Below are 57671 nucleotides of genomic sequence, written 5' to 3'. Positions count from 1 at the left end.
CTGTTTCTGGTCGTCGAAACTCTGCTGTGCACCTGTTATTGCTGCACTCGATACCATATAGATGAAGCCGGAAGTGTGTTCGTCAATCAGGCGGATACGGTCTTCGGAAGTTTCAGGAGTGATAAGCATAATCATTTTCAGGTCGTAGCGGTCGGCTATCTCTTTGTAGTCGGACATGTAGTCGGCGAAAGGGAGGTCGGGGATAATCATGCCGTCGATACCTACTTCCACACATTTTTTACAGAAGTCTTCGAAGCCGAATTGCATAATCGGATTGAGGTAGCCCATCAGAACTAAAGGCATTTGTACCTCTTTCCGTATGTCTTTCAACTGTTCGAACAGGAGGTGGAGCGACATGCCGTTTCGCAATGCCTGTGTAGCGGCTTCCTGGATGACGGGACCGTCTGCCATCGGGTCGGAGAAAGGGATGCCTACTTCGACCATGTTGATACCTTTTGCTTCCAGTTCTTTCAGAATGGTTACCGTATCATTTAGCTGAGGATAACCTGCTGTAAAGTAAACGGACAGGATGCCGTTCTTTTTTGTTTCGAATAAGTTTGTAATACGATTCATATGTCAGTCTTTTTATTTTTAATCTTGTCAATAAATGTTTTCAGTTTCTCTACGTCTTTCATGCCCGGACTGGTTTCGAAACCACTATTGAGGTCGATACCGGCCAGTTTCGGGTGGTTGAAGTTCCGGAGGGCTTCTACGCTGTCGGGGTTGATACCGCCGCTGAGCAGGAAAGGCGTTTGCCCTTTGTAGGCGGAGAGTACCGACCAGTCGAACTGTTTGCCTGAACCGCCATAGCTACTGCATTTGGTGTCGAAAAGAAAATAGTCGGCACGGCCTTCGTAATCGGCGACCGGTTTTAAATCTTCTTCGGTGGCGATAGAGAATGCCTTGATGATTGCATATCCCCGTTTATGGAGGGTATAGCAGATGTCCGGCGATTCGTTTCCATGCAATTGCAGGTAATCGAGCCGGTAACGGGCGGCTGTATTCATCATTTCTTCCGGCGTGGCGTTGACGAAGACGCCGACCCTCTTCAATTGAAAATTGAAAATTGAGAATTGAAAATTATTAAGAGAGGAGCTCTTTCTTTCGTTGTCAATTTTCCATTTTCCATTGTCAATTGAGCGAGCGGAGCGAGCGTAAAAGATGAAACCCATCCAGTCGATTCCCGTCTCTGCTACCTGCCGGATATTTTCCGGTTCCCGCATGCCGCAAACCTTGATTAGCATGGCAAACCTCCTATGAAAGCGGACAAAGTATCGCCCGGTTCTTCTGTTTTCATAAATGTCTCACCAATCAGGAAACCGCGGAAGCCAGCCTCACGAAGGCGGCTTACTGTGGCTGTGTCTGATATTCCGCTTTCCGAAACCAGGAGGGGAGCGAGGTCCTTTTCTTTGCTGACTTCCTGCATGATTTCTGCCAGACGGAACGAATTTTCCACATCGGTATGGAATGTCCCGAGGTTGCGGTTGTTAACACCGAGCATGTCGATATGCGGGTTGAGATGCCCCAATTCCGATTCGCTGTGGATTTCCAGCAATGTTTCCAGTTGGAGGGTATGCGCCAGCTCTGCCAGTGACAAGCATTGGTCGGGGGTGAGGCAGGCGGCGATTAGCAGAATTGCGTCGGCTCCCATGACCCGGGCCTGGTACACCTGGTATTCGTCGATGATAAAATCTTTCCGCAACAGAGGAATCTCAGCCAGCTTGCGTGCCTGGCAGAGGTCACCCAACGAACCACCGAAAAACTGCGGGTCGGTCAGGACCGAGCAGGCGGAAGCTCCGGCTTGCTGATAGGCCGGGATGATGTTCGGGATGGCGGCATCCGGATGCAACCAGCCTTTCGAAGGGCTTTTGCGTTTAAACTCGGCGATGATACCCGAAGAAGATGCAGCCAGCGAGGCACGCATCGAATAGGTGGTACGTTCCAGCCGTTCACCACCCAATGCCAGTAGCGTACGGAGTTGTACGGCTTGTTTCTGCCGGTCTACTTCGATGCGTTTGTTGGCTATAATGTCTTGCAATATATCTTTCATAAATCAATTATTCAGTGAAATAAACTTCTTTAGCGTAGCCAGTGCACTGCCGCTTTCCAGCGATTCGCGGGCTTCGGCGATACAGGTTTCTATCTTCTTTTCCGGGCAGATGACCTGGATGGCAAAGGCAGAGTTGGCAATTACGCAGTTCTTTTGTGCCGGGGTTGCCGTATTGGTCATTACGTTATTGAAGATGCGGGCGGCATCTTCGACAGTCTGGCCGCCGTCGAGGTCATCCTCTGTGCAACGGGCAAAACCAAGCATTTCCGGGGTATATAGTTTCTCTTTCTCCGGCATTGCTACCTTAAAGTCGGAGGTCAGTGATATTTCATCGTACCCGTCCAGGCTGTGGACAACGGCAAAACGCGTCCCGCTTTCCTGGTATGTGTAACTGTATAACCGCAGCAAAGGTAAATTATATACACCCAATAACTGGTAAGCCGGCATAACGGGATTCACCAGCGGGCCGAGCATATTGAAGAAACTGCGTACTCCCAGGCTTTTACGTACCGGGGCTACCGCTTTTAAGGCCGGGTTGAATAAAGGGGCATGCAGGTATGCGATATGGCAGGTGTCCATGCTTTGGCGTAGTTTGTCGATATCATTGGTAAATTTGACACCGTGTTGTTCCATCACATTACTGGCGCCGCTGACGGAGGTTGCGCCGTAGTTACCATGTTTCACCACATTGTAACCGGCTCCGGCAACGACAAAACAGGAAGCAGTACTGATATTGAATGTGTTTTTGCCGTCGCCCCCTGTACCGACGATGTCGATTGGCTTGTAATCCGACAGGTCGACCGGTACGCGCATTTCGAGCAGGGCTTCGCGGAAACCGGATAGCTCTTCTACGGAAATGTTACGCATCAGATAGACGGTGATGAGGCTGGCTATCTGGGAATCATTGTATTGGCCGGCAGCCATATTCTGAAGTATCTGGCGGGCTTCATCCCGTCCGAGGTACTGGTGTTCGAATAATCTGTATAGTATATCTTTCATAACTCTTCTTTCTTATGTTTATTAGTCCTCGTTATCCTTTCAGCCAGTTTTCAATAATAATCTTGCCTTTCGGGGTCAGAACCGATTCCGGATGGAATTGGATACCCCGGACATCGTACGTGCGGTGACGCAATGCCATGATTTGTTTTTCTTCCATATCTTCGGCTGTTATTTCCAGGCAATCGGGGAAGTTTTCGCGGGAGACTGCCCAGGAGTGGTAACGTCCGGCACGGAATCCGGCTTCGAGTCCGGCAAATAACGGTTCTTTAGCTGTCACCCGGATATCGGAACAAACGCCGTGATGAACGTCTGTCAGGTTAATCAGGGTTGCTCCGAAGGCTTCTCCAATCGCTTGTTCTCCGAGGCATACTCCCAGAATACTTTTTGTCGGGGCATATTGGCGGATTAAAGGAAGCAGAATGCCCGCTTCTTCCGGAATGCCGGGACCCGGCGAAAGAAGGATTTTATTGAAGCGGTCTACTTCTTCCAAGGATATTTTGTCATTGCGGTAAACTTCCACCTCCGCACCCAGTTCCTTCAAAATATGTAATAAATTATAGGTGAAGGAATCATAATTGTCGAATAATAATATCTTGCTCATAATTTTCAATTCTCAATTTTCAATTTTCAATTCTTCAGCTTCTCTGCCAGGTCGATTGCCTTTTTCAAGGCTCCCAGCTTGTTGTTTACTTCCTGAAGTTCGCGTTCGTCGTTGCTTTTCGCTACGATACCGGCACCGGCCTGGTAATACAGTACGTTGCCACGGCTGACGAAGGTGCGGATAGTGATAGCCTGGTTCAGGTCGCCGTCCAGGCCGATGAATCCGATGCAGCCGCCATAGGCTCCGCGGTTATGTTTTTCGAGGTCGGTGATAAGCTGCATAGCACGTACTTTCGGGGCGCCGCTGAGGGTTCCTGCCGGGAAGGTGTCGATGTATGTTTTTATCGGGTTACTGTCGCTGTTCACTTCGCCGCTTACACGGGAAACCAGGTGGATGACGTGACTGTAATATTGTACCTCTTTGTAGAAATCGACCTGTACGTTGTGTGCGTTGCGGCTCAGGTCGTTGCGGGCAAGATCTACCAGCATGACATGTTCGGCATTCTCTTTCGGGTCGGCGAGTAGGGCTTCTGTACGCTGTTTGTCGAGAGCCACGTTGCCTGTGCGGAAAGCGGTTCCGGCAATCGGGTCGATGCTTGCATGGCCTTCCGTCACTTTGCAGTGCGTTTCGGGAGACGAACCGAAGATGCGGAAGCCGCCGAAGTCAAAATAGAAAAGGTAGGGGGAAGGATTGATACTTCTCAGGGCGCGGTAGACTTTAAAGTCGTCGCCTTTGAACGGTTGTTCGAAACGGCGGCTTAAAACGATTTGGAAAACATCACCGCGCAGGCAGTGTTTGATACCTTCGCGAACCATAGCCTTGTATTCTTCGCCGGTGATGGGAGAGGTCTCCGGTCCGGTAGTCTGGAAGTTATAGGAAGCATAGTTGCGGTTTTCAATCAGTGTTTCGATTTCCTGTAAGTTGCTCTTTTCACTGTCCTGCAATAATTCGACCAATGTCAGTTCATTTTTGAAATGGTTGAAGACGAGGATATACTTATATAATATGTATAGCATGTCGGGAGCATCGTTCTCTTCGTGATGGGCTTCCATGACGGGAATGTTTTCGAAATAACGGACAGCATCGAAGGCCGTGTATCCGAACAGGCCGCAGACTTTCTTGTCAGCCCCTTCGATGCTGTAACGGCCCAGAAACGCGTTCATGGCATCTGCTACGTTATAGCTTTCGCTGAGGGGAGTCACTTCGCGGTTGCCGTCGGGAAAGGTTGCCGTACATTCGCCGTTGTTGATGCCGATACTTGCCAGCGGGCAGAGGGCGATGAAGGAAAGGCTGTTTTCGTTTCCGTGGAAGTCCGAACTTTCCAGCAGGGCTGATTCCGGGTAGATATCCCGTACTTTCAGGTAGATGCTGACGGGAGTGTGAAGGTCGCCCAGGACCTGTTTGCTTATCGTTTTGAAATGATAGTTTTTCATCGGTTACTTTCTGTTTTTGTATTCAATATACGTATCCATATCTTTATCGCCACGACCGGAGACTGTTAACACGACTACGTCTTCCGGCTTGAAATTCACTTTGCTGAGTGCTCCTAGCGCATGGGCGCTTTCCAGTGCCGGGATGATTCCTTCCAGGCGGGTCAGTTCGAAAGCGGCTTCCAGTGCTTCGTCGTCATCGACAGCCAGGATAGAGGCGCGGTGGCTGACGGACAGATTGGCGTGAATCGGGCCGATTCCCGGATAGTCCAGTCCGGCAGAGATAGAGTAGGGCTCTTCGATTTGTCCGTCTTCGCTCTGCATGACCAGGGTACGGGCTCCGTGTATGATTCCTTTCTTTCCCAGCTGGATGGTAGCGGCGCTCATACCTGAACAGATTCCTTTTCCTCCGGCTTCTGCCAGTACGAGTTTCACCCGTTGGTCGTCGATAAAGTGATAGATTGTACCGGCTGCATTGCTTCCGCCTCCCACGCAGGCAATCAGGTAATCCGGATGATCGCGCCCTTCTTTTTCCTGTAACTGTTTCTTTATCTCTTCACTGATAACGGATTGCAGGCGTGCTACCATGTCGGGATAAGGGTGAGGGCCGACTGTGGAACCGATGATGTAATACGTATCGGAAGGGTGACAACACCAGTCACGGATTGCTTCGTTTGTCGCATCTTTCAGGGTCATGTTGCCGGAAGTAACAGGGACGACGGTTGCACCGAGCATCTCCATCTTCTGCACGTTGGCATGCTGGCGTTCCACGTCCGTCTTGCCCATGTAAACGATACATTCCATGTTCATCAAGGCGCAAACGGTAGCTGTGGCAACACCGTGCTGTCCGGCACCTGTTTCGGCGATGATGCGGGTTTTGCCCATGCGGCGTGCCAGCAGAATCTGTCCGATTGTGTTGTTGATTTTGTGGGCTCCCGTATGGTTGAGGTCTTCCCGTTTGAGATAAATCTTACAACCATACTTTTCGCTTAATCGTTTTGCCAGGTAAAGGGGAGAGGGGCGGCCTACATAGTCGCGCAGCAACTGGTTGAATTCCTGCTTGAAACTTTCACTTTCCAGTACTTCCAGATAGATGTTCTGTAGGTTTTCCACACACTGGTGAAGGATTTCGGGGATATAAGCGCCGCCGAACTCACCATAATAACCGTTTTTGTCAACTTGATACGTTTTCATCTTTTGCTATGTTGTTTTAATTGTATTCGTAAATGGATTAAAAAGAAAAAAGGCCCGTCGCAAGTGCGACAGGCCTTTCTATGATATCTTGACTAGTATATACACAGGACTGCGTTCCTTACGACCGTTGTAGGAGTAAAGAGCGCCACCACCAAAATGTATTTACTATAAATGTTCTCATGACTGTTTTTGTTATTACGGCAGCAAATATAGATATTCTCTGACAAACTGCAAATAATTTGCGGATTTTTTTTGAAAAATATTCGTTGTATCACTAATCATAAAAACCTTATCTTTGCCGCATGAAACAGACAGTTGAATTCCGGAGATTTGTAAAAGAACATGCAGGCGATGATTTGACTCGTCTTCTGCTGAGTGCATCCCGTTATCCTTCAATCGATGTTCCTTTTGCAGTAGACCAGATTGCATCCCGGCGGCAGATTAAGGAAAAGCTGCCTCTATGGTATGCAAACGACGATTTGTTATTTCCTTCAAAGATATCGGCAGAGCAATGTTCATCTGAACAGACGGCTTCCTACAAACAGCGTTTGGTGAAGGAAGATGAAACCCTGTGCGACCTGACCGGTGGTTTGGGAATTGACAGTTATTACTTCTCCCGGAAAGTCCGCCAAGTAACTTATATAGAACGTTTCCCTGCTTATTGCGAGGCTGCCCGTAATAATTTTTCAGCATTGGGTGTCGACAATATAACGGTTATGGAAGGGGATAGCACAATGTTAATACCCCAACTGCCCCGAACCGATGTTTTTTATATTGACCCGGCCCGTCGCGGCGAAGGGAATAAACGGGTTTTTGCTTTGCAGGATTGTGAACCCGACCTGCCGGCCTTGTTGCCGGAACTCTTCCGCCATGCGCCGAAAGTGATTGCAAAGTTATCTCCTATGGCCGATATACGGTTGACATTGGAGCTTTTACCCGGAACTGTGGAAGTCCATGTGTTGTCGGTAAAGAACGAATGTAAGGAACTGCTTTTTGTTGTGGAAAGAGATGCGTCCGTAACTTCTCCGGTTATTCATTGCATTAATTATACAGGCAATGGGGAGGAAGAATCTTTTATTTTTACTTTGCAGGATGAGAGTCGGGAAGAGTTACGTCTGTCCGGTCAGGTAAAAAACTATCTCTATGAACCCAATTCCTCGTTGCTGAAAGCCGGTGCCTTTAAAAGTACCGCTACCCGTTTCGGATTGGAAAAGTTGCATACGAGCAGCCATCTTTATACCTCAGATATAGGAGTAGCTGTTTTTCCGGGCAGGAGTTTTGTCGTAGAGGAGGTATTCCCTTTTACCGGGAAACTCTGCAAAGGAATATCCGGACAAATACCCCGTGCAAATATCACTGTCCGTAATTTCCCTCTATCCGTAGAAGAATTGCGTAAACGCACAAAGATCATGGATGGTGGAGATGTATATCTTTTTGCTACTACCCAGGCCGACAATAGTAAAATTTTGGTAAAATGTAGAAAGTTTTAGTATCATCAGTATTTCAAATCCTTTGTTCTCCGGATTTTATCCCTATATTTGCGGCGATAAATCAAATACATGAAATGATACAAAAAGATTCTTACACTTCTGCGCAGTTGACCGCGATGGTTGTACTGCGATTATTCATTGGCTGGCATTTTGCCTACGAAGGACTGGTGAAGATCCTGAATCCCAAATGGACATCGCTTCCTTACCTCCTCGATTCCAAAGGTTTTATGTCTGACTTTTTCGCCGGATTGGCTAGTGATCCGGCCATGATGAACATGGTTAATGCGCTGAACGAATGGGCGCTGTTGTTAATCGGTCTCGGACTGATTACCGGTGCTTTCAGCAAACTCTCTTCTATCGGGGCGATGATATTGCTTGCATTTTATTACCTTTCCCATCCTTCGTTTATCGGGGCACAATATATGATGCCGTTCGAAGGGTCTTATCTGTGGATAGACAAGAATCTGGTAGAGATGGCGGCGCTGGCTGTATTGCTGGTTTTTCCCACCTCTCATATTATCGGGCTGGACCGCTATCTGAAAAAAGCGATTCCCTTATTGTCTAAACTCAAATTAATGTAATATCATGGCAACAGAAAACAATAATAATACTCCGAAAGAAAATCAGGGGCCTCAGTCTGAAGGACGTCGTAATGCCCTGAAGGCGTTGGCTACCATTCCGGTATTGGGGGCACTGGGTTATGGTGTCTACAAGAAACAGACGTACGACAAAAAGTCGAAAAGTCTGGGTAGTGCCTTTAAGTTTGATAAAGAACATTATATGATTCCTGCCCAGCCGGACGGGAAAAAGATTCGTATCGGAATGATCGGTTTCGGTATCCGCGGCAAGCAGCTGATGCGTGCAGCCGGTTTTGCCGAACCTTCCTGGATCGACGGCCTGATTGAAGGGGCTAAGAACGATAGCAAGGACAAGCGTTACGAGCAGTTCCAGGAGCAGGATGATTTGAATATCGAAGTAACCGGCGTATGCGATATCTTCGATGTGTATGGTGAAGCGGCTGTTTTGGCGGCATCCAATATTCATCGCGAAGGTTCGAACGGAAAGTTCGGTAAACGCCCGAAACGTTACAGAACATATAAAGAATTGCTGGCGGCCGATGACATCGACGCAGTTATTATCGCTACTCCCGACCATTGGCACAGTACGATGGCGATGGAAGCAGCTAAAGCCGGAAAGCATGTCTATGTGGAAAAACCGTTGTCGTGGACAGTTCCTGAGACTTATCAGGTGCGCCAGGTGGTAAAAGAAACCGGCATCGTTTTCCAGCTGGGGCATCAGGGACGTCAGACCGACAGTTATATCCGTGCCAAGGAGATTATCGACAAAGGCCTGATCGGCAAAGTATCGCTGATCGAAGTATGTACCAACCGTAACGACCCGAACGGGGCGTGGGTATATCCGCTGATAGACGGCGCTTCTCCCGACACAATCGACTGGAAACAGTTCGAAGGACCGGAAGAACGCATCAAGGAATATACCGATTATATGACAGCGAACAACCTGCAACGGTATATCGGTCCTGATCCCCGTGATAAATTCAGCCTGGAACGTTTCTTCCGCTGGCGTTGCTGGTGGGATTACAGTACCGGTTTGAGCGGTGACTTGCTGACACACGAGTACGATGCGATCAATCAGATATTCGGAGTGGGTATTCCTCATTCGGCTACATCGTCGGGTGGTGTCTATTACTTCAAGGACGGACGTACGGTACCTGACGTCTTGCAGACTACTTTCGAGTTCCCCGACCGGGATATGACGATGTTGTACAGTGCGACATTAGCTAGCAATCGTCCGCGTGGAAAGGTCATTATGGGACATGATGCCCAGATGGAATTGTCCAATACGATTACGCTGAAGGCGGATCCGGCATCCGAAATTTACAAGGAGAAGATGGACAAGGGGATCATCAAACCGAACGAACCGTTCTACACCTATGTGCCGGGACAGAATTCGGTGGATGCTATTACGTCGCCAACTGAATTATATTTTGCCCAGCGCGGTTTGCTTTACACCTATGTAAGCGGTAAACGTTACGACACGACCCACCTGCATATTCGTGAATGGCTGGAATGTATCCGTCAGAATAAACAGCCGAGCTGTAATATTGATGCCGCATTCCAGGAAGCGATGACTGCCCATATGGGAACACATGCTTATCTGGAAGGACGTACGATGTACTGGGATAAAGAGAAAGAAGAAATTGTGAAAGGATAATCGATACGGATTATATTATGGGGAGGGGGAATGAAAGTTCCCCCTTTTTTATGTAAATAACATAATGATTAACTGTGCCGATATCACCCTGATAAACATGGATAAAGGATAGACCGTGGCATAGGCAACCGATGGTTCGTCGCCTTCGACCGTTGTATTGGCATAGGTCAGGGCCATAGGGTTTGCCATACTGCCGCAGAGCATCCCGACGTTGTGCGCATAGTCGAGTTTGAAGAACTGGGAAGCGATGAAACCGACAATCAGGACAGGGACAATCGTCAGCAGAAAACCTAGTCCGACCCATAAAGCCCCTTCCGCCCGGAATACGGTCTCGAAGAAATGGGCTCCTGAATCAATCCCAAGCCCGGCCAGATAGATGACGATACCTAATTGGCGTAGCATCAGGTTGGCACTCATGGTCGTATAAGTAGTCAGATGAAAACGCGGACCGAAAGCACCCATCAGGATACCGACAATAATGGGGCCGCCGGCAATACCCAATTTGATTGGTGTAGTCATCCCCGGCAACATGATCGGCAGGGACCCCAGCAGAACCCCCAGTGAGATACCGATAAATACCGCCAGCAGATTCGGGTTATCCAGGCGTTTGATCTCGTCGCCTAGTATTTTACCAACATTGTTGACTGCATTCTTTTCACCGACGATCGTCAGGCGGTCGCCAATCTGCAGATGGAGGGCCGAGTCGGCAACCAGGTCGATACCGGCACGGTTCACACGGGTGATATTGATGCCGTACAGGTTACGTAGTCGGAGCGAACCGAGCTTTACGCCGTTTACCCGGTTGCGGGTAACGACGATGCGGCGGGATATCAGTTGCGAGTCGATTGCATTCCAGTCGATATCTTCTTTGTTCCAGTCGACGTTTTCCTGTTCTCCGAAAAGCACTTTGATGGTTTCGACATCTGATTTATGGGAAATAATCAGCAGATGGTCGTCTTCATGCAGTACGGTGTCGGAGGTAGGGATACTTACTTTTCCGTTACGCCACACGCGGGAAATCACAAAATGTTTCTCCGTCAGCTTCATAATATCTTTGATGCTTTTATCGTAGATAGCTGGGTTGCTGATATGGAATTCGGTGATGTTGGGTTTGGTATTATGTTTTTCTTTATCGTCCGCCAGGTTCTTGTCTCCGAACACTTTTTTCAGTAGGATAATAGCCAGGATAACCCCTACGACTCCCAAAGGATAGGCAACGGCACAAGCCAGTGCCATATCGGTCACTTCCTTGTAATCGGCCGGTTCTACCTGTAATAAAGCCTGTTGCGCAGCACCCAGAGCCGGTGTGTTGGTAACGGCTCCGCAAAGCAGGCCGACCATATTCGGCAACGAAACACCGGTTGTCCAATGGAAAACAAGGGTCATGAGCAATCCCAGCAGGATGACGCCCAATCCCATCATGTTCATGGCTACTCCGCCTTTCTTTAAAGAGGAGAAGAAACCCGGACCGACCTGTAACCCTAAAGAGTAGACAAACAGAATCAAACCGAAGCTCTGTGCGAAGTTCAGCATGTCTTTATTGACAACAATCCCGAAATGTCCGGCCAGAATTCCGGCAAAGAATACGAAGGTGATCCCCAGCGATATACCGAATATCTTCTGTCTTCCCAAGAATAATCCCACGGCCGAAACCAGCGAGATAACTATAACAGCCTGCAACATCGTCGGCTCTAAAAAAGCTTCCTGCAACCAATTCATACGAGAGTTTTTTGTTGAGACTGCAAAGATAGGGGTTTAATTTTGATAATATCATAAGAAATAAAGGGCAATTGGAAAATTGAACAGTAAGGGCGGTTCGCTAACCGCCCTTACCAACGACGCTACGTTCATTCAAATCTGATAATTATTGAAATATTTAAAACAGATAATTTGAGGTAACACCTTAGAACAGCCGGACCTCTAATCTCTTTTCCGGACTGATAATCATATTCTCGACCAGGTAAGACACCGATTGGTTGCTGTTTGCTTTAGGTTGTATGACAAGTATCGTTTCTCCGGCGGGTATCTTGATTGTTTCCGGATAACCGTTTGCATTCTTATCTGTTTTCCGGAGGAGGAAGGGGACATCTGTATGGTTCACGATACTCCGGTATGAACGTTCGGGGGTGGAGTGGTGGACCGGTTTCATTTCGACGGAAGCCTCGAAGAACTTTTGCAGTAAATCTTCTTTTCCCATCAGAGTGTCATAGAACCATATCAGGGTACGGCGGTCGAAAAGAGCTTCGCGGATTCCTTCTTCCGTGCGGTCTTTCGACAGGACAAGCGTCATCGGACGGTGGCTGGTGGTGCGGAAATCATATAAGCGTTCGATTACGTCGTGTACATCGGTGTTGCAAAGTAAGGTCAGGTTCTTTTCGTTTACCCAGTTCAGGGCGACCGGATACCATTCAAATTCGTTGAATACTTCGATGCCGTTCAGCCAGCCTTTCTGGTAGAGCGTTTCGTGTACGTCGTGCCATAGGATAGAGTCGACACCCCATCCCGGATGATTCCATTGGATGAAGGCACCCTGGTTGTGGGCTTCTTCGATTGCTTTCATGTAATCTTTCTGGTCGAGCGCATTTACATCTTTGACAAACAGGGCGTTCAGATGTCCGGGAGGCATCGAGCGAGTGATTTCGCCCCCTTTTATCAGGATGATTTCCCGGCGGTCCGCTTCCTCTTTTGCCAGGTCGAAGGAATAATTATGATTCCCTTTTTCTACGCCGGGACGCGCCGGCTGCCCTTCGATATGGTCGGTGATGGCGATGGCGTCGAGGCCTTCTTCCCAGGCTTCCTGTATCCGCAATGTCGGCCATACGATGCCGTCGGAGAAGATTGTATGGATATGGAAATCACATTTCAACAGGTTATATCCGTCTATTTCGGGTAACCGGATTTCCTTGCGTGCCTTCACTCGTTCTTTTCCTACTTTTATTTGTTTGGGTAGCGCATCCTGTGCATGGCTACATACGCTTACCGCCATGAATGATAAGGCGATTAATACATTTGTCGTTTTCATATATTCTTGTTTTTAGTATTATTATCTTATGTCTATGTATCACTTGTTTTATTCCCACCCGAACAACTGCGGAGCCAATGCCGGATTCAGGTCGACCTCGTGTTTCGGGACGGGGCGGTAATAGAATTTGGGTTCCTGGAAGGTGCCCATGTCTTTAATCGTCAGGATATTTCCTTTTGTCCCTTCGGCCAGGTAAACAGTCGCATTCGTGTCATCGATTGTGCCGGTTTTGTAATATACCAGCTTTTTACCCAGCGAATTGGTTTCCTTATCCGCTTCGGCGGGGATATCCTGTGAGGAAGGAATCAGGTAAATATCTTCTACTCCGTCGCCTGTCAGGTCGAATTTGCCTAAGGAAGGGAAGTAGAGGCCTTCAGGTTCTTTTTCCAGTAATTTGCCGGATTTCCAGCGCATCAGGTCATCGTAGCGGAAACCTTCGAGGGCCAGTTCGACACGGCGTTCGCGGCGTATTTCCTGTAAGGTGGAGGAGATGCTTGGGAAGGCTTTCTGCATGACCGGGTCGGCTGCCGGATTTAGTTTCAGGGGAGGGATGCCGGCACGCGAACGGAGGCGGTTGATTGTTTTATCCAAATCGTCTTGGGTTAACTCACCCAGTTCGGCACGGGCTTCGGCATAGGTCAGCAGTACTTCGGCGTAACGCAGTACAGGGTAGTCGATTCCCAGGTAATAATCCTCATCCTTATTATTGATGAAACCTTTGATTTGATGGTAGCCGGAGAAGTTCTTGTTCAGATTCTGCACATAGATGCCGGCTCCCGGGGCATAGGTCATCGTGTTGATCAGCTCCCATCCCGGCCAGGCGAGTGTCTGCCACATACGCGGGTCGCGGTTCTGAAATTCTTCCACGAACTGCTTGGTTTCATAACCCGGCTGGGCGGAATAGTAGGAACCGTCTTTCATCAGGTAAGATTGTACCAGGTCTTTGGTCGGGCAAGGGATATAATTACCGAACATGAAAGCCCAGAAGCCATTCCCTTTTATCTTTCTGTCGAAATAAGTGGCCAGAATAATTTCCGGATTGCTGCTTAGGTCGGGGCTTTCAAACAAAGTGTGGTAATCGTTATCCGTATCGCCGGTCGTATAGATACTGAAGCCTCCTTCGTTCATGATTTGGAGAGCGGCATCAGCGGCTATTTTCAGATAGGTGTTGGCTGAACCCTGCAAATTCAGTTCGTCGTGATATTTGCGGTAGGTACCTTCGTACAGCGCATGGCGTGCCATATAGGTGAGGACCACCCATTTATCCACGGCGCCTGTCTCCTGGCCGGTCTTCACGTGCTCGGCGGCAAACCGGTAGTCTTCAAATATCTTCTGGATGACAACGTCGCGGGAGTCACGCGGTTTGTACAGGTCTTCGTCTGAGGTAGTCAGCGTTTTGTCGTACCAGGGCACGTCGGAGAAACGTTTTACCTTGTCCATATAGAAACGGGCCCGGAAGAAGCGGGCTACTCCCTGGTAATGGGCTAGCACGTCTTCGGCTACGGCAGCCTTTTCACAGTTATCGAGGAAAAGATTGATTGTGCGTAATTTCTCCCAGTCCCATCCGGAACTCACCGTTGTCGAATTGGCATTGGTCGAAATCATGATGTTCTTTACTTCCACGACGTCTGTCGTTGCCTGGTTGTCGGTTCCGGCATCGGCTGTGTAATTGTTGAAGTTGGGGAAGTCGTACAGGTTGTAACAATACATTTTCAAGTCCTGCTCCGTATTGAAGTAACTGTCTACGCCAATCTCCGTCTGCGGATGGCGTTCCATAAAATTGTCGTTGCAGGAGGCAGATGCGAGGCACGTAAGAAGCGTTGCCAGGTAATATAACTCTTTTTTCATTGTTGCTTTTTTTGATGATTAGAATGTGACATTGACACCGAATGAGTATTGGCGGTTGAACGGATAGACATAACCGTAGTTGGATTCGTCGGTAACGGCTTCGGGGTCGAAATATTTTTTCAGGGCACTCCATTCGAAGATGTTATCGCCGCTGACGAATACGCGTACCCGGCTCAGATGCGCCTTCCGGGTCCATTCGGACGGCAGGGTATATCCCAGCGTGATATTCTTGATACGCAGGTAAGCGCCGTTCAGCAGATAGTTGGTCTGCGGGATAGCCAGTCCCATCGACTGGTCGATATCGGTGCCCAGGTTCTTGTCGGCGAGCCATGACTGGAGCACCGGATAACGGGCATTCAGATTCTGGTTTGCCAGCCCGGCATTGATATAGGACTGTGAATGTTTGGCCATATCCACATCGCTGTCGGTTGTCGGGCGGTAGAAGTCGAACAGGTGTTCGGGACCGCCGGCATACGGCTGCTGGTAGAATCCCCAATAGAGGTAACTCATCGGATAATAATCGCGTTTGGCAATTCCCTGGAAGAAGGCCGACAGGTCGAATCCGTTCCATTCGGCATTCAGGTTGAATCCGAAGCGGAAGCGGGGAGAAGAGTTTCCGATGACGCTCAGGTCGCCCGGGTCGCCTACGGTGACGCTTCCCTTGGTGATTTTCTTGTCACCGTTCAGGTCCTTATATTTCGGCCATCCGTTGACGATTTCCAGAGCACCCCAGGGGATGATGGACGACTGGTCGAGGTTCTTGATTTCATCTTCACTCTGGAAGAAACCGTCGCTTTGCAATCCCCATATTTCGCCTAGTTCCTGTCCCTTGTAATATTGGGTAAGGCTCCCGTTCGGGTTGTCGAACCGGGTAATCCACGAACGGTTATCCGAGAGCATGAATTTGACACCCCAGTTGAACGGTTTGCCGTCCAGCTGGAACTGGTCGCGGTAGCCGACTGTCAGCTCCCAACCGGTTGTTTTCATGTCGGCGGCATTCTCTTTCGGTTCGCTGGCGCCAAGTACGCCCGGAAGTTCTTTACCCAGCGTAAGCATTCCTTTGGTGTTGCGGCGGTACACATCGACAGAGGCTGTCAGTTTATTATCCAGGAAAGCCAGGTCGAGACCTCCGTTCAGGGTACGCACTTCTTCCCAGGTGTAATCCGGAGAGACCAGCGAAGGAGGGGTTACCACCTGCTGTAATTTGCCATTGATGATGTAATTACCCAGTTGTGAACTCATGGCCGGGATATAACCGTATTCCCCGACAAGCTGGTTACCCAGCGAACCGTATGAAGCGCGCACCTTCAACTGGCTGACGGTCGAAAGGAAAGATTCGAAGAACGGTTCGGCATCCACGCGCCAGGCAGCGGAAGCAGAAGGAAAGAACCCGAAACGTTTTTCCTTTGGGAAACGGGATGTTCCGTCGTAACGCCCGTTCACTTCGAAGATATAACGGTTGTCATACGTATAGTTGGCACGGAAGAAAAGCCCGCGGATGGCCCAGTCGGCATATTGCTCGCTGACGAATTGGTCGCCCGACGACAGTCCGATGGACGGGAGTGAGGTCGAGATGATTCCTTCGCGTTCGGCTTTGTACCAGTTCCAGCGGTTGTATTCCTGGTTGAAACCGAGGATACCGGTCACATAATGTTTGTCGAAAGCCTTGTTGAAGGTCGCAAACAGTTCCAGTACGCTGTAATAATCGTTGGTCGTGCTTTTGTAGGCTTTGCTGTCTCCCAGCTCGCGGATATCGTTCGGCCCGTATCCGATTACATATTTGTTTTTGAACCAGTCGTAATCTTCGTTTCCTTTCATGAAAGTGAAGTTGGCGTTTACCGTCAGCATCTTTTCCCAGAAAGACATCTCGGCGGAGAACGTACTTTGCAGGCGGTTGTATTGGGTCGTTTCTTCGCCGCCGTCTACCAGCTGGGCCATGGCGATACCGGCGGCATTGTTTGCCCAGGTTCCGTCCGGGTTCTTGTCCCAGTCGGTGGGAGCCAGGTCGTAGAAGATGCTCATGTTCGAGTCGCCGTTCCCTTTCTGGCGGATGCCGTTGCTGTCGATATACGGTTCGTCGCGGCTGGAAAGATAACTCGGTTTGATGCGGTTGGTGGCGACAAACGAAGTGTTGTTCGAGAGCGTCAGCCAGTCCCATATTTTATAACTGACCTTGGCCCGCATACTGTAGCGGCGGTAGTTGTCATTCTTTACGATACCGGCCAGGATACCGTTCTCATCGTCCACACCGCCGGAAAGGTAGAACTTTGTTTTCTCGGTGGCGCCGGAGACCGATAGCTGGTGTGTATTGCTGAATGTATTCTTATCCAGGAAATAACGTGTCCAGTCGCGGTTTCCCATATATTCCCACTGCGTTTCGTCGAGCGGGTTGAGGCGTACCGGGTCGGTCCCGTCAGGATTGTCGGAGCGCTGGCGTGCCCATTCCAGGCGTTCGTCGCTGGCGACGTGACCGGAACTCCAGGGAGTGTTGAGTACGGCGATGTTTTTCAGTTTCAGGTAGATATAAGGGTCGGAAGTTTTGTTAGGGAGGATAGAGGGGCGTTTCCAGGCAAAGTTGTTATTGTAGCTTACCTGGATGCGGTCGCTGCTACCCTGTTTCGTGGTTATCAGGATGACACCGAAGGCGGCACGCGCCCCGTAGATGGCTGCGGAGGAGGCATCTTTCAGCACCGAAAGGGTTTCGATGTCTTCCGGGAGCAACCGGTTCAGTTCTTCGGCATCCGAGGCGACGCCGTCGATCAGGATCAGCGGGCTGCCACCGTTGATGGAGGCTTCTCCACGGATATTGATTTTAGCGGCCTGTCCCGGTTCGCCGCTGGTGAAGTCGATGTTCAGGTTGGGGACCATTCCCTGCAAACCTTTTGAAATGTTCGTGATTGGGCGGGCTTCCAGTTGCTTGGCATTAATCTGGTCTACGGAACCGGAGAGGTTCACCTTGCGTTGCACGCCGTAGCCGACAACGACCACTTCTTCCAGTTTCTCGGAGTCGTCTTCCAGCACGACATTGAAAGTCGTTTTGCCGTTGACTACGATGTCCTGTGGTTTGTAACCGATGTAACTAACCGATAATACGGCATCGGAGGGGACTGCCAGGCTGAAATTTCCGTCGACGTCGGTAATCGTTCCGTTACCGCTGGCTTTTTCGAGAACGGTCGCTCCGATCAGTGGTTCGCCGGTCGCATCGGTAACGGTACCGTTCACCTGTATCTTCGTTCGAACCTGCTGGGAGATTGTTACCGGAATGTCATTCTTTGCAGTTACGGTAAAAGGGGTAAATAAGCTGCAAGCCAATAATCCGGCCGGGAGTAGGAGCACACGTCCTACACGCGAGTCAGAAGTAAAATTTGTCATAAATTTGTTCCTTTTTGTTGCTGCAAAAGTAGGGAGCCCGGATTACGAACCGGTTACTGCTGTTTTTCATTACCAAGACAATTCCATAACTTCTCGGTTACAGGATTAAGTGCCTGGGAAATAGCTGAATCTGTCTGCCGGAATGCAACCGTTTACCCGGCAGACAGAACGGATTACCTCCCGAGCCACTGGCGTTTTCATCCGATCTTCTTTGTGTTTCACAGCTGTGATACAAAAGAAATCCATCTGTGAAACAAACGGAATCCAACTGTGATATGAAAGGAATCCAGTTGTGATATGCAATACCGGCAGTTATTTTTGTGTTTATATAAAGTCACCGCCAGGCTGTATATGTCTGAATTATCCTTTATCTTTGAATCTTCATTTTAACGGAAACAAGATATACAAACTATGTCTTTAAAGATTATACATACTGCCGACTGGCATCTCGGCCAGACTTTCTTCGGTTACGACCGGGAGGAAGAACACGATGCCTTTCTGAACTGGCTGGTGGATACCCTGGCGGAACAGCAGACGGATGTCCTGTTGATTGCCGGTGATGTGTTCGATGTAGCCAACCCGTCCGCCTCGGCGCAACGCCGTTTCTTTCATTTCCTGAAAGAGGCGAACCGGTGCAATCCGCATTTGCAGGTTATTGTCGTTGCCGGTAATCATGATTCGGCTGCGCGGCTGGAATCTCCGATTCCTTTGCTGGAAGAGTTGAATACCTCCATTGTCGGGATTATCCGGCGGACGGAAAGTGGAGAGATTGATTTCGATTCCCTGGTGATACCTTTATATAATAAGGAGAAAAAGCGGGAAGGCTGGTGTCTCGCCGTTCCTTATCTGCGTCAGGGAGATTATCCGGCTCCGGAGGAGGGGCATGATACATATATAGCCGGTATAAACCGCATGTACCGCCAGCTCTACGATTTCGCCGATGCCCGGCGGCAGCCCGGTGAGGCATTGGTCGCCATGGGGCATCTGCACGCTACCGGGGCCGAACTGTCGGACGACGACCGTAGCGAGCGCATCATTATGGGCGGTCTGGAATCCGTCTCTTCGGATACATTCGATGAAGGGCTGGCTTATACGGCGCTCGGGCATATCCATAAAGCGCAGCGGATAGGAGGCAGGGAGAACCTGCGCTATTCCGGCAGTCCGTTGCCGATGTCTTTTTCGGAAACGAACTACCGCCACCAGGTCGTTGCCGTTACGGTGGAAAACGGATGCCTGTCGGATGTCGAACCGCTGTCTGTCCCTTTGTTTGCCGCCTTGCATCGGATTCCGGAGCAGCCAGCATCGCCGGAGGAGGTGGTTGAACAGCTTGCCGGACTGCCTGTGGCTAATCAGGAGGAGGGCGACGAACCGGCTCGTTGGCCGTATGTGGAGGTGCGTGTGTTGCTGACGGAGCCCGACCCGGGATTCCGCCACCGCGTAGAAGAGGCGCTGGCTGATAAAGCGGTCCGCCTGACTTCTATTGTCCCCTCTTATCCGAAACGGGAGGAGGCGGATACGGTCCGTCCGTTGTCTTACAACGACCTGCAACGTATCGCCCCGCTGGATATGCTGAAACATGCCTTTACCAGTAAGTATGGCGGCGAGTTGCCGGAAGATATCGAATCATTGTTCAACGATGTAATGCGGGAGGTTTCTTTATGAAGATATTAGCGATACGGGGCCGTAACCTGGCCTCGTTGGAAGGAGATTTTGATGTTGATTTTACGACCGAACCCTTGTTGTCTGCCGGAATCTTTGCCATTTCGGGACCGACGGGAGCCGGGAAGTCTACGATATTGGATGCTATGTGCCTGGCTTTGTTTGCCCGTACGCCGCGTACGGACCAGGCAAAAGAGAATAATGTGAGACTGCGGGATGTGAATGAGGAGGTGCTTCCCCAGAGCGATCCCCGTTTCCTGTTACGAAGAGGGACGGCTTCGGGATATGCGGAAGTCGACTTTCTGGCGTTGAACGGTCACCGCTATCGTTCGCGCTGGTCGGTAGGACGTGCCCGCGACAAGGAGAACGGACGTTTGCAGAGTCCCCGCGTTACCTTATATAATATAGATAAGGAAGAAGAAGAGCAGGGGACCCGCTCGGAATTGCAGGCGCGTACGGTAGAACTGATTGGTCTGACCTTCGAACAGTTTACCCGTTCCGTCCTGCTGGCGCAAAACGATTTCTCCACTTTCCTGAAAGCGGAGCAGGGAGAAAAAGCGTCGCTGCTTGAAAAGCTGACAGGCACGGAACTTTATTCTTCGATCTCCCGCCTGATTTTTGAAAAGAATGCCGTTGCCAAAGAGGCTTATGATAAGGTACAGGCCCGTATCCAGGGAATCGAATTATTGACGGAAGAAGCGGAACAGGAACTGCAAACCCGGCTGAAAGAGTCGGAAGCCGCTTTGTCCGCCCTGGAAAAGGCGAAAGCAGAACAACAGGCTTTGCAGGAGGCCGTTAAATCTACCGGACAGCAGATAGAATCCCGGCGGGTTCAGCAGAAAGAGGCTGTCGCCAAACTGCTCCGGGCTACGGAACTATTGAATACCGCCCGTAAAGAGTATGAACAGGGTATTCAGGATGAACAACGCTCCGAAGCAGACTTCAAAGCCTTGCAGCAGGAGTTGCAGCAAGCCCGCAAACTGGATGTGCGCCTCGATGAGGTAACCCGTTCGGTGAAAGAAACGGAAACCCGCCTGCGGGATGTGCTCCGGCGGCAGAAGGAGGGAGAGGATAAGCTGAAAGCCGCCCGGACCCGACAACAACAAAGCCTGGCCGAGATTACGCGGTTAAGCGACTGGCGCGAACGGTATCGTAGCAAGGAGAGTATAGCTGAACAGTTGGCTGCTTTGCTGTTGCATCTTGATGCAGCTTCCGCAAGTCGCCACACAATGGAAAAGGCCGTGAAAACAATCACTTCCGTTAAACGGGAGGCGGAACGTCAGACTGCACAACTTGTCACTGTTCAGCGCACAATAGAAAGCAAACAACTGGCTTTGCGAAAGACAGAAGATGCTAAAGTTAAATTGGAACAAACCCAAAAAGAAACCGATATAACTGAACTAGATAAACAGATGGATGCTGTTCGTGTGGAACGTGAGAATCTGTTGGTGGAACAGGCCCGGCAGGCTGTTAGCGGGGATGTTTTGGAGTTGCGGGAGAAATTGCAGGAAGGGAAACCTTGTCCGGTTTGCGGGAGTACGCATCATCCGGTAATGGAGGGTAACACACCCCCTGCCCCCTCTCAAGAGGGGAGCCGGATACCCCTTGTTGCAACTGATGGTAACCTTTCCCCTCTTGAGAGGGGGCAGGGGGTGTGTGAAAATCCCATCACACAGGCCATCGCTGCAATGACTTTACAAATCCAGCAATTGAATGCCCGTAAAGCAGCCTATACCGCCAATGAAAAGCAACTAAGCCTGCTTCAACAGCAACTCCTGCAATTGCATAAGGAGCTTACCGAGGCCGACCATATCCGTACAGATTTGCAGGGACGTCAGAAACTGGCTGAGACGCAGATAACCCGTGAAGAAGCGATTCGTGTGGAAAGCCGGGAGACGCTGGAGAAGTCACTCTCCGCTGCCAACCGCCTTTTCGGGAATGACGAATGGCAAAAAGCCTGGCAACAGGACCCGGACTCTTTCCGGGATACCTTAACCACTTTTGCCCGTCAGTGGCATGAAAATACGGAAAAGCTGCAACAACTGCAACGGGAGCAGAGTGCCCAAAAAGCCGAATGCGAATCGTACGCCTCTTTCCTCCCTTCGCTGACTAAAGAAGTAGAAGAGGCTACCCTGCGTCACGACAAGAACCGTTCTGAACTTACCGCGCTCCGGGCCGAACGTTCTAAACTGCTTTCCGGTAAGCCGGCCGACCAGGTTGAACAGGATTACAACCGTTGTAAAGAGGAACTGAAAGAGCGCCTGAAACGCCTGCAAGCCGTTCAGACGGAGCAGTCGGGTGTTGCCGATCAGTTGCGGGGTATCTCCGACCAGATTGCCCGCGACCTGGAAAAAGCGTCGGAAGATTTATTGGTCCGCCAAAAGGCTTTGTCCGACTGGTCAGAATCCTGGAATCGGACTCACGAAGGGGAGGTGCTGGAACTTCTTCTTCCCCGTATCACCCAGGAAAAGAATGAATATGCTTTCCGGCTCCGTACCCAATCTGAAAACAAACGGAAGATAGCCAGTCAGCAGGAAGAACTTGAAGCCTGCCGTAAGCAGAGTGAACGTTGGGCGAAACTGAATGACCTGGCAGGTTCGGCCGATGGTGCCAAGTTCCGTCGTATCGCCCAGGGATATACATTGGATGTATTGCTAAGTTATGCAAATGTGCAGTTGCGTGACCTGAGCCGCCGTTACCGGTTGGAACGGGTGCCTGAAACGCTGGCTTTACAGGTTATCGACCGTGATATGTGCGATGAGGTCCGTACGGTGCACAGTTTGTCGGGAGGCGAATCTTTCCTGGTTTCGCTGGCATTGGCGCTCGGATTGTCTTCCTTGTCTTCCAACCGGATGAAGGTAGAAAGCCTTTTCATCGACGAAGGGTTCGGTTCATTGGATGCCGATACCCTCCGGATTGCCATGGATGCTCTGGAAAGCCTCCGTACACAAGGCCGCAAGATCGGAGTAATCTCACATGTACAGGAGATGACGGAACGTATCCCGGTACAGATTCGTGTGAACCGTGCCGGGAATGGAAGAAGCTATTTGGAGGTAATATGATTGACTCTACTCTTCAACAATAACCCTGAACCCTACATTGAACGGGCGTTGCCACGGATAATAAGCCTTGCGGATGGCCGAGGTTGAGTATTTCGGGCGTTCACGCCAGGAGCCTCCGCGTACAATCTTCTGTTCCGGTTTGACCTTTTCCGTTTTCTCTTTGAGAGGATAGGGGAGGTAATCGGAACGGGTCCATTCCGCTACGTTTCCGTTCATGTCGTATAGTCCCCAGGGATTCGGTTTCATGGAAGCGACATCGGCCGATATCAGATGGTGGTCGTTGACTCCCAACTCTTTCGGCAGGAAGTCCCAGAACTGGCGCATCGGATCGTTGGAACGCATCGGTTTGGGATTTACACCGGTGACGGCCAGGTCGACAGTCGTACTGTCTGCCAGGTTTTCGTAGATGCCGAAGTCTGCTTTACGGTCACCGAACCAGAAGTCACCGGCCGATCCTGCACGGGCGGCCCATTCCCATTGTGTCTCTGTCGGAAGGGCGATACGGCATTGATTTTTCTCTCCCAGCTTTTTACAGAAGTCGTTCGCTTCCTCCCAACTTACACGGATTACCGGCTGTTTCGGTAAATTGGCGGCATAACCGGGAGTCGTATGATCTTTCCAGGTCTGACCGATATACCGGCTGTCATGTTCGGGGAACAGGGCACCGAATTGTTCGTTCGTGATTTCGGTGGTACTCATCCAGAAACCTTCCTTAACCTGTGTTTTGAAGGCAGGTGAGGCAGACGGATCGTTATTGTCACCCATCGCAAATGTACCGGCGGGAATCCAGACCATATCCAGTGTGATACCCGGAGCAACAGTCAGCTGACGTGGGGACTTGGAGGTTTCGGCCTGTTTCTTTACGGCCTCTTCCTGGCTGAACGGGAAACCTTTGACTTTAATTGTTTTCGTTTTCTTTTTGTCCTTGGTTGTACCTGCGTTGGCTTCGGTTGACGAAGTCGCTCCGGTAGTACCGTCTGTTTCGTTGTTTTCCTTATTTTTCAGCCATGCTGCATAATCCTTAATCTCCTGTTGCCAGTCGACACGTACGCCACTGTACTTCTCTGACAGTTCCATGCGGCGTTCTACCTGGTTCTGGGGAGCTTCCTTTTTCAGGTCCAGTTGGGTGAATGCTCCGAAATAGGGGGCATTCAGGTCGATCCAGGTGTATAAGGTCTGCATGTCTTTTGCCGGTATTTTTACTCCGTGGTGACCTGCTTGCAGGATACGGATCAGTTCGCTGTTGTTCGCATAATATTCGTAAGGGCGAAGCACATAGATATCCGATTCCGGTCCCTGGCGGTATACGTAGGGGTGGAGGTTCAGATAACTCTGGTCGTAATGGCGTTCCAGCTTTGTCAGGATGCCACGTTTATAGGTGACCATCTGGTCTTTCCGGAAATCCGGCTGGGCGACAGTACCGTTGTGGCAGGATACGCAGTTGCGGTCCAATACCGGTTGCACTTCCAGGCGGAAGGTGAACGGGCGGACGCCTCCTTCGGGCATTTCCAGTTTATGCGGGAGGATAGTGGAGGCGATTGTGCGTTTAGGCATGGCGATCGTGTTCTGATCTTCATGGCAACCCGTGCAGGAGACAATCTCGCCGGGCATACCGGTCAGCCAGCTTCGCATCCATTGGATAGCGGCCCCGTTTTTATCCAGTGGCTGGATAGAGACAGGCGTGTTGGCCGGTATCTTGAACATGACGGAACCGTCTTCTTCAACAGGGACGGTACCGAGAATACGTTTAATATCCCATCCGCTCTGAATACCCTGTGCATCATGGTCGGAAGGAGCGAGGATATAGGCATATTCGTAGGCGAAGATGCGGAGCGATTTGATTGTTCCCCGCGGGACGCCTTGTGTGCCTTCACCTTCATAGATGTCCTGTATAAATACGGTAGCCTCTTTCTCTCCCGGTTTGATTTTCGACGGGATGATAGGAGGTGTTTCCGTTTTTTTCAATGGGATGGGGGCGGTGAGGCCTTCGCCTTCCTGCTCGGTGATCAGGGTAAGGTTGTCGAATATATCCACCAGATAGATTCCCCAAAGTGCGTCGGGACCGGGTTTGCAGGCCACCAGGAAATATTTTTCATTCAAAGGATAAGGCTTCATGAATTGCGGCCATACACCTTCCACCAGTTCGTCTTTGATGATCGGGACGATCGGGCGTTTGCTGAAAGGTAATTCCTGGACCATTCCTTTTTCCTCTTTACGGCTTTTGGCCGGATCGAAGATAATCAGCCGGCCGGAACGAGCTGTTCCGTGATGGCCGGAGATGATACCGACAAAACGGCTGTTGTATTTGGAGAGCGGTTTCATGTCGAATGTACTGTTCGGGAAATAGGAACCGCTTCCGTAGAGTGCTTTGTTTTCTGTCCCGTCCGGATTCATGTGCATAACAATGCGGGAGAAATAATGTGTCAGGTCAGTATATTCCCAGCGGGTGTACATCAGGCGGCCGTTCGGAATGACGATCGGCGCCCAGTTCCCGTCCTGGTCGAATGTCAGGCGATGGATATTTTTTGTTTCCGGATCGTAGGAAACGAGATTGGCAACGACATCGTCTCCATGTACGCAAGGGACACCGTTATAACCAATATTACAGGTGGCCACCACTTTGCCGTCCGGCAGATAGTTGGCGTCGCAAAATTCGAGGTCCGGTTCATCGACAACTACTTTTTGATGCAGGCCCGTTCCGTCTGTGTTTATTTCATAGATTTGCCACTGGCGGTTCTCATTAAGAGAGGAGAACAACAGCCGGTCTGCATCCCAGTGCAGTTGTATATCTGAGATGGGTACATCCGCTTCCGGCTTATAGATCGTTTTACTTTGAATGTCTCCGCGAAGATTTGAAAGCTGGCTGATTTCTGCATCATATCCTTTCCGGCGGCTGGAGAATAGAGAATTATAGTTGGCAACGGAGGTCCCGAGCGACGGTCCCATCGCTTTGCGTGCCTTATTTCCCAGTCGATAACGGGCTATCAGGATTTTGTCTACGTCGAGTAGCGGATTAGCCAGAATGATTTCCCGTTTGAGGGCGAGCAGTTTTTCTGCTTCGGCAATCGTCTGCCGGGTGGTGTCTTCAGATAAATGCCGGTTTACCTGGGGAAGTAATGTTTCCAGTTCTTCCAGCTTTTGATAGAGCACCGGAGCTTTATCTCCCAAGGATGATTTTGTATCGTCCAGATAAGCGCGTATAGCTTCCGGGTTTACCCAGTTGACTTGCTCTTGCAGCCGGCTTATTTGTACCTGACGCAACGAATCAGCTTCGGCTGAAGCCTTACCCAGAATTGGGAAGGTTAACAGGAAAGAGCATAAATATGCTTTATATTTCATGTTCATGATATGTTAAAGTTATTCTATTTCAATTGTACAAAACAAATGTATGCCTAAATTGTGTACGGGAACATATAAAATTGTATCAAATGCGATCACTATTATCTCGGAAGGAGGAAATGAGGGTGGAAAAGGCATATGTTTTTTCAGAAGAGAAAAAAGGCCATCCGAATTATCGGATAGCCTCTTTACAATATTAAGTAGGTATCAAAATTATTTGTCTTCCCAACCTTTGTTTTGAACTAAATTCGGATTCATAATTAACTCTTCTTTCGGAATAGGCCAGTAGTAGCGATAGTCATCCCAAGGAAGTGTACCGTTGATTGTGTTTTTATACGGACTTTTTGGATAGCAGATGATAAATCCGTCTTTGTCTGCAAATACAGTTTTACCTAATTCTACTTTTACTGCTATTTCGGGTTTGTCTGTGTGACTTCCATCATACAAATCTTTTACAGCGTTGAAGTTCATGCCACGCAAAGGAACTGTCAATAATTTACCGGCTTTCCAACGCATTAAGTCTTCGTAACGGTGATTTTCAATAGCCAACTCTATACGACGTTCACGACGAATTTCACGTAGTAAAGGGCTAACCGTATAATCAAGCTTTTCTGCATATATCTTATCCAGACGAGGGTCGGCAGGCTCTTTACCAACAGTTAATTTAGCTGTGGGATATTTTGAAAAATCAAAGCCTGCACGTTCACGTAAAGCATTAATTGTCAAATCTATATCAGACTGTGAAAGGGTTCCGTTCAGTTCGTATTTAGCTTCCGCATAATTTAAAAGCAATTCTGCATAGCGAAATTCGATGGCAGCCTGAATACCATTATATAAACGGTCTTCTTCAACGATATCTCCCATCCAATGTTTGATAACACGGTAACCTGTCACGGTAGAACTACTTTGCGAATAACTAAGTCCCGGGTATGTGATGCCGTTTAGTTCTTTATCAACAATACCGGCTTTATATATTGTAACGTGTTCACCCGGACGGCATACTGTTTGCGTTAAACGGGGATCACGGTTTTCCAACTCAGTCCATTTTCCGTAACCAAGGAAGTTCGGATTTTTTTCATAATTACCTTCATTTCCTCCTGTATAGATAGGGCGACCGTCAATACAGAGATACTCATCAATCAGACCTCGTGTTACTCCCATAGATTCACGGTTGGCGTTATTTTGATTGAAATAACGTTGAGCAGCATGTCCGACTTTATTTTCAAGGTAGGTACGAGCTAAAATAACTTCCGGATTATCTGATAAGTCGATTGCAGCAAACATTTTCCAGTAAGTATCTTCTCCGATATTGTAAAGAGAATATTTACCAAGTAATGTTTCGCAAGCTTTTACTGCTTCTTCCAACCATTTGTTGGCAGAATCTTGTAATCCCAATTCTGTATGATATTTGCGGAATGTACCTTCAAACAAACAAATACGTGCTTTCAAGAAATTAGCCTGATCTTTATTTAAACGGTCCACTTCCTGATCTGCTTTTGTCGGCAACCATTCTATCGCTCTATTAATACACATCAAAACAGAGTCCATCACTTCTGCACGGGGTGTACGTGGTGCATATAATTCTTCCGAATCCACATTTAAGTCACGTGTCAACCAAGGTACATCGCCGAAATAGAGTACTTTTTTATAATATTCCCATGCTTTGAAGAAATAGGCTTCACCAGCGTAAGCGTTTTTCTTTTTCTGGCTTAACTCAGCTTTGTCGTAATGTGTAAGGAAAAAGTTTACCTTACGTAGATTCCACCAATACCATCCCGTGCTTTCACCTGCACCTGTCGGAACAACTAATTCGCCAGCTAAGCTACTAAATTCAGATCCTGTTCTTACGCAATTATCAGAGTATACATCTGCATACATAAGTGGACTACCAGTAACACCGAATGGATAGGTATCAGAATCTGCCCAACCGCTTTTATGTCCGATGATATAAAGCGGGTATAAACTATTCAGCATCATCTTTAAGTCTGTTTCCGATTTCCAGAAACTTTCATCGGTAATTTCATCTAACGGATAACGTTCCATGAAATCATCATTACAACCTGGCAGCAACGTGACGGCTATGCCGAGTGCCAGCATATATTTCTTAATATTTAATTTCATAATTTATAATATCGTGTTTAGAATTGTGTTATTTAGAAACCTACTTGCAGACCGAATGCAACAGAACGCATCATCGGATAAGCGGATGAGATTTGATCCGGGTCATACAGGTCCGGAATTTGAGTGATTTCAAATAAGTTGTAACCGGAGATACTTAACCGGACATTTGACAATTTTGCTTTGTTTACCCATGCTTTCGGCAAAGTGTAACCCAGCGCTAATGTTTTCAAACGGAGGTAAGCTGCATTGAACAGGTAACCGCTCTGAGTCGTACTGGAAATACGTCCGGCATACATTGGATATTTGGCATCGGTGCGCTCCGGTGTCCAGGAGTTATTATACATTTCCCAGTTACCGGCAGTGTCTCCACCCCAAAATACGTTGTCGCTGATCCAAACATCTTTTTTACCGATACCCTGGAAAAAGATATTCAAATCTAAGTTCTTCCACGAAATATTACCGGTGATACCATATTGGAAACGCGGAGTAGAATTACCGATGATTCGGCGGTCACCCGGATTTTCCAGTGTATTATCTCCATTAGAGATTTCACCGTCGTCATTTAAATCAGCATAGCGTATATCGCCTGGGTATAAGGTTTTGTGTACCTTAGACTGGTCTGGACCAATTAATACATATTTACCGTTTTCATCAATAGTGAAATCGTCCTCTTGTAAAATACCAACTGTTTCATATCCCCAAATTTCACCCATCTTCATACCATCGTATAAAGTACTCAATAAGCCGTTTGGATTGCCTGTAAATTTAACAACCTCTGATTGATAATCAGATAATACCAGACCAATATCATAACGAATGCCATTACTTAATTGATCTCTCCATTTCAAGCTTAATTCCCAACCGTTTGTTTTCAATTCACCGGAGTTACGTTTTGGAACAGATGCTCCTAATACAGCCGGGAGTTTTGTCCCGCTCATAAGGATATCTGTTGTACGGCGGGTATACCAGTCGAAAGAAGCATCCAATCGACCTTTCAATGCTGTTACATCTACACCGAAGTCGAGTGTGCTGGCAGTTTCCCAAGTAAGGTCACTGGCAATGATACCTGTCGGGTTCATACCTTTGATCTGCTCATTGTTCATAACCCATGAAATATAACCTGCTGCTCCATAACTGGCTATATAAGCGTAGTTTGCTACATTCTGATTACCCAGTGAACCCCATGATCCGCGAATCTTCAGATTGTCTAACCAGTTGCGGGTATTAGCCATGAATTTTTCTTCCGAAAGTCTCCAACCTGCAGAGAAAGATGGGAAAAATTGATATCGGGTGTCATGTCCGAAACGAGAAGTTCCGTCATAACGGCCACTAAATTCAAACAGGTAACGTCCTGCATAGTCGTAGTTAGCACGAACGAAAGCACCACGTATGGCCCAATGTTCTTCATTGTCTCCTGTGTATTGAGTACCTGTCGTCATGCCTAAAGTCGGCAGGTCGTTTGTCAAAATGTCTTCGGCTTCTCCATACAGTTTGCGATAGTAATACCATTCCTGGTTGAAACCGGCTACACCTGATACATTATGATTGCCAAATGCTTTGTTGAAATTTGCGTATGCATTGATTGTATAATAATCGGAATGTCTTGTTTCTTCTCTTACTGTAGATGGATATGTATGTGAATTAATTGTAGTAGTCCAGTTGTCAACGACATAATTACGGATGGGTATTACTCGTTTCTGAAAATATTCCGTAGGACGATAAGTTAACTCTGCTTTTACATTTAATTCCGGGCAAATGGTGAGAGTGGGAGTAATGTTAAATACCGTATTTGTATTCTTTGTACTTTGTGTTGCTCCATAAGCCAACCAACCCAGAATGTTATCGGTCCATGTATCCGGAATCGGGTCGTTCGGACCTGTTTTGATAGGCATGTTCATATTACGTCCCGGATCATTTTTCATAGCTTCCCATACTTTACCTTTTTGGTAATTCATGTAAGGTTCATTATAATTACTTGTATTATAAGAAATTTTGGTAGCAACATCCAACCATTTGTTAATGTTTGTATTCAGGTTCATGTTGATGTTATAGCGGTTTTGTACATCGGTGTTGATTGTGTACATACCTTCCTGGCGTTGATAGCCTAAAGAAATGTAATAATGTGTCTTGGCAGAACCTCCACTGATAGAAATATTATGACGTTGCAACGGCGTCCAGTCTTTTACTCCTATTTCATACGGGTTCATATTAGCAACCCAAGTCATATTGGTCGTACTGCCTTCATTGTAGATCCATGCATTTTCAGGTCTGGGATCTTCCATGTATTTCTTTTTGGCGGCCAGCAATGTTTCCATCCAGGGAGTGACTGTACCTCCTGTCATTTCAGCTTGTTTGTTTTTTGCCAATTGAATGGTATAGGCATCCAGAATATCCGGGATATGCGACGGCGTGTTCCATTGCAGGTTCATGTTGTAAGTAACGGTTGCCTTGGAATCGTTCTTTCCCGATTTTGTTGTAATCAACATTACACCATAAGTTGCACGTGCACCGTAGATGGCGGAAGCAGAAGCATCTTTCAGGACAGAAATGTTTTCTATGTCGCTCGGGTTCATCATGTTCAAATAGTCTGTGTCCACCTGTATACCGTCAACGATGATCAGCGGGCTACCGTTCTTGATTTCCCATTTTTTTCCATCGCTATCCAAGCCGATGGAAGTACCCCCACGTACGTTGAATGAAGGCGATGCATTTGGCGATGCATTTGTTGCCGATACGTTCAGGTTGGGTACAACTCCTTGCAATGCCTGGCCGACATTGGCAACCGGTTTGTTTTCCAATACTTCAGCACCGACTGAAGCGACAGCGCCAGTTAAATTAACTTTCTTTTGTGTACCGAAACCGACTACGACCACTTCATCGAGGGCCTGTGAGTCTTCTTTCAATACTACATTAATAACTGATTTTCCTTTTACCGGAATAGTCTGGGTTTCGTAACCCATGTAAGAGAATACCAACTCGCCGTTTGCGGGCACAGACGAAAGCGTAAAGTTACCGTCTATATCGGTGATGTTACCAGTGGGGGTTCCTTTTATTTGGATGGAAACCCCAATCAAAGCTTCTCCTTTTTCATCTTTTACGTTACCGGACACACTTACGTCCTGGGCGAACAATTGATGGGCAAAAAGGAAAAAGCCCATCAGCATGATTAAAACTTTGTTCTTCATATAGAATAATATTAATGAATGGTTAACTCTTATTAATTAACTCGAGGGCAAAATTGTCCGTATTATCCTACATGAAAGGTTAATTTCATATCAATGATGGTAAGATTTGTGTCAACTCATTGATTTTCCTGTCGAATTAACTTTTCGGTATTCCTTTGGAGGCATTCCGTAGACTTGTTTAAAGCAGGAGGCAAAATATCCGCTACTGCTGAATGCTACTTTTTCCAAAATTTCACTGACACTTAAATCTGTTTCACGCAACATCTGGGCTGCCGCTTCTAGACGCAGATTTTTGATCATCTCAGCCGGAGAGAGGGAAGTAAGTGTTTTCGCTTTTCGGTAGAAGTTTGCGCGGCTCATACCGATTTCTTTGCAGATCATATCAATATCGAGTTTCGGGTTGGAGAAATTTGCTTTCACAATATTTGTATATTGTTTCAGGAACTCTTCGTCAAGCGGAGATGTTTTGACTCCGAGTTCATTCAGATCGATCTTTTTCTCATATTTTTTCCGTATCTGTATTCGTGAAGTCAGCAAATTCCGCACACGTGCTTGCAATAGGCCTATATCGAATGGCTTTATGATATAATCGTCAGCTCCGGCATTATATCCTTCGGTGATTTGCGAAGGCATTGTTTTGGCTGTTAATAGAATGACCGGTATATGGGCTGTTTGCGGATTTTGCTTGATCCGACGGCACAGTTCAAGTCCGTCCATTTCGGGCATCATGATATCACTGACAATCAGTTCGGGTATTTTTATGGCTATTTGTGTAAGTGCCTCTTTTCCGTTTTCTGCTTTCAGCACCTTATATTCATTTTCAAATTGTTTTTCCAGATAATCCAGCACATCTTTATTATCTTCTACTAAAAGCAATGTTTGTGAGATAACCGGAGTTTCTTTTTTTTCGGAAGGAATAAACTCCTGCACATTCATCAGGGGGGAGGATTCTGTCTGTTTGACCGGATTACTTACTGGCTTTTCGGGGAGAGGAAGTAAAACATGCATGCATGTTCCGGTTGGTACTATGTTTTCCGCCCAGATTATTCCACTATGTTGTTCTACTATGAAACGTGCTAAACTTAGTCCGATACCCGAACCTGCAATCTGATGATGTAAATCTTGTGAAGAGCGGTAGAATGGCTGGAAGATTTTTTCAATATCTTCAGATGTGATACCTTCCCCATTATCAGATACTTGTATGTGTAAATAGTAGTCTTCTGATAGATGCCGATTTTGACATAGTTTCACACGAACTATGTCATTTTCGCTTGAAAGTACAGACAATATAATTTCAATTGTTCCCTTTTCCGGGGTGAACTTAAAGGCGTTTGAAAGTAAGTTAAACAGCACTTTTTCAATTTCTTGACGATCATAATAAACACAATAATCTACCGGCAATTCATTTTTCCGGGTAAAAGTGATATTCCTGTTTTTTGCTACCGGGACGAATAACTCATATAACTCCTGAACGAACACGGATAGATCGAATTTCTCTTTTTGAAGTACCATTTTCTGTGAGTCATATTTTTGCACATCCATCAGATTATTAACGAGTAAGAGCAGACGTTGTGTGTTTTTACGCATGAGTTGCAACGTGTTTTTGACTTCCGTAGAGAAGGAACTATGGCGCAACATATCCTCGAGCGGATTGATGATAAGTGTCAAAGGAGTGCGTAGTTCGTGTGAGAAGTTGGTAAATAATCTCATACGTTCCTCGTGTAATTCCTTCATTTTTTCCTGTTCCAGCTGTTTGAAGCGGATACTGCTTTCCAGTTCGTGACGTACTTTCTGATGGTATATAAACTTCCATATAATAGTACCTATTGTGATGATATACAAGATGTAAGCCCACCATGTTTTGTAAAGGGGAGGGGTGACTGTGATGCTTAGGGAAGCTTCCTGTGGATTCCACAAATTTACACTGTTTGAGACCTTTACTTTGAAATTGTAAGTACCAGGGGAGAGATTACTATAATAAGCGACCCTTCTGCCCCTTACATAGTTCCACTCCTTTTCTACCCCTTCCATTTGATAGGCATATTGATTTTGTTTAGGTGAGATAAAGTCTGGAGCCGTATATCCGATTGCTATATTGGTTTCATCCGCTTTTAACCGGAGGGATTGAGTGTCCCCTAATTCTACCGGATTATTATTTATGGATAGGCTTGTCAGATATACGGGAGGGATATAAGTGTTTTTCTCCATCCGGGACGGATTAAAACATAATATGCCTTTATTTCCGGGAAAATAAAGAGTACCTTTTGTGTCGGTCGTTCCTGCATGTAACGTAAATTCCAATGCCCGGTGGCTTTCGTTACGGATGGGAGCAAAGCAATCTTTTTCTGCATTATAACAATATAAATCATTTTCGGATAATGCCCATAAAGATTGGTTCCGGTCGCTTACCATTGAATAGATATAGCCATCTGTTACACCGTCTTCAACTGTATAATGTTTGATCAGGTTGAGGTCGCGGTCAAAACGAAAGATGCCATAACCAAAAAATGAAACCCATATATTTTGTAATGAATCGGTCAGGATCGTACTGACAGTTCCCGGCTTCACGTTTTCGGGTAGGTTCAGTTCTGCCGAAGAGATCGTTTTAAGTGTCTCTTTCTTCATATCATATTTATGGAGTCCCTGGCTGAGTGTACCCATAATAAAAACATCCGGCTCTATTTCTTTTATTGCTGTAACAAAAAAGAATTTTCTGCTTTTTCCGTCTACCTTGAACTGATTGATCTGTTCGCCTTTATCGATAAGCACTAATCCTGTTTTGGAATTTGTTGGGATCCATAGTCTGTCTTTACTGTCATTCAGTAGAGTATAAATATCTCCATACTGGTAATCATAGAGTAGGCGATAATCTTTCCGTTTACGTGAAAACAGATAAACGGATCCCAGATTCGTAGCACAGATAATGCTGTCGCCTTTTATAAGTAGTGATTTAAAGATGTTTGAATTGTAATTGTTTTTGTAAGGAGACTTTTTAGGATAAAATTGTTGGCTTTGCGTGTTTGGATTATAGCAAAAAAGTCCGGCTCCTTCAGTTGCGAACCAGATATTTCCGTCACTGTCTTCTTTGCCCATTCCTAATAATCCGGTAAATTCACGGGGCGTGATCCGGTAAAACTGTGTTCTGACCGGGCTGTAATAATTCAGTCCCTTCCAGGTTCCTACCCATAATGCACCTGTATTATCTTTCAGGAGACTGTGTATGGAATAATAGCTTAATGTACCGGGTTCATCCGGATTGAATTTATAGGGAGTGACTTTTAATGTCTGCATATCTACCCTGTTCAGTCCGGAAAAGGTTCCGAGCAATAAGGTGTTGGAATCGGTTTCGGCTATTGCACGGACAACATTGCTGCTTAAAGCTGAGTTATCCGTATTCAGATGGACGAACCGTTCGTTTTCTTTATCAAGATAGCAGATTCCGGCTGTTTCGGAAAGTATCCATAACCTTTTCCGGCTGTCGGTAAATAATCTGCGGATCGCTCCTTTTATCAGCGAAGACGGATTTTCCGGTTCATGTTGGTAAAAACGTATGACTTCCCTCTGTTTGTTCAGGACTGCAAGTCCGGTTGATGAACTTGCTATATAAAGATTCCCTTCTTCATCTTCCTGAAGTCCTTTTATATTCGAAGCGATAGGAGTGGATGACAGCCAGTCTTTAAAAACAAGCGAATCGCCTTGCTCATCGTATTGATAGATGAATTTTTCTCCGGCAAGGAAAAAGTCTCCGCTTTGACTGAGCATGCAGCAATGCATGAATCGGGTCTCTTTTACATAATATCTTTTGATTTTTCCTGTTTGATGTGTGATTTTATGCACGCCGTTATCTGTAATCACCCAGATATTCTTATTCTTATCTTCTCCGATATCGAGTACGTTGTTATCTGTTAATGAGCAGGAGTCAGTCGGATTATTTTTGAACACCTTGAACTCGTATCCATCATATCGGTGTAATCCTCCCTGGGTTCCTAACCACAAATATCCGTCCGTATCCTGATAGATATTGGTAACGGTACCCTGTGTTAATCCATCTTCTACCCCAATCTGTGTAAAAAAATAAGGGGAAGTATTTTTACTGTTGGCAGATTGGAATAGATATGGAAATAAAAATAAAAGAAATAATACTAGTGTGTTCTTCGTCATATTTCATCGGCTTTTTTTAGGAATAAATCCACGAAACCATTGATTTGTCGGAAGCAAAGATATGTATTTTTTTGTTTATTCTTCGTCTACTCCATTGTATTTCCTGTTAAAATCGCGTAACCGCATGAACCGGGCTTTTGTTTTCAGTTTATTTTTCAACCGGGTAGACGGGAGGAACGTAACTGTCTTAATGTGGACCTTCTGAGGTTTCAAATCTTCTTTATTCTCAACAATATCGCTGGTGATTGAGGCGCTGAACGTCCCGATATCTCCGAACCTGATATTTTTGCCGCTCAGTAGTTCCAGTTCGAATTGGGTCAGGAGGGCTTCGATCACTCCTTTGACATCGGCTGAGGTGATCGTGCAGTTACTGGAGATACGATAACATAAATTGTTCAGGTCGATTGTGGAAGAGACCGCTTTTGCAGCAAAGTAACCTGTTTTTTCTTTGCCGGGGATGGTGCATACCATCTTTCTTGGTTTGTAAATGATGCTCATGTTTGTTTACTATTAATACGATTTTTGTTTAAACTGAATGTGATGTTTCTCTGATATTCTCTCAATCATTTTTTAATCAGAGGTACGTCTAATTAAATTTAGAGGTAGGTGTAAATTGATTTAGACGTACCTCTAAATTGATTTACACCTAGGTCTTTATGAAAAGAGGTTGTAACAAATATACAAAATCAATGAGGCGTTGTCAAGAGATAGTTACGGTAAAATGGATGAAAGGTGAGATATTCAGTATAAACGGCTGGATATAAAAATCCCCTGTCTGCACGAAGAGACAGGGGATTACCTGGAATTTATTTATCTGGTAGCGTATAAAGTAAGGATAATCGGTCGTTTTTTAATGAAACCTGTATCCGGAAGTTGTCGAAGGTATAGAGAGTATTCAATGTCTCTCCGTCTACGTCGATTTCTTCTCCGGAGGCATCGGCTTCCTGCAAGGAGGCCTCTTCCAGCAACGTTGTTGCCCAATAACGATGGATCGGCAGCAGACGTTCGTAGGATATGCATACATTTTTTTCTAAATTGAAGCGATAGGATACTTCGAATAAGCGGCCCAGCTCATCTTCTTCCTGGCAAGTCAGGGTGAAAAGCGTATCCGTTTGTTTGCTGTCTTCTATACGTTCTTTATTTTCTGAGATGTAAAGAAGAATATCCTTATCCGTTTTATTCAGCCACGTTTGGGAGAAAAGAGCCTGGCTGCCCAAGAGCAGCAACAGGCTTATAAGTAATCTATTCCACATAAAATTCTGCGTTTAAAGGGGTTGACTTGGATGAGTTTCCGGCAAACAGGAAGAATTTTCCAGGCTCTACCACAAACTCATTCTTATCATTATACATACCGTAAGCACGGCGGTTCACTTTGAATGTAACCGTTTTTTCTTCACCCGGTTCCAGTGCGACACGTTCGAAGCCGCATAACTCTTTTTCAAAACGGGAGATGGAAGATGTCTCGTCATTCAGATAAAGCTGCACGACTTCATCCCCTTTTACCGAACCTGTATTTTTCACTTTACATGTAACGGTCAGAGTGTCTCCGTCCGCGATTTTTGTGGCAGACGGTTGAAGGTCGCTGATTTCGAAAGTGGTATAACTCAGTCCGTAACCGAACGGATAGAGTTCGCCGTCTACGCGGGCAAAGCCTTTGCCGGTGGCATTCGGTTTGAAAGGGAAGGCCCAGGGGATTTGTCCGACCGACTTCGGGAAAGTCGTGGATAGCTTACCGCCGGGGTTATAATCACCGAATAATACTTCGGCTACGGCCTGACCGGAAAATTCACCCGGATACCAGGCTTCGACGATAGCCGGCAGGTTGGCATCTTCCCAGTTCAGTGTAACCGGACGTCCGTTGAAGAGTACCAGTACGACCGGAGTTCCGGTGGCTTGTACGGCGCGGACCAGTTCTTTTTGTCTGCCTGATAAATCCAGGTTCACGCGGCTTCTGGATTCACCGATCGTGCGGAAATCGTCTCCTACATATATAATAGCAACTTCGGCTTTTTTAGCAATCTCTACGGCTTCGTCGATTTCTTCTTTTTCCTTATCGCTCAGTTCGAAGTACATCACATCGCTTTGCGGGAAATTTTTATCCCTGACATTACACCCTTTGGCATACATCAGGTTTACATTTTCTCCCAGCAGGTTCTTCAGACCTTGCAGGCCGGTTATCACATTCGGATTATGAGAACCGTAGCGGGAGGTCAGTGATTTGACTTCGTCAGCTTGCGGACCGATTACTGCAATGTTTTTGAGGTTTTTCGACAGCGGGAGGGTGTTGTTATCATTTTTCAAAAGAACGATCGATTCGCGGGCGGCACGCAGAGACACTTCCCGGTTCTTGTCGCTGTTTACGATCTTATCGGCAAGTTTGGTGTCTTTTACATACGGATCGTCGAAAAGTCCTAACCAGAATTTTACATAGAGTACTTCACGGACGCGCTGATCCAGGATACTTTCTTCTACCAGTCCTTTTTGTAAAGCCCTTCTCAACGCTTCGATGAATACTTCCGATTGCTCAAAGAAGGTGCGGACATTCAATCCGGCATTTAGTTCACTGGCAACCGCTTCTTCTTCGGTATCTACGATATGGTAGAATTTTATGTTTTTGTCGATTGCCCAACTGTCAGAAACGACATAGCCTTTGAACCCCCATTGGTTACGCAGCAGTTCAGTCATCAGGTAGTGGCTGGCGCTGACCGGGGTTCCGTTATAGTCGTTATGTGAACACATCGTTCCCAAAGCGCCTGCCTCCTGGAAAGCGATGCGGAACGGTTCCAGATGCAGTTCGTGAACTTCCTGCGGAGAGGCATGGGGATCGGTTCGTGAGTAGCAGTCGCGGCCACCGCCCGGTATGCCGTAGATAGCAAAGTGTTTCGGTGTTGAAACAACCCGGTTGCTTTGGATACCCAATACTTGCTGGCGTCCTAGTTCTCCTGCCAGGTAAGAGTCTTCGCCGTAACTTTCTACGGTACGTCCCCAGCGGGGGTCGCGGGACAGGTCGAGGATAGGGGAATAGACGTTGGTATATCCCAATGCTTTGGCTTCTTCACCGGTAATGCGTCCGATTTCGTAGATAAGTTCTTTATCCCAGGTACAACCCTGTCCGATCTGGGCGGGGAAGAAGGTGGACTTTTCATGTTTCAGTCCGCGTATACCTTCGTTTGTCAGGTCGGCGGGAATACCCAGGCGTGTCTCTTCTACGAAAAAGGCCTGTACTTTGTTCATTGCTTCAGCGTGATTGGAGTAAGGAAAGTCAAGGGAGGTGCGTTTCCATTCTCCGTTAAGGTGCTCGTCGATATTACCGATACCGTCTTTCCAGATACGGGTTTTCCATTCATCGGTCGGCAGTGTATCTTTAAGGACGGCTCCGTATCCATAGATCGTTCCCAGTTGACAGGTCTTTTCCTCGACTGTCATTTGTTTAAGGAGATCTTCCACCCGTTTGTCGATAGGTTGCGAAGGATCTTCATATATATCCTTCTTTCCGTTTTTGTTGAAATCGATCCAACCTTTCTGATATATTTTCTTCTGATTTTTGGGGGCATCAGGCTTTGATGCCTGTAGACTGCTTGTGTTTGCATTCAGTAAAGGGAGCAGTCCGAAAGACAGGCAAAAAAGCAGTTGCCTGGTTAATGTGTTGTTTCTATTCATGATTATTCTATTTTATATGCAAATTATATGCAAAACCTATTCAATAACATACCAATTGTATCCTTTTGCCGGTATTGTGATGGGGATTGTAACGGAATAGTCACGTTCCAATACATATACCTGCACATTCTGATCCTGTTCCTTTACAGTCACTTTGTCGGTCAGTCCGGTGTAATAAAGAGGTATTTTGATCTCTTTGCGGATGGGAACATCCAGCGGGTTATACACTGAGATGAATCCTTTCTGTTTCAATGAAGGATTTACGTGCATGATGCCGTCCCAGTCCTGTCCGTCGGGACGGCGCAGGTGGATGATATCGGAGTCGAGTATCTGACGGTATTTTTTATAGAAAGCCACCCATTGGTTGACCAGTTCTTTGGTCGCTTCCGTATCGTAGAGGCGCGGACCACGGTAACAGGCTTGCACACCGGCCCCGAAGAGGTTCCGTAGACGCGTTTCGTAATGGTCGAGGTGCTCGTTCAACGGTTCGATTGTGGCCGCTTCGCCTCCTCCGTGATATTGGGTGAGGGGAACGAACATGAAACCCATGCTGGGCGTTTTCTGCCAGGTTCCGTCATAGATATTCTGTCGTTCGATAATTTCCTGATAGGCGCGAGGCAGCGACCAGTTGGTCTCTACATATCCCATCGGTGTTTTATTGGAGCCGCTTAGGAAATACCAGTCGGGGACGTTCAGGTAAACCCCGTTTGCCCGACACCAGCGATAGAATCGGTTGATTTTCTTCCACTGTTTCCACTGGGAGTCGAGATAGCCTTTGTGGCCGCTGTGTGAAGTGGAGGCGCAAGGGTCGCCGGGATATGAACCGTCGTTTTCGAAGACATTCATTCCGGTGGTGGTGAAGAAGTTCTGTAATTTACGGAAGTAGGTGTCTCCCCAATCGGATGCGATACAGGGAGATACGCCAAAGCGGCTGCCTTCTTCGCGTGTTTTGGCCGGTTTTCCGGTTTTATGACTGATTGCGGCGTCTTGTTCTTTAGCTCCGCGGCTTGCCAGGAGGGAATAACCGCCGATGGCAATACCTTTCCCGGCAGCGTAGTCGCTAAGTTCTTTCATTCGTTGCAGATAGGCGGCTGAGTCATTTTCGATTTTGAATCCGCTACCGAAAGTCATAATGACCATTTCGAAACCAACGGCGGCACATTGGTCGATGGCTTGCTTCACCGCTTCGCTGTCCGATTGGCGGACGTGCATGAAGATAGGGTTTTCCTGTGTCCAGGGAGCCATCATACGCCAGAATTTACATTCTGCCAGTCCGCGCCGTTCCCGGTCGCTGGCATCACGCAGCATTTCGAAAGCCGTGCAGGATTCAAAGGTGTCGCCGGGTTTGATTTCCAAACCGGGACCGAGTAGGGGAGTGACTTCCAGGCGTGCCGGTTTATATTGACCATAATAGCGGATACCGGTAAATTCGTATTCCGGATGATCGAATACCCAACGGACAGCCGGATTGTCTTTCATCGCTTCCATATCGCCGCCCATGGCATAGTCGGTTACGACGAACAGTTGGGTGAAGCGGTCGATATAATCGCGCGGCGCATCGGTTTGCACGGGTTGTTTACGGAAATCTTTTGTGTAAGCACCTGCTTCCTGTGCCATCATGCGGACTTCATGCGGTTCGCCGTAATGTACTTTCGGAGCCGTTTCGACCAAAGCGAGTATTTCTGACTTGAAAGAATCGAGTGTAACGGGCATTGTTCCTTTATTGTCGATCTCGATCCATTTGGCCAGGATAGGGGCACCGTTGTACAGTTCGTAAATGACACGTATTTTCAGGTTTTTACATTCCTGGGGAGCGGTTGCCGGAGCCTGGTAATTGAAGGTGATCCGTTTTCCCGGGACAGGCCAGGGGTATAAGTTGGATATCCATTGACTGTTGGGTTTCCAGGGGAAACGTTCTTTGCTTTCGCTTATCTGATAATCAACCAACATGAATGCTGAATCGCAAGCCTGCATATTGTTGATAAATTCTTCTGTCAGGAAGTTATTGACCGGCTGTCCGGTCAGGCCTCCGACAGGATATTCTTTTCCGTTGATGACAAGTAAGGCTTCGGGACGGACGGCACGCAGCTCGTTTTGCCCGGTCATCAGGTTGTCAAGGGCGATGGTCGCTGCATTGGGAGCAAGCAGGAATGTACGGCGAAGGAGGCCGTTCGTTAATTCGAGACGTTTCCCATCGTGGGTTGTTTGTGCTGTCGATTTGTAAGAGGAACCGTCGATCAGCCAATCCTGGGCGGATAAACTGAATGTGGAGAGGAGAGATAAAAATACTAGAAAATGTTTCATGATACATAAATTTTAATAAATAATAAGGGACAAGTACATTGTCTGTAAATGTCCCTTATCGGTTATAGATTAATAACCAGTGTTCTGTGGGAAATCAGCTCCTGTATTGGAGTCGATGATTGTCTGCGGAATCGGCCATAAAGCATGGTGTTCGTCTATTTTGTTGCTGTAAGAGTTGTACTTTCTGGTACGCTCTACCAGTTTACCGGTACGAACCAATGTCAGACGGCGCAGTTCTTCGCCAACCAATTCGCGGATACGTTCATCCAGCAGGAAGTCCATTGTTGCTTGTGATGCTGTGATGTCCGGTGCTCCGGCACGTTTGCGGACTACGTTGATCGCTTCGGCGGCACCACTGGCATTGTTCTGACGGATACGGGCTTCAGCCAACAGCAGATAGGTCTCTGCCAGACGGAATTTCATACGGTCTTTGTTGTTTCCTTCATAACTCGGGCTGTCATCGGTCTTTCCATAGAAGAACTTCGTGATAACCGGATAAATGGTACATTTTGACCATGTACTTTCCGTAACAGGCGCTTCCTTACCCAGCAATTCCGGGGTTTCAGGGTTGTTATAATACCAGGTTCTCTTAATGTTGTATTTTGAATTACGCACATCATTGGCTGTATAGAAACCATCTTCATCGATCCACCATTTGAACGGAACGATCTGAGCCAGACCACGTCCACCCAATGAGTCACATAATGTGAAACCTGTTTCGTTCCAGTATTTGGGAACCCATGCACGTTTTGTCCAGTCTTCGTATTTGCCGCCACCGCCGTTGGTGTCGTATTCAAGCTGCATAACCCAGATGGATTCCATATTACCGGATGTACGGTTCTGATTGTATTCGAGGAACATGTCTGAGAATACATCGCCCGGCTGGTCTTTCTGTGCACCGAAACGTTCATTCATCAGATGGAAATAACCTGAATTGATAACCTGCAGGGCTGCTTCTTCTGCTTTAGCATATTCTCCGGCCATCAGATAAACTTCCGATAACAGGTGGATGGCTGCCCATTTCGTCAATTTGCCGACGTCGGATATATTATCCGGGTTTTCCGGCAGATTCTCTGAAGCAAACTTCAAATCGTCTATCATATGTCCGAGCACTTCCGCTTTCGGTGTCCGTGTAAAGTCAGTGCGGAATTGTCCTTCGATTTTATCTACATAAGGAACGTCACCATACAGATAAGTCAGGTAGCGGTAAGCATAAGCGCGGAAGAAGCGGGCTTCTGCCTGAAAACCGGCTTTATCGGTCGGAGCAGTCCAGTTCTCATTTTTATCGGCATAAGTAAGCAATTCGTTTACGTTGGCAATCAGGCCGTACGACCATTTCCAGTAGTTTTCGACGAATGTCGTGGAAGATGTATAAGACAGGTTCTCGAATGGAAGCAGGGAACCGTCTTTATGACCGGTATAAACGATATCGGTCGCCACTTGGAATGCTTCGTACGGACAAGCCTGGCTTAGCGAAGCCGTACCGCCTCCCCATGTGTTGAACTCGGAACGGGCCCAGCCATACAGACCGTTTACACCCACCTGGAAACCATAAGTACTGGTGTAGGTATTATCCGGTGCCAATTCTTTTTTCAGGTCTTCATCCAGGAAGTCGGAACACGCAGTTCCTGAAAGTAGTAAAAATGTTGCTGCGGCAACTTTCAATATATTTTTCATATCTGTATTCATTTATTGATTAGAAAGTAAGATTTAAACCTAACATATATGAACGGGCGGTCGGATAGGTGTAAATGATATTCGCATTTGTATCCGTACCATCATAGTTCAATGCATTTTTCACGTTGCTGAATGTACATACATTATTGATACTTGCATTTATATTCAGAGCGGCAATACCGATTTTGCTTAAAGCTGTCTGCGGGATATTATAGCCCAGTGTGATATTTTTCAACTGAACATAATTCATCTTTTTATAGAATGTATGTTTGTCGTAAGGTACATAACCCGGAGAGGTCATTTCGTTGGTCGGGTTTTCCGGTGTCCAGTAATCCATACCGTCGATGTAATTGTATCCGAGTCCCCAACGTTCAAAGTTGTAGTCTTGCATTTCCTTAGTCACGCCGAATACGCCGTTGAACAGGAATGAGAAGGTGAAGTCCTTATAATTGATCGTGTTACCCAGAGACATGGTGAAACTCGGAAGTTTGGAGCCGATGATCTTTTTATCTTTTGCGGTAATCACACCGTCGCCGTCACGGTCCGCCAGTTTGGCTGAACCCGGTGCTGCACCTTTCTGATATTCAACGCCATCTTCGTTCAGGTATTTTTTCTGAGTTGCATCCCAGGAGATTGTATGACCGTTTATAACAAACTGGTCGTTTTCCTGCCAGGTACCGATTACATCGTAATCGTAATGTACTCTTACCGGTTCGCCGATAAACCATTTGTTGGTCAAGTCGTCGTTGCCATCACCACGCAGTTCGATGATCTTATCGCGGTTCAGGGCGAAGTTGAAAGTAGATCCCCAACGGAAGTCTTTTGTTTCAACATTTACGGAGTTTAATACGATTTCTACACCGGTGTTGCGGGTTTTACCCACGTTGTCCATGATTGAGTTGTATCCGTTCATGATAGGAACAGTACGTTTCATCAACAGGTCGGACGTATTGGCAACATAGAAGTCGATATTACCGGACAGGCGGTTGTTCAGGAAGCTGAAGTCGATACCGGCATTGATCGTACGGGTTGTTTCCCATTTCAGGTTCGGGTTGCCGACACCGTCGTAAGGCAGAAATGCGCCGTTGACTGTCGTACCTTTGTCACCCCAGATATAAGTCGTCAGCGACAGACGGTCCAGTGTCTGGTAAGCCTTGATGGCCTGGTTTCCGTTCGAACCCCATGACAGGCGTACTTTCAACATGCTTAACCAGTCGGCAGTCGATTCCATGAAATCTTCTTGTGAAATGTTCCATGCTCCGGCTACAGACGGGAAGAATGCATATTTATTGTTTTCACCGAAAGCGGAATAGCCATCGGAACGTCCGGTAAGAGTCAACAGATATTTGTTGGCATAGTTGTAGTTAACACGTAACATGTATGACAACATTGCTGTTTCGGTCAGTTCGGACTTGAGTGTCTTGTTGTTTTCTGCTCCCGCCATGTTATGGTATTCGGAATCGTCGTTTACGAAGCTCGTACCGGATTGTTCCGATTGCTGCGTATTGGTTTGCTGCATACTGAACAAGGCTGTAGCATCGATCTTATGTTTCCCGAATTCACGGTTGTACTTCAACAGGTTTTCCCAGGTATAATCCCAGTAATGCTGGTTCAAAATTTTGGCAGAACCGTTCTGTGCACGTCCGGTCAGGGTATTACGTCCGTAATATTCACCTTCGAATTTAGAGCGGTAGTTGTAACCGAAATTTGTACGGAAAGACAAACCTTTTACCGGCAACATTGCTTCTGCAAAAGTAGAGATGAAAATGTTGCGGGTCACCTTATCGCTGGTTGCTTTTTCGTTGGCGAATGGGTTCGGGTGTAATGTTTCATCCATCGGATAGTCGCGCATAGAACCGTCAGAGTTGTACATCTTACCGTAAGGAGACTGAAGCATAGCATCGGAGATACCGGCCTGTATGCCACCGTAATCTTTCTGGATTGCTTGGGTTCCCATACCCACTGTCAGCCAGCTACCCAGTTTCTGGGTGATATTCAAAGAGATATTCGTACGTTTTACGCCGGTATCTTTAACAACTCCTTCCTGATTCAGGCGGGAGATAGATGCCATATAAGTCGTTGCATCCGTACCTCCGGAAATGCTGATCTGATGGCTGTTAGTCAGTGCTGTACGGAAGATCATATCCTGCCAGTCCGTTTCGATACCATTCTGGTAGTTTTCTTTTTCAATAGCTCTTAATACGTCATCGACGGTCGGGTTTTCAATGCCTTTCCATACTGCATACTGCGCTTGCAGATACTTGATGTAATCCGTACCGTTCATCATATTGATATGACGTTCCGGCTGTGAGAAACCGATCTGACCTTTGTAGGAAACAGAGGCGGCACCTTTCTTTCCTTTTTTAGTCTGGATCAGGATAACACCGTTAGAACCACGTGAACCGTAGATAGCTGCCGAAGAGGCATCTTTCAGGACAGACATGTTTTCAATGATGTTCGGGTCGATGTCACCTAGCGAACCGCTGTAAGGGATACCGTCCAATACAACCAACGGAGCGTTGTCGGCAGTCAGCGAGTTTTCACCACGAACACGCAGTGTCTGGTCTTCGGTCGGACTGGCTTTACTTGTCGTGATGTTCAGACCTGCTACCTGTCCGGCAAGTTTGTCCAACAGGTTGTTGGTTGTTACCATCTGGAGTTTTTCTTCTCCTATGGCAACAATACCTCCGGTAAGGTCAGACTTTTTCTGTGAACCGTAACCGATAACAACAACATCTTCCAGACCAATAGCATCATCTTTCATAACAATGTTCAATGTTTTAGCTCCCGCTACTTTAATCTCTTGCGTCTGACAACCGATGTAAGAAATTACCAGGGTTGCGTTTTGAGGCGCATCAAGAGAGAAATTACCATCTACATCGGTAATGGTACCGATAGTAGTACCTTTTACCAATACGTTTGCTCCGATAATCGGAAATTTGTCGGCTTCTCCAATAACAGTACCAGTTATTCTGACATCTTGTGCAAATACCTGCACGGATAAAGATGTAAGAAGAATGATTAACAAAGAAAGAAATCTGTTCTTTCTCCCTGCTGCCTTCCTCTTTTGAGGAGGGAGGGCGTTGTAAGATTTGTTCATACTTGTAATAATTTAAGTAATAAAAATAAAGTTATGTCACTGATTTTTTGTCAAAAGAATAAAAAGCTGGTTTGGTGTGTGGGCAAAAACGTCCCAAAAGGGTGTATTTTTGTCTCAATAAGCTAAAAAACATGTATTTTGCATGGTTTTATTTGTTAAATTTATACATTTCGCAGGCGGCCATCAGGAAAGCTCCGGTTCCGTATAGTTCCGTCATCTCGCGGGTCACTTTTCGCGGGTCGGCTCCGACCGGTTGTACCCAACCCAGTTTGCCGTCCGGTTCTACCGCAGAAACGAGCGCATTCCATCCTTTTTGAATAACCGGAAGGTATTTGTCTGCCGGAAGGTATCCCTGGTTGACACCGTAAGCCAGTCCGTAAACGATAAATCCGGTGGCGCTTGTTTCGGGTGAAGGATAGCTGTCCGGGTCCAGGAGGCTGGCGTGCCAGAAGCCGTCTTTGTTTTGCAGATTGGCGAGGCTTTCGCTTAACTCCTTGAATAATTGGAGATAGAAAGGACGGTATTCGGTATCTTCGGCCGGAAGTGTTTTTAATATCTCAGCCAGTCCGCCGATAACCCAACCGTTACCGCGTCCCCAGAATACCTTTTTCCCATTGGCCTCCTGCTGGCCGAAATAACGGCTGTCGCGGAAGAATAGTTTGTCGTCTTTATCATACAGATGGTTGTAGGTCGCTTTGAATTCAGCGTCGGCAAATATCATGTATTTTTTGTTTCCGGTAAGTGTGTACAGCCGGGTATAGACAGCCGGAGCCATAAATAGGGCATCGCACCATGACCATCTTTCGTAGGAAAGCGGTTTGCTATAGTCGATATCCAGACCGCCATTGGACGGGTTGTTGATAACCCAGTCGATACGTGCCGTAGTGGGGAGGAGCATTTTGTCTTCCTTATACTTAGTATACATATCGATATAGGTTTGCGAAACACAAACATCATCGGCATGGTACATACGGTCGGCTACCTGCCAGTGCTGGCGGTTGAATACTTTTTTCAGCCAGTCGAAATACTGATTGTCACCGCTGAGTTCCGCCCAGTCGAACATTCCCATATAAAGGGCGCCTGCTATCCAGCCTTTCGGCTCTTTGACGGCATATTTGTTATTGGGAAACTCCTTGATCTGCCAGTCGGCCACCTTCCGGGCAATGGAAAGGATTTCCTGCTTGTCCGGCGTAGCCGTGTTTTGTTCAGTAAAAGGAACGGGTGCCGGTTGTGCGTTCAGATTTCCGGGCAACAAAGTGGCGGCGCTGAGACTAGCCAGGGCAGCCATGTGTTTTAATGACATTGAATACATAGGTTCTTCTATTAAAATTAACAACGTCAAAAGAATAAAAGAACCTGTTTCCGGATAAGTACAATTATCCCAAAAGAGAGTATAAATGTCTCAGGCTGCTGATAAGCAGAATTACTATGCCGTTTTATTTACTTTCCTGGTATTCGGTAGGCGACATTCCGTATACCGCTTTGAAGCTCCGGGCGAAATAAGAACGGCTGCTGAAGCCGATATGCTGGGCTACTTCAGAAACATTCATGTTCGATTCTTTAAGTAGTTTGGCTCCGGCTTCCAGGCGTATGTTCTTGATAAGTTCAATAGGAGATAAGCCTGTAACGGCTTTTACCTTCCGGTAAAAGTTTGCCCGGCTCATACCCAGCGCCTGGTAGATGACGGAGACGTCCAGTTCCTGATTGGATATATTGGCTTTTACAATTTCTATATACCGGTTGAGGAAGTCGTTGTCTTCTTCCGGCTTTTCCACACCGAGCTGTTTCAAAGTCAAAGATTCTCCGTATAGGTTCTTCATTTTCTCCCGGAGTGAGAGGATGTTCTTTATACGGGCTTTCAGCAAGGAGACATGGAACGGTTTGACGATATAGTCGTCCGCACCGGCCTCCAGTCCTTCTTCGATTTGAGAAACCATCGACTTGGCTGTTAATAAGATTACCGGGATATGGCAGAAGTTCTGATCTTCTTTGATCCTCCGGCATAGCTCCAGTCCGTTCATTTCCGGCATCATGACATCGCTGATGACGATATGAGGATAAGTCTTGTCTATCTGTTCAAGGGCATCCTTGCCGTTGATAGCTTTCATGACAATATAATCGTGCTGGAGTTGTTGTTCCAGGTATTCCAAAACTTCCTGGTTGTCGTCTACCAACAAGATGATTTGCTTATTGCGGGTTTCCGTTTCTTCAACCAGCAAAGCTACCTTTTTACTGATTTCCGATGGGCGTGATGCAGGGACTTCGTCAGTCTGCACTTTCTGTTTTTCCGTATCCGGCAAGAGTATCATGAAATGAGTTCCTTCTCCTTCGATGCTTTCCGCCCAGATACATCCCTGGTGTTGCTGGACGATGGAACGGGTCAGACTGAGTCCGATACCGGTGCCGGAGACTTGCTTATGAATATCTCCTTTCGCCCGGTAAAACGGTTCGAATATTTTTTCTGCATCTTTTTGATTGAATCCTTTTCCGGTATCTGTTATTTCGATAAAGAGATAACTGTTTTCAATCAGTATCGATGCTTCGTCTTCAGGAAAAACCGGTAAGCCTTCGCAGTCATTTTGTGCTATCTGTCGGATCGTGATGGTAATCTGCCCTCCGGAAGGAGTGAATTTGAAAGCGTTGGATAGCAGATTGAAAAAGACTTTTTCGATCTCAGCTTCGTCATAGCAAGTGAAGAATGATTCCGGTAACTTGTTTTCTAATCTGAAAGTGATCTCCCGGTTGGTTGCCACACTCTCGAATGAACGATACATTTCATTCATAAAGGTCGAGAAGTTGAACCGGGTCTTTTGCAGGATCGTCTTGCCGGCCTCATATTTCTGGATATCCATCAGGTTATTTACCAACAGCAGCATCCGGCCCGTATTTTTTTTAATCAGTTGCAGAGCGTCTTTTACTTCGGGTGAGAAAGTTACCCGTTGGAGAAGATCGTTCAGCGGATTGATGATTAATGTGAGGGGAGTTCTTAACTCATGGGAAAAGTTGGTGAACATCCGCATACGTTCTTCATGCAGTTCGTTCATTCGTTCCTGTTCCAGTTGTCTGTATTTTTCCTCCCGTTCCCGTTCGTGTTTACGATGTTGCCAACGTACGATTAGTGTGATAATTAGTGATAGGATACAGAGGTAAAGCGAATAAGCCCACCATGTTTTGTAAAAAGGAGGGTTTACGGTAATCTGTAGTATCGCTTCTTCCGGGTTCCAGATGCCGTCGTTGTTTGCCGCTTTTACTCGAAAGGTATATTTGCCGGGTGACAGATTACTATAGTAAGCCTCCCGACGGTTGCCGATATTATGCCAGTTATGGTCGGCCCCTTCCATCATATAGGCATATGAGTTGTCTTCGGAGTGGATAAAGTTGAGGGCTGAATAGCGGATGGTGATATTACCCTGGCTGGCTTTTAACGTGATGTTGTTATTATATTGCAAAGGCAATAACTCCTGGTAAGTCGGCAGGCCTTCCGGGTCTTCCTGACTGTTTATCAGTAGTGAGGTGACATAGACAGGAGGTCTGTTTGGATTTGTTATTACTTTTTGCGGGTTGATGGCCAGGATACCCTGGTTCCCCGGGAAATAGAGGGTCCCGTCGTTTGATACACAATTGTTTGCATATAATGAGTATTCCTGTGTCGGACTGTCGACCGGTTTTACCAGCTCGAATTTGTTTTCAGGACGGTTTAACTTATATAATTCTTTACCGGTAACGACCCATATATCTCCGTTTTTATCGATCGAAAGTGAATTGATATAACTTTCTGATAACCCGTTTTCTTTCTGGTAGTTTTGTATCAGATTCAGGTTGCTGTCGAGGCGGAACAGACCTCCTTTCGTAGTGGCTATCCAAATGAATTGGTTGTCATCTTTCAAGGCACCCGATATACTTCCCAGTCGTTTTCTCTTATCACCGTTCTGGAGCAGGGAGGTAAGGTCGGTAGCTGTTTCTTTGTTCATGTCGTACACAAAAACACTGTCGGATATTGCTCCGAATAAGAAGACATCCGGTTCCAGCTCTTTAATCAGACAGATTCCCCTGAATTGTTTTTTATGACCGTTTACATTAAAATAACTCGTTGTTTTTTCTTTATCGGCCATGACGGTTTGGTCGGGCGTATTGGTTGGTATCCACAGCCGCTGTTTGTTGTCTATATATAATGTATTGATGTCATTATATTTATAATCATGTATTTTTTTGTACTGCTTGTTCCGGATGGAAAAGAGATAGACTGAGCCGAAGTGGGTGGAACATAGAATGGAATCTCCTTGTATCAAGATGGATTTAAGGATATTTATTTCATAGTTCCCGGCCTGTAAAGGCTTGATGGGGTAGAGTTTTTGTTCTTCGGTGCGCGGATTATAGTAAAGTAATCCGGCCCCTTCCGTTGCGAACCACATATTCCCGTTGCTGTCTTCCCGTCCTTGTCCAATAATACCGGCAAAAGAGTTGGTGGTGATAAAGGAAGCTGGTCTGTAAAAAGGACTGTGATAATTGACTCCGGCCGAGTAGGTCCCTACCCATAATGTTTGGTCACGGTCGATCAGCATGCTATGGATGGAATAATGGCTGAGTGCTCCTTTTGCCTTCATATCCATATTGATCGGAGTGATAATCATGTTTTGGGTGTTTAGTATATTCAGTCCTCTGAAAGTCCCTATCAAGACAGAGTCCTTGCTCAATACGGTGAGGTGGCGGACTGAATTATTGTTTAACCCCGAATTATCCGTGTTCAAACGGGTGAAAGTCTGCTCCTTTTTATTGTAGAGGCACAATCCGTTTTCATTGGTACCAATGAAAACAGTATTACCGGGTCCCGGTAATAAGGCCGATATTGTACTGATGGGTAATGTTTGCTGATTATTAGAACTGTCCGGTAAATAATGTTTCTTCAGCTTCCAGTCGGAAGTGAAAATGTACAGTCCTTTATCTTCTGTTCCGATGAAAATATCTCCGTCACTATCCTGGGCAACAGAATGGATCGGTGATTTCATTTCTGTCAGATAGGGCATTTCCTCTACAGTTTTGTCAGAATTGCATTTTAATATGCTCCGTGTGGTGAAAGCATATAACTCACCGTCTGCATGGCGGAGAAAGTTATTGACAGCATTCGTTGTTATCTGCGGATTGATGGCCTGCGGATAGAAGCGGGAAATCTGCTGTGTCCTGTAATCGATGCAATTGACTCCGTTGGAAGTCCCTATCCATATATTTTTGTCTTTGTCTTCACTTATCTTACGGATATAATTGTCACTGATCGATGCCGGGTTATTTACTTCGTTCTGGTATACTTTAAATTCATAACCGTCGTAACAGTTTGCTCCGTTACGTGTCCCAAACCATATGTATCCTTCCGAATCCTGAAATATACTGAGAATAGATACCTGCGAAAGCCCGTCTTCAACACCGAGATGGGAAAAAAAGAAAGGGTTTTCGTTTTCTGCATATATAGTGATGAGGTGCAGGGACAGGATCAGGGTAAGCATCAGTCTGTAGATAACTCCCATATTTATTCCTCCCTGGTTTTTAGGCCATATTGTGCATTGGCGCGATACCCCAAACGGACAATCTTTTGCTCATCCAACAATGTCCGGATATCTTTCAAGGCGATATACTTCGAGCAACCATTGATGGAACGGCATTCGAGGGTAGAGATCGTGTTGTTTTGCTGTATGTAATTCAATATATTCGTTTTCCGCTTCTCTTCCGTGTATCCTTTCAGACGGCTTGGTTCGTCGGCCCGTTCCACTTTCATATAACGCAACTCCTTCTTCAGTTCGTTGGAGCAGCGGAACACTACTTTGTTGAACCTCACCAGATGAGGTGTGATCTGTTTTTCTGTGGGCAGAGACGGACATTTCAGGGAGGCATTGAACGTACCCAACCCTTCCAGTTCGACGATATCCCCATATTTCAGGTGAAAGGCAATCCGGCTTTTCAGTGCTTCCAGCATTCCTTTTACATCCGAAGAAGAGAAAGAACTGATCTGGGAAATCTCTTCGCAAAGCGCATCGATGCGCACGGTGTACTGGTTTACCTGACGAGCATGAAGATTATCTCCCTTCCCCGGATTCTTAAATAGGTTATAAGTGGCTGACATAGGCAGTGTTGTTTAAGTGTGATATCCCGGTTGTAATCAACCTTGTTCCGGACATAATCTCAATTATAACCGATATAATCTTACTTATATCGGTACAAAAGGTTTGTCCGACCCCTGTAAAACAGCTGTTCGACGGAGGTGGAACAGTTGTCTGACAAGAGTCGGCTAACTGTTCGACATCCGTCGGACAATCTTTTCTTCAGCACCAAAGATACTTAATATAGGGACAACCTGTATCTTTGAAGGGGATATTTTTTATTGTCTCCTACTTGCCGTCCAGCAGCTTCCCGAAGAGATTGAATATCTGTAGTACGCTTTCTTTGTCTTTGACCGGTATCAATAGGATACTCTTTTCTGTTTTCGTCGTCTGCTTTGGGGACTTAAAGGAAAAGATGGCAGGACGATTATCAATAACTGGTGGTGGCAATGGGGGAATAAGATTATTTTATTAGATTTGCAATTCAGTTGCAAGCGAATTCAACTATTGGGGATTCTTCGGTAACTGTATCCGAAAGAACGAATCAGGAGATTGAAAAAGGAACGGTTATGGACAATATAGAGAAACTTTATGGCGAATGGTTATCTTTGCAGCCATTGAAAGAAGAAGACAGTATTCGTTTGAATCAGAAATTCATGTTGGAATTCAACTATAATTCCAATCATATGGAAGGAAATACGCTGACTTATGGCCAGACAGAACTTTTATTGCTATTTGGGAAAGTGATCGGCGAAGCCAACATGAAAGACTTGGAAGAAATGAAAGCACATAATGTCGGCCTGAAAATGATGCAAGTAGAAGCTGCAGAAAAGATTCATCCTTTGACGGAAACCTTTATCCGCCAACTTCATCATACTCTTTTACGCGAAGATTATACTGTTTATCGCAGATTGCCTGATGGGACAACGACTTCGTACGTCATTCATGCCGGATGTTATAAAACTCGTCCTAATTCCGTAATAACCGTTACCGGAGAGTCTTTTGAATATGCTTCCCCGGAAGAAACACCGGCTTTAATGAATGATTTGGTACAATGGTATAATAAAGCGGAAGTGGCCGGAGAGATGTCTCCGATAGAGTTGGCAGCCGTGTTCCATTATCGGTATATTCGTATCCACCCTTTTGAGGACGGAAACGGTCGTATAGCCAGATTGATGGTGAACTACATTCTTTCCCGTCATAATTACCCAATGATTGTAATTAAAACAAAGGATAAAGCGAACTATTTACGTGCTCTAAGTGCAGCGGATGCGGCTGTCGGCTCTATCCCAGCCGAAGGTGCTAAGGCTTCGTTTGGACAAATAAAGCCGTTTATTAATTATATGAAGCATGTTTTGGAGGAGGAACTTGATATCGGACTTAAAATTATTCACCGGCATTCCGGTAAATTGTGGTATATGAATGGTGAAGTCATTTTGTTCAGAAGACCTGTTACTGAAAAAATAATAGAGCAGATATCTTCTAACCCTAAGATTACGGTGCGTGAATTATCTGACGCACTTACTATAAACAAATCGGCTGTTCAGAAAGAAATAAAGGAGTTACAGAATAAAGAGTACATTAAGCGTGAGGGTGGAACACGTGGACGTTGGCACGTCTTAATCAATTGTACCACTTAAAATGGTGGTACAATCGAAAATGGTGGTACAATCTAACGAATTAAGATCAATTAATTAAAAACATCATACCCCTATGCCTGCATTTCATTCTATAGAAGAACTCCTCAAAACGCTTAGTCGCGAACAACGGTTGTTGAAAGAGCTGTTTGCGAAGCGGAAGATACTTTCGTTTCGTTATGAGGATGCGCTGGCTTTGGTGGACTATAAGGAAGAACGCATCCGGAAACTGGTCGATTCGGAGGTCGTCAGGGAGAACGGTTCGTTTCTCGAACTGGAAGATTCCTATCTGCAATTCTTCGAACAGATACTGGAGGTGAACGAGGAGATCAATATTTCGTTCGTCCATGAACATATCACTTATCTGAAAGATACGATCTCTTATTTTCTTCAGGAAAACAACGAGACACAGCGATACAGCTATCTGCGGAATATCAAACGGACACTGCGTAACATCGCCGTCACCACTCTTCGCAATGTGATCGACCTGAAACGGAATGTTGATAATACCTTTAAAAGCGAACCCAATTATAAGATAAAGAAACAGAAGCTGGTGCGCCTCGATGAAAAGCGCGAAGGTATTGAAGCGTTGATCCGGACGACAGAGGAACTTATCAACGGAAATGAGGAAGCCTTTTTCTGTATTGCTACGGATGAGGAACTGGGGCATATTACTGATATGCTGAGACTTCAGTTTTACGAATGCAGCCACAACCTGATCGAGATCCAGAAACAGATTATCAGTTATTTGAACCAAATCGAGTATCAGAGCCGGATATTGGTAAAAGTTCGCCAGCTGAAATACCTGAAAGACCAGTTTGAGCTGGAAAGCAAGACGAATATCCGTGAAGTTTTGGCAGCCAAAGATCCCGTTTGCTTCGAGCCGTCGCCCACTTATCCGCTTCGTTTGTCGGTCGATTATCTGCGCAGCGGCGACGATGTGGTGGAAAGTATCCGTAAAGTATTTGTTCGTGTGAAGAAAAATGGCCGCCAAGCGAAGAAGATTGCTGGTAACATTGCCGGTGATTATCTTGTGACGCAGACGACGGAAGAAATATTTATCAATCTGGAAGAGGTGAAGAACGCGTTTCTGGCTTCGGGTAGCGACCTGTTCACTTTCGTGATGACTTACCACTTTCCGAAAGAGGTAGATATTGACGAGCGTATCACCTTCTACTGCCAGATCATCTCCCAGTATTACGACGATTGTTCGGTCACTGACCGGTATGCTTCGGCCTATGGGGTCGAATATACTTTGGTGTATCCTAAATAAATATGAACTATGATTAAACAGACAGCTGAAATATTCGAGTTATTGAGCAAGGGCGGGTTTATCTCGTCGGATAGTACCGATCCGCATATCCGCCAGCTTTACAACCAGATAGACGGGAACCTTACGGAACTCTATGAACATTACGCTTCGATCAACTTTTTCCTCGAAAGCGGCAACGAGTACTATTATTTTGCCCGCCGCGAAACCCGTGCCGAACTGGAGCGTAAGCTGGAAATCGCCATGCGGTGGATCGATGTGCTCGACTTTGTCAAAACGTATGATAATGCGTTTGCCCCTGGTTTCCGTTTCCAGCCGTCCGATATTCTGGTGCGTCTCAAACTGGATGCGGAGCTGAAGGAGAAGCTCGGCGGACTAAAGAAATATACGGGAAAGGAGAAGCAGGACGAGATACTCGAAAAGGTACTGAACGATCTGAAACGTGACGGGTTCATCGAGTTGGAGAACGAGATCACATCGACCTATAAGGTTGTAGCTGCTTTTAATTATCTGGAAGAATTAGTAACCTGTATCAATATACCAGAAGAAACGCAAAATGAGATACCTGAATAGAATTGTTTTTATCAACAGCGCCCGGGTGAATTATGCCGATATCCCAGTCGACGGCAATGTACATTTCATCGGAACCCAGGGAGTGGGGAAGAGTACCGTGCTGCGTGCCTTGCTCTTTTTTTATAATGCGGATAAGATGAAACTGGGAATTTCGAAAGAGAAGAAAAGTTTCGACGAATACTATTTCCCGTATGCCAATTCATATGTGATCTACGAAGTAAAGCGTGATGAGGGTTGTTATCTGGTGATGGCGTTCCGTTCGCAGGGACGTGCCTGTTTTCGTTTCCTCGATATTGCCTACGACAAGGATTTCTTTATTTCCCCGGAGGGGCGTGCCTTCGACGGTTGGGATCAGATACGCGAAGCATTGGGTCGTAAGGTGTATTATAGCCGAAAGATCGAGAAATACGAAGAATACCGGAATATCATCTTCGGGAATAACAAGGGACTGCCGCCCGAGTTTCGCAAGTTTGCCATCACCGAAAGCAGCCAGTATCAGAATATTCCTCGTACGATACAGAATGTCTTCCTTAATTCAAAACTGGAAGCCTCATTTATTAAAGATACGATCATCATGTCACTGAGCGAAGAAAATGCGACGATTGATCTGAGTCAATATGCTGATCATCTCAAAGGATTCGAGGAAGAATATAAGGACATCAGCCTGTGGCATGCAAAGGACAGGAACGGAAATGTACTGGTACGTAAACAGGCGGAGAAAGTCATCGATGTGCATCGTACGTTGCTTTACCATGAACAGGAGCGGAAGGAACTGTCACACGAACTGAACTTTGCTTATCGTCTTGCCGGCGAAGAACTTCCCCTTCGTGAACGACATCTTTCCGAGCAACAGGAAAAGTTGAGAAAGACGGAAATGCAATTGAGCGAACTGGCGAATAAATACCAAGAGAAGAAAATACAGATCGTATCCGATATCAAACAGTTGAACGAAAAGTTGCAGCAGGCCCGTGAACAGAAGAAACGATATGAACAACTGAATATCACGGAGATTGAACAACGGGTAAACGCTCGTGAAAGTGTCGCGGGTAAAAAGGCTGGGTTGGAAGAACAGTTGCGTGTCCTGACAGACCGTTTTACACATATCCGCCAGAAGTTTGCTTTGCTGGAAGAGCAGGAGAAGGCTCAATTCACGACATTCAAAAATACCAAAGAGACGGAGGCGATCGGTCTGCGACAACGGCTCTTTGAGAAGAAAGAGCAACTTCTCAAACAACAGGAACAACTGATCCGCGAAATAAAGGAGCAGGAGGAAGAAAAGGTGAACAGCGCCCGCGGAAAGATTGACCGGAAGAAGGAGGAACTTTCTGCGTTGGCGATCCGGAAAGTGGAGATTGGCCATCAGGTGTTCTATGAAAAAGAAATTCGCAGCTGTAAAGAAGAGCAAGCAGCGTTGCAAGGAGAGATCAAGGAAGATATGCTGAAGAAAGAAACTTGCAACCGCCGTATAAAAAGCACCACCCGCGAATGGGAGCTGGAAGGACAAGCATTGGAACGCGAAACGGCTTCCGCTCAAAAAGAACTGTCACGCCGGATAGAGGAGGCTGATCGCCATATCGCTGAGATTGCAACTCT

At 46.6% G+C, this 57671-nt stretch carries 33 protein-coding genes (2 of these 33 cut by a window edge); 9 read left to right on the top strand and 24 right to left on the bottom strand.

The window, feature by feature from the left end:
* The 7 genes in view from trpA to trpB are tightly spaced (at most 31 nt apart) and all read right to left on the bottom strand, a layout consistent with a single transcriptional unit that may run on beyond the window.
* Positions 1–573: the 5' portion of a tryptophan synthase subunit alpha gene (gene trpA, locus DWW91_RS10175; RefSeq protein ID WP_010800044.1), read on the bottom strand. Its footprint begins 201 nt before the window's first position; 573 of the gene's 774 nt are visible here — the first part of the coding sequence; its start codon is at positions 571–573; the stop codon falls past the left edge of the window.
* Positions 570–1244 carry a phosphoribosylanthranilate isomerase gene (locus DWW91_RS10170; protein WP_199722568.1) on the bottom strand — a complete coding sequence of 225 codons (675 nt, stop codon included), beginning with the start codon at positions 1242–1244 and terminating at the stop codon, positions 570–572. Before DWW91_RS10170 ends, trpA begins: the two co-directional genes overlap by 4 nt.
* The gene (gene trpC / locus DWW91_RS10165) at positions 1238–2050 is read right to left on the bottom strand and encodes an indole-3-glycerol phosphate synthase TrpC (RefSeq protein ID WP_122327628.1); all 813 of its coding nucleotides are present in this window, start codon (positions 2048–2050) and stop codon (positions 1238–1240) included. Before trpC ends, DWW91_RS10170 begins: the two co-directional genes overlap by 7 nt.
* A gap of 3 nt (positions 2051–2053) precedes the next feature.
* Positions 2054–3049, bottom strand: a complete 996-nt coding sequence (gene trpD, locus DWW91_RS10160) for an anthranilate phosphoribosyltransferase (protein ID WP_122327627.1) — start codon at positions 3047–3049, stop codon at positions 2054–2056.
* 31 nt (positions 3050–3080) lie between these two features.
* Positions 3081–3650 (bottom strand): aminodeoxychorismate/anthranilate synthase component II, encoded by a 570-nt coding sequence (locus DWW91_RS10155; protein ID WP_122327626.1) that lies wholly within the window; start codon positions 3648–3650, stop codon positions 3081–3083.
* Between the two features lie 26 nt (positions 3651–3676).
* Entirely contained in the window at positions 3677–5083 is a 1407-nt protein-coding gene (locus DWW91_RS10150) for an anthranilate synthase component I family protein (protein ID WP_122327625.1), read from the bottom strand.
* Positions 5084–5086: 3 nt separating this feature from the next.
* Positions 5087–6274 (bottom strand): tryptophan synthase subunit beta, encoded by a 1188-nt coding sequence (trpB, locus tag DWW91_RS10145; protein ID WP_010800039.1) that lies wholly within the window; start codon positions 6272–6274, stop codon positions 5087–5089.
* A gap of 302 nt (positions 6275–6576) precedes the next feature.
* On the opposite strand from trpB, the gene DWW91_RS10135 reads away from it, so the two are divergent.
* The 3 genes from DWW91_RS10135 to DWW91_RS10125 all read left to right on the top strand — a co-directional run bounded on the left by DWW91_RS10135 (position 6577) and on the right by DWW91_RS10125 (position 9999).
* Entirely contained in the window at positions 6577–7764 is a 1188-nt protein-coding gene (locus DWW91_RS10135) for a class I SAM-dependent methyltransferase (RefSeq protein ID WP_122327624.1), read from the top strand.
* A 74-nt stretch (positions 7765–7838) separates the two neighbouring features.
* Positions 7839–8345, top strand: coding sequence for a DoxX family membrane protein (locus DWW91_RS10130; RefSeq protein WP_007652543.1), 507 nt, complete (start codon positions 7839–7841; stop codon positions 8343–8345).
* Between the two features lie 4 nt (positions 8346–8349).
* Positions 8350–9999 carry a Gfo/Idh/MocA family protein gene (locus DWW91_RS10125; RefSeq protein ID WP_010800037.1) on the top strand — a complete coding sequence of 550 codons (1650 nt, stop codon included), beginning with the start codon at positions 8350–8352 and terminating at the stop codon, positions 9997–9999.
* A 48-nt stretch (positions 10000–10047) separates the two neighbouring features.
* Here the strand turns inward: DWW91_RS10125 and DWW91_RS10120 are convergent, their stop codons facing one another.
* From DWW91_RS10120 to DWW91_RS10105, 4 genes are all read right to left on the bottom strand, one after another.
* Positions 10048–11718, bottom strand: a complete 1671-nt coding sequence (locus DWW91_RS10120) for a putative transporter (RefSeq protein WP_122327623.1) — start codon at positions 11716–11718, stop codon at positions 10048–10050.
* A 184-nt stretch (positions 11719–11902) separates the two neighbouring features.
* Positions 11903–13021, bottom strand: coding sequence for an Sb-PDE family phosphodiesterase (locus DWW91_RS10115; RefSeq protein ID WP_122327622.1), 1119 nt, complete (start codon positions 13019–13021; stop codon positions 11903–11905).
* A gap of 48 nt (positions 13022–13069) precedes the next feature.
* Positions 13070–14869: a RagB/SusD family nutrient uptake outer membrane protein gene (locus DWW91_RS10110; protein ID WP_122327621.1), complete on the bottom strand. Its 1800-nt coding sequence runs from the start codon at positions 14867–14869 to the stop codon at positions 13070–13072.
* Between the two features lie 18 nt (positions 14870–14887).
* The gene (locus DWW91_RS10105) at positions 14888–18241 is read right to left on the bottom strand and encodes a TonB-dependent receptor (RefSeq protein ID WP_122327620.1); all 3354 of its coding nucleotides are present in this window, start codon (positions 18239–18241) and stop codon (positions 14888–14890) included.
* A 411-nt stretch (positions 18242–18652) separates the two neighbouring features.
* On the opposite strand from DWW91_RS10105, the gene DWW91_RS10100 reads away from it, so the two are divergent.
* Both DWW91_RS10100 and DWW91_RS10095 read left to right on the top strand, forming a co-directional pair.
* On the top strand, positions 18653–19903 hold the full coding sequence (locus DWW91_RS10100; RefSeq protein ID WP_122327619.1) for an exonuclease SbcCD subunit D: 1251 nt from the start codon (positions 18653–18655) through the stop codon (positions 19901–19903).
* Positions 19900–22962: an SbcC/MukB-like Walker B domain-containing protein gene (locus tag DWW91_RS10095; RefSeq protein ID WP_122327618.1), complete on the top strand. Its 3063-nt coding sequence runs from the start codon at positions 19900–19902 to the stop codon at positions 22960–22962. Before DWW91_RS10100 ends, DWW91_RS10095 begins: the two co-directional genes overlap by 4 nt.
* A 6-nt stretch (positions 22963–22968) precedes the next feature.
* Here the strand turns inward: DWW91_RS10095 and DWW91_RS10090 are convergent, their stop codons facing one another.
* The 13 genes from DWW91_RS10090 to DWW91_RS10030 all read right to left on the bottom strand — a co-directional run bounded on the left by DWW91_RS10090 (position 22969) and on the right by DWW91_RS10030 (position 52621).
* The gene (locus DWW91_RS10090) at positions 22969–26307 is read right to left on the bottom strand and encodes an SUMF1/EgtB/PvdO family nonheme iron enzyme (RefSeq protein WP_122327617.1); all 3339 of its coding nucleotides are present in this window, start codon (positions 26305–26307) and stop codon (positions 22969–22971) included.
* Between the two features lie 207 nt (positions 26308–26514).
* Complete coding sequence (locus DWW91_RS10085) at positions 26515–28422, bottom strand: RagB/SusD family nutrient uptake outer membrane protein (protein WP_122327616.1); 1908 nt, start codon at positions 28420–28422, stop codon at positions 26515–26517.
* A 32-nt stretch (positions 28423–28454) separates the two neighbouring features.
* Complete coding sequence (locus DWW91_RS10080) at positions 28455–31607, bottom strand: TonB-dependent receptor (protein ID WP_122327615.1); 3153 nt, start codon at positions 31605–31607, stop codon at positions 28455–28457.
* 111 nt (positions 31608–31718) lie between these two features.
* Positions 31719–35768 (bottom strand): hybrid sensor histidine kinase/response regulator transcription factor, encoded by a 4050-nt coding sequence (locus DWW91_RS10075; protein ID WP_122327614.1) that lies wholly within the window; start codon positions 35766–35768, stop codon positions 31719–31721.
* A 75-nt stretch (positions 35769–35843) separates the two neighbouring features.
* The gene (locus DWW91_RS10070; RefSeq protein WP_122327613.1) at positions 35844–36266 is read right to left on the bottom strand and encodes an HU family DNA-binding protein; all 423 of its coding nucleotides are present in this window, start codon (positions 36264–36266) and stop codon (positions 35844–35846) included.
* A 308-nt stretch (positions 36267–36574) separates the two neighbouring features.
* Positions 36575–37021: a hypothetical protein gene (locus DWW91_RS10065; RefSeq protein ID WP_046146644.1), complete on the bottom strand. Its 447-nt coding sequence runs from the start codon at positions 37019–37021 to the stop codon at positions 36575–36577.
* Positions 37011–39428, bottom strand: coding sequence for a glycoside hydrolase family 3 N-terminal domain-containing protein (locus tag DWW91_RS10060; protein ID WP_122327612.1), 2418 nt, complete (start codon positions 39426–39428; stop codon positions 37011–37013). The genes DWW91_RS10065 and DWW91_RS10060 overlap by 11 nt, the downstream gene beginning before the upstream one ends.
* 36 nt (positions 39429–39464) lie before the next feature.
* On the bottom strand, positions 39465–41732 hold the full coding sequence (locus tag DWW91_RS10055) for a hypothetical protein (RefSeq protein WP_122327611.1): 2268 nt from the start codon (positions 41730–41732) through the stop codon (positions 39465–39467).
* Between the two features lie 69 nt (positions 41733–41801).
* Complete coding sequence (locus tag DWW91_RS10050; protein WP_007652576.1) at positions 41802–43409, bottom strand: RagB/SusD family nutrient uptake outer membrane protein; 1608 nt, start codon at positions 43407–43409, stop codon at positions 41802–41804.
* Positions 43410–43428: 19 nt separating this feature from the next.
* Positions 43429–46509, bottom strand: a complete 3081-nt coding sequence (locus tag DWW91_RS10045; protein WP_122327610.1) for a TonB-dependent receptor — start codon at positions 46507–46509, stop codon at positions 43429–43431.
* A 148-nt stretch (positions 46510–46657) separates the two neighbouring features.
* Positions 46658–47821 carry a glycoside hydrolase family 105 protein gene (locus DWW91_RS10040; RefSeq protein WP_007652580.1) on the bottom strand — a complete coding sequence of 388 codons (1164 nt, stop codon included), beginning with the start codon at positions 47819–47821 and terminating at the stop codon, positions 46658–46660.
* Positions 47822–47945: 124 nt separating this feature from the next.
* Positions 47946–52028 (bottom strand): hybrid sensor histidine kinase/response regulator transcription factor, encoded by a 4083-nt coding sequence (locus DWW91_RS10035; RefSeq protein WP_122327609.1) that lies wholly within the window; start codon positions 52026–52028, stop codon positions 47946–47948.
* Between the two features lie 2 nt (positions 52029–52030).
* The gene (locus tag DWW91_RS10030) at positions 52031–52621 is read right to left on the bottom strand and encodes an HU family DNA-binding protein (protein WP_122327608.1); all 591 of its coding nucleotides are present in this window, start codon (positions 52619–52621) and stop codon (positions 52031–52033) included.
* A 546-nt stretch (positions 52622–53167) separates the two neighbouring features.
* Between DWW91_RS10030 and DWW91_RS10025 the strand changes: the two genes are divergently transcribed.
* From DWW91_RS10025 to DWW91_RS10010, 4 genes are all read left to right on the top strand, one after another.
* A complete protein-coding gene (locus tag DWW91_RS10025; RefSeq protein ID WP_007652585.1) occupies positions 53168–54238 on the top strand; it encodes a Fic family protein in 1071 nt (356 codons plus the stop codon).
* Positions 54239–54311: 73 nt separating this feature from the next.
* On the top strand, positions 54312–55508 hold the full coding sequence (locus tag DWW91_RS10020) for a hypothetical protein (protein WP_007652588.1): 1197 nt from the start codon (positions 54312–54314) through the stop codon (positions 55506–55508).
* 9 nt (positions 55509–55517) lie between these two features.
* A complete protein-coding gene (locus tag DWW91_RS10015) occupies positions 55518–56078 on the top strand; it encodes a hypothetical protein (protein ID WP_007652590.1) in 561 nt (186 codons plus the stop codon).
* On the top strand, positions 56062–57671 hold the 5' end (the start) of the coding sequence (locus DWW91_RS10010) for an ATP-binding protein (protein WP_122327607.1). 2056 nt of this gene lie beyond the right edge of the window; the window shows 1610 of its 3666 coding nt (coding positions 1–1610); it begins with the start codon at positions 56062–56064; its stop codon lies off the right edge, out of view. The genes DWW91_RS10015 and DWW91_RS10010 overlap by 17 nt, the downstream gene beginning before the upstream one ends.

It is taken from the genome of Parabacteroides sp. AF17-3 (assembly GCF_003635445.1).
GTDB lineage: Bacteria > Bacteroidota > Bacteroidia > Bacteroidales > Tannerellaceae > Parabacteroides > Parabacteroides goldsteinii.
Note: the sequence above shows the minus strand (reverse complement) of the source record. Positions and strands in the feature narration are given on the sequence as shown.

Coding starts and splice junctions, on each gene's coding strand:
- DWW91_RS10170 (WP_199722568.1), bottom strand. CDS start 1,244: ATGCTAATCAAGGTTTGCGGCATGCGGGAACCGGAAAATATCCGGCAG.
- trpC (WP_122327628.1), bottom strand. CDS start 2,050: ATGAAAGATATATTGCAAGACATTATAGCCAACAAACGCATCGAAGTA.
- trpD (WP_122327627.1), bottom strand. CDS start 3,049: ATGAAAGATATACTATACAGATTATTCGAACACCAGTACCTCGGACGG.
- DWW91_RS10155 (WP_122327626.1), bottom strand. CDS start 3,650: ATGAGCAAGATATTATTATTCGACAATTATGATTCCTTCACCTATAAT.
- DWW91_RS10150 (WP_122327625.1), bottom strand. CDS start 5,083: ATGAAAAACTATCATTTCAAAACGATAAGCAAACAGGTCCTGGGCGAC.
- trpB (WP_010800039.1), bottom strand. CDS start 6,274: ATGAAAACGTATCAAGTTGACAAAAACGGTTATTATGGTGAGTTCGGC.
- DWW91_RS10135 (WP_122327624.1), top strand. CDS start 6,577: ATGAAACAGACAGTTGAATTCCGGAGATTTGTAAAAGAACATGCAGGC.
- DWW91_RS10130 (WP_007652543.1), top strand. CDS start 7,839: ATGATACAAAAAGATTCTTACACTTCTGCGCAGTTGACCGCGATGGTT.
- DWW91_RS10125 (WP_010800037.1), top strand. CDS start 8,350: ATGGCAACAGAAAACAATAATAATACTCCGAAAGAAAATCAGGGGCCT.
- DWW91_RS10120 (WP_122327623.1), bottom strand. CDS start 11,718: ATGAATTGGTTGCAGGAAGCTTTTTTAGAGCCGACGATGTTGCAGGCT.
- DWW91_RS10115 (WP_122327622.1), bottom strand. CDS start 13,021: ATGAAAACGACAAATGTATTAATCGCCTTATCATTCATGGCGGTAAGC.
- DWW91_RS10110 (WP_122327621.1), bottom strand. CDS start 14,869: ATGAAAAAAGAGTTATATTACCTGGCAACGCTTCTTACGTGCCTCGCA.
- DWW91_RS10105 (WP_122327620.1), bottom strand. CDS start 18,241: ATGACAAATTTTACTTCTGACTCGCGTGTAGGACGTGTGCTCCTACTC.
- DWW91_RS10100 (WP_122327619.1), top strand. CDS start 18,653: ATGTCTTTAAAGATTATACATACTGCCGACTGGCATCTCGGCCAGACT.
- DWW91_RS10095 (WP_122327618.1), top strand. CDS start 19,900: ATGAAGATATTAGCGATACGGGGCCGTAACCTGGCCTCGTTGGAAGGA.
- DWW91_RS10090 (WP_122327617.1), bottom strand. CDS start 26,307: ATGAACATGAAATATAAAGCATATTTATGCTCTTTCCTGTTAACCTTC.
- DWW91_RS10085 (WP_122327616.1), bottom strand. CDS start 28,422: ATGAAATTAAATATTAAGAAATATATGCTGGCACTCGGCATAGCCGTC.
- DWW91_RS10080 (WP_122327615.1), bottom strand. CDS start 31,607: ATGAAGAACAAAGTTTTAATCATGCTGATGGGCTTTTTCCTTTTTGCC.
- DWW91_RS10075 (WP_122327614.1), bottom strand. CDS start 35,768: ATGACGAAGAACACACTAGTATTATTTCTTTTATTTTTATTTCCATAT.
- DWW91_RS10070 (WP_122327613.1), bottom strand. CDS start 36,266: ATGAGCATCATTTACAAACCAAGAAAGATGGTATGCACCATCCCCGGC.
- DWW91_RS10065 (WP_046146644.1), bottom strand. CDS start 37,021: ATGTGGAATAGATTACTTATAAGCCTGTTGCTGCTCTTGGGCAGCCAG.
- DWW91_RS10060 (WP_122327612.1), bottom strand. CDS start 39,428: ATGAATAGAAACAACACATTAACCAGGCAACTGCTTTTTTGCCTGTCT.
- DWW91_RS10055 (WP_122327611.1), bottom strand. CDS start 41,732: ATGAAACATTTTCTAGTATTTTTATCTCTCCTCTCCACATTCAGTTTA.
- DWW91_RS10050 (WP_007652576.1), bottom strand. CDS start 43,409: ATGAAAAATATATTGAAAGTTGCCGCAGCAACATTTTTACTACTTTCA.
- DWW91_RS10045 (WP_122327610.1), bottom strand. CDS start 46,509: ATGAACAAATCTTACAACGCCCTCCCTCCTCAAAAGAGGAAGGCAGCA.
- DWW91_RS10040 (WP_007652580.1), bottom strand. CDS start 47,821: ATGTATTCAATGTCATTAAAACACATGGCTGCCCTGGCTAGTCTCAGC.
- DWW91_RS10035 (WP_122327609.1), bottom strand. CDS start 52,028: ATGGGAGTTATCTACAGACTGATGCTTACCCTGATCCTGTCCCTGCAC.
- DWW91_RS10030 (WP_122327608.1), bottom strand. CDS start 52,621: ATGTCAGCCACTTATAACCTATTTAAGAATCCGGGGAAGGGAGATAAT.
- DWW91_RS10025 (WP_007652585.1), top strand. CDS start 53,168: ATGGACAATATAGAGAAACTTTATGGCGAATGGTTATCTTTGCAGCCA.
- DWW91_RS10020 (WP_007652588.1), top strand. CDS start 54,312: ATGCCTGCATTTCATTCTATAGAAGAACTCCTCAAAACGCTTAGTCGC.
- DWW91_RS10015 (WP_007652590.1), top strand. CDS start 55,518: ATGATTAAACAGACAGCTGAAATATTCGAGTTATTGAGCAAGGGCGGG.